Here is a 57,671-nt window from a genome sequence, read left to right as displayed (position 1 = left end):
TGTGTCCGGGCACAAAGTGAAAAAACATGAGGAGCGAGGAAAGCGCGCCCCGCCCCTGTGTTTCCCTTCAAGGAGGAATGGAATACAATGCAAAAGCGAAAGAAGTGGAGCAACAAGCTCTTTGCCGGACTGTGGGGCGCTGTGCTGGCCATTGTCCTTGTGGCGCTGATCATCGCCAACGTCGTGGCCCTCAACTACGCCACCATCATCACCACCTACTTCGGACACACCACCAGCAAGGTGGAAAACGGCAACGACTCCGCCATCTACTACGAGAGCGACTATGCCTCCGACGAGGACCTGTACCAGGCCGGCCTGGAGATGTGCGAGACCGTGGAGGGCGAGGGCCTGGTGCTGCTGAAGAACGAGGATGACGCCCTGCCCCTGGGCGAGGGGATGAAGGTCAGCCTCTTCTCCGAGTCCTCCGTGGACCTGATCTACGGCGGCACCGGCTCCGGCAGCGTGGACACCTCCACCGCCAAGGATCTGAAGACCGTCTTTGAGGACGTGGGCTATGAGGTCAACGGCACCCTGTGGGACTTCTACAAGGGCAACCACGAGACCTACTCCCGCTCCAACCCCAGCATTTTTGCCAGCCAGAACAACTTCGCCATCAACGAGTGCCCCGTCAGCGAGTATACCCAGGAGGTGAAGGACTCCTTCGCCCAGTACAGCGACGCGGCCATCGTGGTCATCGCCCGCTCCGGCGGTGAGGGCGACGATCTGTCCCGCCAGCTGGACGAGAGCGAGGGCGGCGGCACCTATCTGGAGCTGACCACCCAGGAGAAGGAAATGCTGGAGATGGTGGCCGGCGCCGGATTCGGCAAGATCGTGGTGCTCATCAACTCCTGCAACGCCATGGAGCTGGGCTTCCTGGACCAGGCCGAGTACGGCATTGACGCCTGCATCTGGATGGGCGCTGCCGGCCAGAACGGCCTGAGCGCCGTGGCCGCCGCCGTCAAGGGCGACATCAACCCCTCCGGCCACCTGGTGGACACCTACGCCTACGACTCCCTCAGCTCCCCCGCCATGCAGAACTTCGGCGGCCTGGAGTACACCAACGGCTCCGAGCTGGACAACCTGTCCGAGAGCTACTTCGGCGTCATGACCCAGTACACCGGCAAGAACTACGTGGTGTACCAGGAGGGCATCTACGTGGGCTACCGGTACTACGAGACCCGGTATGAGGACGCCGTCATGGGCACCGGCAACGCCGGCGACTACGACTACGCCTCCACCGTCCAGTTCCCCTTCGGCTACGGCATGAGCTACACCACCTTTGAGCACAGCAACTTCACCTTCACCCCCAACGGCGACACCCTTACCGTCACCGTGGACGTGACCAACACCGGCTCTGTGGCCGGCAAGGACGTGGTCCAGATCTACTTCCAGTCCCCCTACACCGACTACGACAAGGCCAACGGCATTGAGAAGGCCTCCGTGGAGCTGTGCGGCTTTGCCAAGACCGGCGAGCTGGCCCCCGGCGAGACCGAGACCGTCACCGTTGAGGTGAACAAGGAGGAGCTGCGCACCTACGACGCCGACGGCGCCAAGACCTATATCCTGGACGCCGGCGACTACTACTTCGCCGAGGGCGACAACGCCCACGAGGCCCTGAACAACATCCTGGCCGCCAAGGGCTACACCACTGCCGACGGCATGACCGCCAACGGCGACGCCGACAAGGCCGCCAAGTGGACCCAGAGCACCCTGGACACCACCACCTACTCCGTCAGCGACACCGGCGTGGCCATCACCAACCAGTTTGACAGCGCCGACATCCAGCACTACTACCCCGACATCACCTACCTGACCCGCAGCGACTGGGAGGGCACCTTCCCCCAGACCCTGGAGCTCACCGCCACCGAGGAGCTGAAGGCCGATCTGGCCGCCGGTCCCGACACCAGCGAGGAGGGCTACACCATGCCCACCATGGGCGCGGACAACGGCCTCACCGCCGCCATGCTCATCGGCAAGGACCACGACGACCCCATGTGGGACGACCTGCTGGACCAGATGACCGCGGATGAGATGATCACCCTGGTGAGCCTGGGCGGCTACCGCACCACCCAGGTCAACTCCATCTCCTACCTGGGCACCACCGACCAGGACGGCCCTGCCGGCATCTCCGCCACTCTGGTGGGCGGCGGCACCAAGTGCATGGCCTACCCCGCCGAGGTGGTCATGGCCGCCACCTGGAACGTGTCCCTCATCAATGAGCTGGGCGTCCTCATCGGCGAGGACGGCCTCCACGGCGGCGTCACCGGCTGGTACGCCCCCGCCATGAACACCCACCGCACCCCCTACACCGGCCGCAACTTCGAGTACTTCTCCGAGGACGGCTTCCTGGCCGGCCAGATGGGTGCCGCCGAGGTTCAGGGCGTCCAGAGCAAGGGCATCTTCTGCTACATCAAGCACTTCGCCCTCAACGACCAGGAGACCAACCGCAAGGGCGTGGCCACCTTCTCCAACGAGCAGGCCATCCGCGAGATCTACCTGACCCCCTTTGAGAACTCCGTCCGCTCCGGCGGCGCCAAGGCGGTCATGACCTCCCACAACCGCATCGGCGCCACCTGGGCCGCCGGCTGCTCCGCCCTGAACAACAACGTGCTCCGGGACGAGTGGGGCTTCACCGGCCACATCGTCACCGACTACGTGGGCACCCCCGTCTACCAGTCCGCCCTCCAGGCCGTGCTGGCGGGCAACGACATGATGCTCTCCACCTCTGCCGCCAACGAGAACATCAGCCCCTACAAGAACAACGCCCATGTCATGACCGCCGTCCGTGAGGCCTGCCACAACATCCTCTACACCGGCGTCAACAGCGCCGCCATGAACGGCGTGGACGAGAACACCCGCATCGTCAGCGTCCTGCCTCTGTGGCAGACCTGGCTCATCGCCTTCGACTGCGTGGTGGCCGCCCTGATCCTGGTGGGCGTGGTGTGCATCGTCCGCCGCTGCCGCAAGAATACCGCCGCTCAGACCGGCAAGCAGTAATTTTTTCCCATTCCCGCCACCGCCCCCGCGCCCAACGGCGCGGGGGCGGTTTTTAAAAATGGGTATTGGGATGCAGACGTCTTTCAGTTCCCTCCTGCCTGCCCGGACGGGGCGGCGGGAAAACAGGGCAGAGCCTCAGTTGCAAACAGCGGCGGCAATTGGTATAATAAAACCAATATAGAACAGCGCGTTGAAAATATCTCCGGAAGCGAAAAAAACGCTGCCGGGCGGCGCTTCCGCACCGGAAAGAATACCGGCGCGGCGGGCGGAGACCGTCCGGTCAATGGGGATGGGGGAGCGAAACAGTGAACTTTTTGGAGCGGTTGGAGTACCATTCTTCCAGGCTGACCAACACGGAGCGGAAAATATCCGAGTATGTCCTGACCCACCAGTCGGAGACGGTCCGGGTGAATATTGCCGAGCTGGCCCAGCTGTGTGAGGCGTCCCGTTCGGCGGTGCTGCGGTTTACGCAGAAACTGGGGTATTCCGGGTTCACAGAGTTCCGGTACGATTTCTCCCTGTTTGTCCATGCGGGCCTGGTGACCCACAGCGAGAGCCCCAACCGGGTCCAGCTGGTGGCCTCCTACTACGAGACCACCATACGGAAGATCTCCGAGTGCATCAATGACAGCCAGCTGGGCGAGATCACCGAGCAGATCATCCGGGCCCGGCGGGTGAAGATTTTTGGCATGAACCGGAATGGATACAGCGCCCAGCAGCTGCGCCACCACTTCCACACCCTGAACTTTGACGCCGAGGCGGTCACCGAGGACGTGCTGGTGCGGGACCTGTCGGCCGCGGGCAGAAAGGGGGACGTGCACATCTACTTCTCGGTCAGCGGCGAGACGCCGGTGATCCGGGAGGCCATTCAGTCCTCCTTTCAGCAGGGTGTGACCACCGTGCTGATCACCATGCACCGGGACAGCCAGATGGCGCCCTACGCCACCTACCAGGTGGTGCTCCCCTCCACCCGGACCGTGACCACAGAGTATTTTCTGGACCAGCAGGCCATCAACTTTGTGTTTATTGAGATTTTGATCGTCTTTCTGGGCAACAGCCTGGCCCTGGCGGAGGAGAAGGCGCGCAGCGGCCAGAAGAGCGAGACGTGAATAAAGCCGTGGATGCAAAACACCCCTGAACACGCAAGTGTTCAGGGGTGTTTTTGTGTGTTGTATGGCGGTTACGCAGGGCTGGACAGGGGCGCGCTGAGCTTTTTGCGGTAGAAAGAGAAGAAGCAGGCGCCGCCGATGGCGGTGGAGACGATATCGGCCACCGGCTCGGCGGCCAGTACCGCCAGCACCTGATCGCCCTGAAAGAGCACGGGGAAGAGATAGATCAGGGGGATCAGGAGGATGACCTTGCGGAACACGGCGAAGAACAGGGAGCTTTTGGCGTTGCCCAGGGCGATGTAGGCCTGCTGGCAGGCGTTGAAGGCCCCGTAGCAGATCATGCCGAAGAAGTAGACCCGCAGCATGGTGGGGCCGGCGGCCAGGGTCTCCGGGTCGGCGGTGAACATCCGCAGGAACAGGGAGGGGAAGGCCAGCACGGCCACGGCGCACAGCAGCGTCCAGCCCCAGCAGGTGAGCAGCTCCAGACGGAAGGCGGAGCGCACCCGGTCCAGCTTGCCGGCGCCGTAGTTGTAGCCCAGGATGGGCTGGGCGCCGTCGGTAAAGCCGTGGGTCATCAGCTGGGCCATCTGCCAGACGCTGTTCATAATGGTCATCACGCTGACAGCCAGGTCCCCGCCGAACCGGTAGAGCTGGTTGTTGAAGGCGATGGACAGCAGGCTTTCGGTCAGCTTCATGATAAAGGGGGACACGCCCAGCAGCATGATCTGCCACAGAATGGACCAGTCGGGCCTCATCAGGGACCAGCGCAGCCGCAGGGTGCTGCCGCCCACCAGGAGAAAGCGCATGACCATCACGGCGGACACGCCCTGGGAGATGACGGTGGCCAGGGCGGCGCCCGCCACGTCCATATGCAGGCCGTAGATCATAATGGGGTCCAGCACCACGTTGAGCAGCGCGCCGGTGGCCACGGTGAGCATGCCCATTTTGGCAAAGCCCTGGGTGTTGATATAGGCGTTCATGCCCACGGAGATCTGGACGAAGAAGGTGCCGCAGATGTAGATCCGCAGGTAGGAGAGGGCGTACTCCAGGGTGGTATCCCGGGCGCCGAAGGCGTAGAGCAGGGGCCGGCCGAAGGCCAGGCACACCGCCATGATCACTGCGCCCACGGCCATCAGGGCGCTGAAGCTGTTGGACATGATGTGCTCGCCCTTTTCTGTCTCGCCGCGGCCCAGGCAGATGGCGCACAGAGGGGCGCCGCCGTTGCCCAGCAGGGCGGTGAAGGCGGTGACGATCAGGGAGATGGGGGCGGTGATGCCGATGGCGGCCATCATGCTCCGGCTGTCCGGGAGCTGGCCGATGTAGATCCGGTCCACCATGTTGTAGATGACGGTCACGATCTGGGCCAGGATGGACGGGCCTGCCAGGGAGAAGAAGATGCTGCGGATGCTGCCGGTTCCCAGTTTGACAGTATCCATGGGTTACCCGGGCTGTTTGGTGCCCAGATAGAAGGCGATGTTGGCGTTCCGGTCCAGCTTAGGCACCAGCACCGGCTCACGGCAGGTCATGATGGGGGTGACGCCGGGGCCGTGGCCGGCCAGATGGGAATCGCCGTGGATGATCACGCCCACCGTGCCGGAGCCCCGCAGGTAGTCCGGGCCGTGGAAGCACTGGTGGTCCTGGATGAACACCAGGTCGCCGAAGCGGAGGTCCTCCAGGTGGAACTCGGCCCGGGAGGCGGGGTCGCGGGTCATGATGTCGTAGTCGCTGCCGAAGACCTCCATGGCGCCCAGGCCGGAGCCCATGAGGTAGGCGGGGATCACGGCGGACACGGGCACCACCAGATGGCCGTCCTCCTCCTGGATGTTCAGCTTGTCAAAGAGGCCGGGGTCCACGCTCATCAGCTTGACCTGGGGGTAGTCCAGCAGGGCCAGGCCCTGGCCGTAGGCCTTGACCAGGATCTTGTCGTCGCAGACCATCTTGTTCAGGGTCTCCTGGGAGAACCAGATCATCACGTGGTCGATGCCGCCGTGGGTGCCGGTGACAAAGCCCTTGTCGCCGGCGGCCTTGCCGGTGACCACCTCCGCCACGTTGCCGATGCAGGACAGGTGGGTGTAGGCCCGGTTCTCGATGTCGTCGGCGTTCTTGGAGCTGACGCCGGGCTCGATGTGGTCGCCCACCAGGCCCATGCAGCTGTCGCCGATCTCAATGTCGTAGGTGATGGCGCCGTGGGCGGGGGTGAAGCGGGCGCCGCCGTCGCTGCCCACCCGGTAGACCTTCTGAGGGGTGAGGACGGGGTGATGGACCCGGCCCATGACGGACTGGCGGACGATTTTGTCCCGGTTGGTAGCCAGACTCATAGCAAAGACTTCCTTTCTTATGCGTTGTTGTTGCGGTAGCGCTCCAGCTTCTCCCGGTCCAGCTGGGAGACAAAGGCGGTGACCGCCTCCAGACAGTGGAGATAGTCTCCGGCGTCGATCATCAGGCTGCCGGTGTGGACGTTGCGGGCGCAGATGCAGGCAGTGAGGGCGGGCACGGCCAGGCCGGAGGTGTTGATACACCCGGCGTCGGTGCCGCCCTTGGACTGGTGGAACTGATAGGGGATATTCCGGCTGCGGAGCAGGTCCAGGTAGTCGAGAAACATGGTGCGGTTGGGCAGATAGGTGCCGTCGGCGAAGCGGACCATGACGCCCTGGCCGATGCCGCCGTAGGGGGGCTCGAAGCGCTCCACGTCGTTGGCGGCGGTGCAGTCCAGGATGATGGCCAGGTCGGGGTTGACCAGGTTGGAGGCGGTGCGGGCGCCCCGGAGGCCCACCTCCTCCTGCACGTCGGCGCCCACATACAGGTCAAAGGGCAATTCCACGTCCCGCAGGCTGCGCAGCAGCTCCACGCCCAGAATACAGCCGAAGCGGTCGTCCCAGGCTTTGGAGAGCAGCCGCCGGCCGCCGTTGAGCACCTCAAAGGGGCCGTCCACTACGATCTGACAGCCCTCCAGCACGCCCTGGCTCCTGGCGTCCTCCTCACTGAGAAAGCCGAAGTCCAGATAGAGCTGATCCAGGGGGACCCGGCTGTTGCCGATCCGCTCCCGGAGGACCTTGGTGGACAGGGCGGAGACGCAGCCCCGGAATTCCCGGCCCTGGTCGGTGCGCATGCGCACCCGGGCGCCGGGGAGCACGTCATCCCACAGCCCGCCGATGATGTGGGCCCGGATCAGGCCGTTGGGGCGGATCTGGCGGACCACCAGGCCCACCTCGTCGCTGTGGGCGGCCACCATCACCCGGAAGGGATCGGGCGCTTTGGAGCGCTTGACGGCAAAGAGTGAGCCGTTGTAGTCGCGGACGACCTGGTCGGCCACGTCTTTGTAGTAGTCTGCCAGCAGGCGGCACACCTGCCGTTCCTGACCGGAGACTCCGATGGCCTGGGTGAGCGTCTCCATCAGTGAGAGGGTTTCAGATGAGCAATTCATATCGGTTCCTTTCCTCAGCCCGTAATGGGGAACCAAACGGCGCGCCGGAGTTGGCGCGCCGTTTGGCGCAAGACTGATCAGTAAGTCAGCCCGTCAAAGTAGACGGAGTTGGTGGGGTCGTGCTTGAGGCCGGAGACGTCCGGGTTCATCAGCGCCAGCGCGCCCGAGCCGTACAGGGGGATGGTGTAGGCGTTGTCCTCCACCAGGTACTTCTCAGCCGCGTGGAGCATCTCCATACGCTTGGCGGGATCGGTCTGGGCGTTGGCCTCCTCGATCATGGAGTCGTAGGTGGGATCGTTGACCTGCTTGTAGGACTGGTTGTAGGACACCCAGCGCTCCAGATAGTAGTAGGGGTCCAGGTAGTCGGCGCTGGTGGAGCCGGTGGCCACCTCGTACTGACCGGCCTTGCGGGCCTGGGCGTAGGCCTTCTGCTCGGCGGCGCTCAGCTCCACGTCCACGTAGATCTCCTTCCACATGGCCTGAAGGGCCACGCAGATGTCGGTGTTGCCGCTGGTGCCGATGTAGCTGATGGTCAGGGGCATACGGTTGTTCTCGTTGTAGCCGGCGGCCTCCATCAGGGCCTTGGCCTGCTCCAGGTCGTAGTCGGCATACCGCTCCTGGTTGTCGGCGTTCTCACGGAAGTCGCCGCCGTCGGCGTCGGCCATGCCCTTGGGCACGTAGCCGTAGAGGGGGTACTTGGTGTCGTTGGAGCCGATCAGGGTGAGCAGCTGCTCACGGTCAATGGCCATGGACAGGGCGCGGCGGACGTCCGCATTGGCCAGGGCGGGGTTGGTCTCGCCGGTGCAGTTCACCCACAGGAAGGTGTTGGACACCACGGGGTCCAGGTGGATGAGGGCGGGGTCGTCGGCGTAGTTGACGGACACGTCAACGGGGACGTATAGGGCCAGATCCAGCTCGCCGGTCTGGAAGGCGGAGAGCTGAGCCTGGGGGTCGGTGATGATCTTGGCGATGAGGGTGTCGGTCTGGACCTGGTCGGCGTAGACGTAGTACTCGTTCTTGGTCATGACCACCTCTTCCTTGTCCCGGACGGCGTCCAGCTTGAAGGCGCCGTTGGTGGGCACGGCGGGGTCGTTGGCCCAGGTGCTCTCATGCTCCACGGCAAAGTCGCTGCGGAGGGGGTAGGCCACCACGTTGCTCAGCAGGCCGGTGAAGTAGGGGCAGGGGGCGGCCAGGGTGATCTCCAGGGTGGTGTCGTCCAGGGCGTGGATGCCCACGTCGGTCATGTCGGCCACGTCCAGCATGTTGGCGTTGGCCTCGGCGCCGCCCGCCACAGTGCTGTACAGCAGGTAGGCGTAGGTGGAGTCGGGGCCGTAGCCGATGCTGCGCTTCATGCCGTACTCGTAGTCGGCGGCGGTGACGGGCTGGCCGTCGCTCCAGGTGTTGCCCTCCACCAGCTTGAAGGTGTAGGTCAGGCCGTCGTCGCTGACGGTGTAGCTCTCGCAGGCCATGTTCTGGACGTTGCCGTTCTCGTCGTAGCGGAACAGGGGGAAGTACAGCTGGGCCAGCACGGCGCTGGTGTTGGAGTTCATGCAGATGGCGGGGTCCAGATAGTCGGGCTCGCTGGAGAGACCGTAGGTAAAGGTGTGGGTGCTCTCGCCGGTTTCACCGGTCTGGGTCTCGCTGGGGGTGGACGGCGCGCAGCCGGCCAGCAGGGCCAGACTGAGGGCGCAGGCCAGCAGTCGTGTGAACTTCTTCATAATTCTCTCTCCTTTTGCGTTTGCGTTTTTTAGGAAGCGGAGGAGCCGCTCTCCTCGTACAGGAAGCAGCTCACCTGTCTTCCGCCTACCTGAACAGTGGGGGGCGGGGACTGGAAGCAGCGCTGGCTGGCCCTGGGGCAGCGGGTGGCGAAGGGACAGCAGGGCTTGGGGTTGATGGGGGTGGGGATCTCACCCTCCAGCACGATACGCTTCCGGGCCCGGGCGGTGCGGGGGTCGGGGATGGGGATGGCGGACAGAAGGGCCTGGGTATAGGGGTGCAGGGGATTGCGGTAGAGCTCGTCGCTGGGGCCGGTCTCCACGATGTGGCCCAGATACATCACGCCGATGCGGTCGGAGATGTGCTTGACCATGGACAGGTCGTGGGCGATGAAGAGGTAGGACAGGCCGCTCCGCTCCTGGATCTCCTCCAGCAGGTTGATGACCTGGGCCTGGATGGACACGTCCAGGGCGGAGATGGGCTCGTCGCAGACGATGAACTCGGGGTTGAGGGCCAGGGTGCGGGCGATGCCGATGCGCTGGCGCTGGCCGCCGGAGAACTCGTGGGGGTAGCGGCGGATGTGGTCCGGCTTGAGGCCCACGGTACGGAGCAGCTCCACCACCCGCTCCTCGCGCTCATGGGGGGTGTACAGATGGTGGATGTCCATGGGCTCCCGGATGATCTCGCCCACGGTCATGCGGGGGTCCAGGGAGGCGTAGGGGTCCTGGAAGATCATCTGAACGTGCTTGCGGTAGTCCCGCAGCTGGGCGCCCTTCAGGGTGGTGATGTCGGTGCCCTTGTAGTAGATGTGTCCCGAGGCGGGGGAGTAGATCTTGACGATGGTGCGGCCCAGGGTGCTCTTTCCGCAGCCGGACTCGCCCACCAGACCGAAGGACTCCCCGGGGTAGATCTCAAAGGACACGCCGTTGACCGCCTTGACGATCTGCTTTTTGGCCAGCAGGCCCTTGGTCACGTCGAACCAGGTGCAGCACTGGTCTACCTTTAAAATAGGCTCGGTCATTGGCTCGCCCCCTCTTTCTGATTGAGCCAGCAGCAGCTGGAGTGGGTGGGAGTGAATACGGTGGCATCCGGCATATAGTCCCGGCAGACCTTCATGGCGTACTCGCACCGGTCCAGGAAGGGGCAGCCGGCGGGGGGCTTGAGCAGGTCGGGGGGAGAGCCGGGGATGGGGGTGAGGACGCTGTCGTCCGCCTCCGGGTTGGTGACGCAGTTGAGCAGGCCCTTGGTGTAGGGGTGGTTGGGGGAGTAGAAGATCTCGTCCGCGGTCCCCTGCTCCACGATCTTTCCGCCGTACATGATCAGGACCCGGTCGCACACCTGGGCCACCACGCCCAGGTCGTGGGTGATGAGGATGACAGAGGAGTGGAACTCCTCCTTCAGGTCGGCGATCAGGTCCAGCACCTGGGCCTGGATGGTCACGTCCAGGGCGGTGGTGGGCTCGTCGGCGATGATGAGCTTGGGGTTGCAGGCCAGGGCGATGGCGATGATGATGCGCTGGCGCATGCCGCCGGAGAACTGGTGGGGATACTGCTTGATCCGCTTCTCTGGGGAGGGGATGCCCACCTTGCGCATGAGCTCAATGGCCCGGGCCACCGCCTCCTTCCGGGAGAGCTTGGTGTGATTCATGATGGGCTCCACCAGCTGGGTCTCAATCCTCAGCACCGGGTTGAGGAAGGTCATGGGGTCCTGGAAGATCATGGCCATGTCATTGCCCCGGGTGGCCTGCATCTTTTTCTCGTACTCCTTGGGGGAGGAGAAGCTGGACACGGACAGGTCGGTGCCGTCCAGCATGACCTTGCCGGAGGTGACGGTGCCGTTGCCCGCCAGCAGGCCCATGATGGAGAACATGGTGACGCTTTTACCCGAGCCGGACTCGCCCACAATGCCCAGGATCTCGCCCTTTTCCACGGTAAAGGACACATCCCGGACGGCGCGTACCGTCCCCTGCTCGGTGGAAAATTCGGTTGAAAGGTGCTCTACGCTGAGAACAGACATGACAATCACCTACCGTTTCTTGGGGTCCAGGGCCTCGCCCAGGCCGTCGCCCAGGAAGTTCAGGGCCAGCATGGTCAGGCAGATGGACAGCACCGGCCATACGATCTGAAGGGGATAGCTGTTGATGACCAGCCGGGCGTCGTTGGCCAGGGTGCCCCAGCTGGACATGGGGGCGGAGATGCCGATGCCCACGAAGCCCAGGAAGGACTCCTGGAAGATGGCCGACGGGACCATCAGGGTCAGGGACACGATGATGGGGCCGATGGAGTTGATAATCAGGTGCTTGAAGAGGATTCTGGACTTGCTGGCCCCCATGACAAAGGCGGCCAGGGAGAACTCCTGCTCCTTGAGGGACATGACCTGGGTGCGGACCAGACGGGCCATGCCCACCCAGGAGGAGATACAGATGCCCAGCAGTACGGAGAACATGTTGCTGCCGAAGATGAGCATGATCAGGATGATGTACAGCAGGTTGGGGATGGAGTAGAGCATGTCCACCACCCGCATCATGATCAGGTCGGCCTTGCCGCCGATGTACCCGGCGATGCCGCCGTAGACGATGCCGATCACCATGTTGATGCCGGCGGCTGCAAAGCCTACGGCCAGGGAGATCCGGGCGCCGAACATGACCCGCACGAAGATATCCCGGCCGAACTTGTCGGTGCCGAACCAGTGCTGGAGGGTGGGCAGCTGGTTGAGGGCGCTGCTGTCCATGCCGTCATAGGTGTAGGGGGAGAGGATGGGGACAAAGATGGCCATCAGGCACATGAGAATGATGAAGCACAGGCTGATGAGGGCCAGCTTGTTGCGCCGGAAGTTGCGCCAGGCGTCCTGCAGGAAGGTCTTGGACTCCATTGCGATGAACTCGGCGTTCTTTTCCGAGGCCGGCAGCGGCTCAAAGGCGTCGGGCGGCAGCGGATGGGGGGCGGAGGCTTGCTTGATGATTTCCTTCATGTCAGTCACCTGCTTACTTGTCCAGTTTGATCCGGGGGTCCACCGCGGCGGCCACCAGGTCGGAGAGAAGGTTCATAACGATCACCAGGAAGCCCATGAAGATGGTCAGGCCCATAATCAGGGTGTAGTCCCGGTTGGTAACGCTGCTGACAAATTCAGAGCCGATGCCGGGGATGGAGAACAGGGTCTCCACCACGAAGCTGCCGGTCAGCAGGCTGGCGATCAGGGGGCCGGCGTAGGTCACCACCGGCAGCAGGGCGTTGCGCAGGCCGTGCTTGATGATGACCTGCCACTTGGGTGTGCCCTTGGACCGGGCCAGGATCATGTAGTCCTGCCGCATGACCTCCATCATGCTGGTGCGGGTCAGGCGGGAGATCATGGCGATGGGGTGGAGGGAGACGGCAATGGTGGGCAGCACGTAGTGCAGCGGCGTCTTCAGGCCGATGGTTGGGAACAGGCCCAGCCCCACGCAGAACACCAGCATCAGGAACACGGCCAGCAGGAAGTTGGGGACGCTGACGCCGATGGTGGACAGCAGCATGACGAAGTTGTTGATCCACCTGCGCTTGGACAGGGCTGCGGCAATGCCCAGGCCGATGCCCACCACCATGGAAAAGACAAAGGCGGTCAGGCCCAGCCGCATGGTGACCGGGGCGGTGGTGCCGATGATGTCCACAACGGTCTTGCCCTTGCGGATCAGGGACTCGCCCAGATCTCCGTGGATCAGGCCCTTCATGTAGATGCCGTACTGCTCCAGCAGCGGCTTGTCCAGGCCGTGTTTGCGCTCCAGCTGCTCGTACTGCTTCTGCGCGGCCACGGATTCGTCGTCGTTGATGAAAGGAGAACCCGGGATAATGCGCATCAAGAAGAAGGTGGCGGTAATCAGAAACAGCATGGTCAATATACCGATGAGCACGCGCCTGATAATGTAATTCAGCATACGATTCTCCTGCCTTCCTGGGGAATGGGAAGAAGTATCAAAAAATATATTGAATTGAATCTCTTTCCCAAATTTGATATGAATTATATAGCGTCTCGCATAATAATGCAAGAAGAAAATGTGAAAGAGTCGAAAAAAATTTTTTCTTTGTCAATTTGCTGCAATAAAATAAAAAGTGAAAAAGGTAAACTGTGCTTTATGATATTGGGAAAAAGTAAAATTGTTTCAGCGTGAATCTTAAGAATAAATAGTGACTTGCAAAGTGTTTCATTTCAAAATACTTTTGCAACAAAGTGTTTAAAATGAATTTTATTCAAGGTACAAATGCATATAATGAGAATCCGTCTTTGAGTCAGAGACGGATTTCAGACGGGATATTCAGAAAAAAGAGAGACGCTGAGAGAATTTGCTTGCAGCAGGAAAACTTCGGAAAAGAGAAGAAAGAAGGACGGTAAGACTTGCATAAGTGGACAGACGTCCCATTTTGAATAGAAAATATAATGGAGCGAAGCGCCGGAAGGGCAGAGGAACAAGAGGTGGGTGCGCTATAGAAAGACAAATGTGCGTCTGTTAAAGCGACCGCCAGGGAAGGACAGCACAGCGGGAGGGAGTGAATGTTTCCACATCTGGCGCGGGAGATGTGGACAGTTTTACGCCATGCATGTCTGGAGAGCATCGAGTCCCGATAGAGACTGGATTTAGGCAGATAAAAATGTGAGGCGGAACAGCGCATGCGCTGTTCCGCCTCACGTTTTCGGTATGGTTTTTGAGATGCAGCCCGCTATTCCGGCAATTCGCCGCCGGACGCGGGGGTGGCGCGGAAGTTCGGGGTGGCTGTGCCGTCCTCCGCCGCCGCAGACCCATTACTGGCGGCGTTGGCGATAAGCAAATATCAGCCGTTGGAGGGGTTGAGCACGGGGATAAAGATGGTGTATACCACCAGGACCAGCACGGCGAGGAAGGCGATCACCGCTACATAGAGGGCCAGGCTGGCCAGGGCCCGGTTCATGCCGCCGCGCCTGACATAGAGCACGTTGCCCACAATGGAGCAGATCAGCCCCAGAACAATCAGGGCCACGCCGATATAGACCACCGGGGACAGGGAGAGGTTGACGCCGATGCCCTCCTGTACGGAGAGGACCAGGCAGCCCACCAGGGCCAGAACCAGGCCCAGCAGCGCCGCGGCGATGGAGGCCACGTTGATGAGATCCAACTTATTGAGCTTCATGTTTATCCTCCTTTTTCTCGCCCAGCTTGTTCAGGACAGGCGTCATTGCCAGCAGATAGAGCACGTAGATGAGGACCGCGTCCACCGCGTACAAGCCGTAGACCCAGGCGGGCGTGATGGAGATGACCCGGGAGGAGGAGGAGAGGCCGTTCATCAGGTTGGAGTTGACGTAGGTGTAGCAGATGCGGTGGGCAGACTCCCGGAGGGCGTTGAGCACATCGGGGTCATTCTGGTATCCCTCGATGAACATGGACTGGTCACTGACGGTGCAGAGGAACAGGTCGGTGCCGGCCAGAACCAGTTCCCGGGGGACCACCTTGTCGCTGGGGCCGCTGACAAAGTCGGTGATGACCACGCCGTGGAAGCCCCACTCGTCCCGCAGGATGCCGGTGCACAGATTGTAGTGGGAGCTGGAGTAGGTGGTGCCCACCCGGTTCATGGAGGTCATGATGCCCATGCCGCCGCCCTCGGCCACGGCCATCTCAAAGGGCTTGAGGTAGATCTCCCTGATGGCCTGCTCGTTGGAGAAGGTGCACACGGAGGAGCGGTTGTTCTCCTGCTCGTTGAGGGCGAAGTGCTTGGTGTAGGTCACTACGCCGTGGGCCTGGGCAGTGGAGGCCACGGCGTAGGCCATGGTACCGGAGAGGAAGGCGTCCTCGGAGAAGTACTCTCTGGTGCGGCCGCAGATGGCCACCCGGTGGATATTGCAGGCGGGGGCGTACCAGCCGGTGGTGCCGGTCAGGAGGCAGTCCTGAGAGACAAAGTAGCCCAGCTGGGCCACCAGCTCCCTGTTCCAGGTGCAGGCCAGCATACTCTCGGAGGGGAAGGTATAGCAGCTCTCTCCGCCCAGCTGGGAGGAGTCCAGACCGGCGGGGCCGTCCTTGTCCACGGAGGCGGGCTTGTTGATGCTGCCCACCATGTTGGTCTTGAAGCCGCCGTAGGCCACGATGGACATGAGCTCCTCCGCCGTGAACTGGTCCAGGAGCATGTCCCAGTACTCGTTGTCGTAGTCCAGCCCCATCAGGGACATGATGGTCAGGCCGTTGCTCTGGCCCGTGGCGGGAGCGGGTTCCTCGCCGGACTCAAAGGTGGGGTTGAAATTGCCCAGCAGCTCCTCGGTGGCGTCGATGTCGCCCGCCTTCTGGGCGGGGATGGTGCCCATCCAGTCGTTTCTGGTGACATAGGTGACAGTGCCGGGGTAGTAGTAGTTCAGGTTGACGTCGTCAAACTTATTGGTGATCTTTTCGCCGTTGGCACCGTAGGAGTAGGTCTCGGCGTCAAAGCTCTCCTGGGTGTAGGTGCCCACCAGGGAGGCGTCGCCGGGGGCGGTCATTTTGTAGGCGTCCATGGCGATGCCGGCGGCGCCCTTGGCAGCCAGGATGTTGTTGACGGCGTCGTGGGCGTTGGCACCTGCGGCAAAGTAGTACAGGCCGTCGTCCACAATGTAGGTCTTCAGGTTGTTGGCGTCATAGGCCCGCATCTCGGACTTGTCTACCTCAACAGTCAGGGTCTCGCTCTCGCCGGGGGCCAGCAGGCCGGTCTTGGCAAAGCCTACCAGCTGTACGGAGGATTTCTCCACGCCGTTGCGCTTGTCGTACTCGGTGTAGGGGGACTGCATGTAGAAGCCGACAGCCTCCTTGCCCGTATAGGTGTCGCCGGTGTTGGTCACCGTCACGGACAGGGTGAAGCTGGTGGGGTTCTCCTGGAGGGAGAAGTCGGAATAGGCGAAGGTGGTGTAGCTGAGGCCGTAGCCGAAGGGGTACTGCACGGTGGCGGCGTAATCGAAGTCGCCGGCGTTGCCGGTGCCCAGGACCACGTCCTCATACCGGGTCTCAAAGTAGCGGTAGCCCACATAGATGCCCTCGATGTAGTTGACGTAGTTGCCGACTCGCTCCCCGTTGCTCATGAGGCCCTGGTCCTCGGCGCTGTTCTCGTAGTTGAGCATGGAGATGGGGGATTCCACGTCGTAGGCAAAGGTGTCCGTGGTCTTGCCGGAGGGGTTGATCTCGCCGGTGAGGATACGGGGGATGACGCCGATGCCGGCGTCGCCGCTGAAGTTGATGTAGAGCACGGAGAGATTGTCGAACTGCTCCAGATAGTCGCACTCCACCGTGTTGGAGGTGTTGAGCAGAACCACTACATTGCTGAAGTTTTCAGAGGCGTACCGGATGAGGGCCTCCTCGGTGTCGGTAAAGCGCAGGTCGTCCACCGTAATGTCCATGGCCTCGGCGCCGCCGCTGAAGAGCACCACCACGGCCAGGTCGTTGTAGGAGGCGATGGAGTCCCTGGCCTCAGCGGAAAAGGCGGAGGGGTCGGCCTCCTCGGTGAGGCTCTGGTAGTAGGAGATCATGGTGGGGTTCACCTCAAAGCCGGCGTCGGTGAACTGCTGCTCCATGGAGGGAGCGTTGTCGGAGACGGATACGCCGGCGGAGAGCATGTCGTCCCGGCTGTAAAGGCCCAGGAAGGTGGTCCTGGTGGGGGCGATGGGCAGGCCGTTGTTCTGCAGGAGGATCACGCCTTCGGACTGGACCTCCTCGGCGTAGGCCCGCTCATCGGCCTCCAGCTGCTCGGTGGAGGTGTAGTCCAGATTGAAGTAGTTGGTATTCTCGCTGCCTGCGTTTTCATCCGCCTCAATGCGGAAGGTGGACTGGTGGAAGAAATTGCTCACCAGGGTGCTGTAGGAGAAGGCGAAGTAGTTCAGCGCGATCAGGACCGCCAGGAAGAAGGCCACGACCACGTACAGGAGCCCGTAGAGCTCTTTTCTCTTGATCTTCATCGGTTAACCCTCCATATCCGCAAGGGAGGCGCTGCCGGAGAAGGTGACGATATCGCCGGTACCCAGTCCCCAGTTGTACTGCGCTTCGATTGCAATCTGATAGCTGCCCGTGGCCTCGTCGTACCGGGCGTGGTACTCGTAGGGGGCTGTGAACAGCTGGTAGGTATCCTGGAGCTCGCTGACCAGGAGATGAGTACTGTACTCGGGGGATTCGGCGCCCACGGGGAACTTGGTCCAGAGGACGTAGTCGCCAGCGGGGTCCTCGTGGATGTCGATGTTGCCGTCGGTCAGGGAGATGGTGGAGTCGGTGAATACGATGACATACTCGTCGGCTGCCTCGTCGTAGGTCCAGGTGCCGGAGCGGTTGAAGTACCAGCCTGCGCCGGTGTTGGTCAGGCTGGCCGAGACGGTGCCGTCCTCGGCGCAGAGCAGGGTGCCGTAGCCGTAGTGCTGGTAGGTGGTGTAGCCGGTGAGGGAGAAGATAGGCGGCTTCCGGCCCAGACCCACGCCGTCGTACTGGGCGGCAAAGTCCTCGTCCAGATAGGTGAGCACCACCCGGGGCTGGCCGAAGTTGCCCATATCGTAGTCAAAGGTCAAGGAGTAGGATTTGGTGTCGGGATTGTAGCGGCTGTACGCAAAGGTGCCGTTGGCGTCGTCCAGAAAGACCTTGTAGCCCTTGCCCTCGGTGAAAGTCCATCTGCCGGTCAGATTCAGGGCCGGCATCTCCTTTACCGTCAGGTTCAGCGTCTGATCCTCGTCCTTGTTTCCGGTCATGTCCAGGGTGAAGGTGCGGCCTGTGGCCGTCTCCACCGTGCCGCTGAAGACGAACTCATAGTCGCCCTGGGGCGCGCTGCTCTCCGGCCCGGCGTCGGCCGTGGCGGGACGGCTGTCCGCAAAGTGCATGCCGACCATGACGGCCGCGATGACGGCATATACGACCAGCGGAGCAAGCAAAATGAACAGTTTCTTCGTTTTCGTTGCCAATTTCAATCTCTCCTCCTTAAAATATTGCTTTTTTAAGCGCCCTTATTGTAGCACACACCCAGGCGTTTTCAGCGGTTTTACCCATGACTGGTCGGGATTCATGTCCTCTCTGCGCGGGCATTGCATAAACGGTATGTTTTCGCGCACGTCCGGTATTTTGAAGCCCGGCGGGAAGAACGGGATTTGACGTTTTGCACAAAAGACATCCAGCCCGCCTCCGGGCAAAATAAAAGCGTGACTGCATTTGTGCAGTCACGCTTTCATGGGAAGATTCTGTTAGGGTTCCCTCCGCTTGGCGTCCACAGAGAGCAGCGCCGAGACGATAAAGGCGTCTCCCTCCTGGCGCATCAGCAGGTTACCCCCGTACAGATCGTGGATGATGTAGTGCATGCTCTTGGTGCCGAAGCCGTGGAGGCTCTTGTCGCCCTTGGACGTCCTGGGAAGCCCGTTCCGGAACTCCGGCTGTTGCTCGCTGTAGTTTTTGATGACGATGCTGACAAAGCCGCCGTTCTGCCGGCAGACGCTGACCGAGATGCTCCGCCGGTCTTCCGGGCAGCGCTGCTGGCACTCGATGGCGTTGTCCAGGGCGTTGCCGAAAAAGGAGTAGATATCCGTCGGGCTCATAAAGTCCAGCGCCGTGCCGTCCACCGTGCAGGTCAGGCTGATTTTTTCACTCTGGCATAGCAGGCTCTTCTCGGTCAGGATCAGATCCAGGTACTTGTTTCCCGTCTTGAAGAAGCTGTCGTAGATCTGGATGGAGTCCAGGGTCTCGCGCATGTAGGTCCCGTCGGAAGCGCCGCTCTCCTTCCGGCCCAGGGCCAGGAGCTGGTGCTTCATGTCGTGGCACTTCATGTTGATCATGGCGATGGTGCGCTCCGACAGGCTCCGCTGCTTCTCCTGCTCCAGCAGCAGCTGCCGCATGGTGTCCTTTTCGTACTGAGCATAGGACCTGTCGTAGACGCCCGCCAGCAGCAGGACGATGAGGGCGGTGCAGATGCTGAAGAGCAGGCAGTTGTTTGACAGAGTAAAGAGGTCCAGGCTGGTGTTCTGCATGTAGGAGTTGAGCACGTTCAGGATCAGCAGGATGGCGATGGCGGATACCAGCAGATACATCTTGTTGATGCGCAGCTCCAGCCTGAATTTGTGCACCCACGACCGGACAAAGGTCAGGTAGAACAGGGCGTACAGCGCCAGCATCAGCACCAGCGTCAGACTCTGGAAGAGCAGGGAGGAGACAGAGAAGAAGCGGTAGAGGAGGAAGTATTTCATGCTGGCAAACAGGTTTTGCATGCTGTATGCCACAACGCTGATGTAGACCAGCTGCTCCGCGTCCAGCCTGTGGCAAAAGGCCATGGCAAAGACCGAGTAGACAAACCAGACCAGAAAGCTCCAGGTATAGTTGTGGACGATAAAGAAGGCGCTGTCAAAGCCGTTGTCAAAGCACAGCGGGAGAAGGAGAAAGGGGAGCCACACCAGCGCCCGCAGTCCGAAGAGCCGCCGGCGGGGCAGGTGGACGAAAAACAGCAGCTCCGCCCAGAACAGGCGGAACTGATAGGACTGTATGCTGTCGAGTCCCCGGATCAGAAGGTTCACAGCGGAATCTCCGTCCATATTCGCTCAGCCTCCCGTCTCAAAGAAGACCGTCAGCGCGTTGAGGAAGCCCTTCCGCCGCGCCCGGCTGATCTTCAGCTGGCTGTCGCCCACCCAGAGGGTATCGCCGTCGATTTTATTTACATAATGCAGATTGACCAGAAAACAGTTGTTGCAGCGGACAAAGCGGCTTCCAGCCAGGGGCCCCAGCTTTTCCTCCACGCTTTTTAATGATTCCCAGGACTCCAGGTCCCCGTTCACCGTGTGGTACACCACCAGATGCTTGTTCACCTCGACATAGCAGATGCTGTTTGTGTCGATCCGGGAGAGGCCGCTCTGGGTTTTCAAGAGAACGGCGTGGTGCTGCCTGCCCTTGGCCGAGGCCACCGCCCTGTCAAAGCGCAGTGCAAAGGAACCGTAAGTGACGGGCTTCAAAATATAGTCGCTGGCGCCCACCTCATAGCCGTTTAAGGCGTACTGGGCCATCTGGGTGACAAAAATCAGGCATACGCTGGGGTCCACGACGCGCAGACGCTTTGCCGCGCTCAGCCCGCTCATGAGCGGCATATTGATGTCCATAAAAATAATGTCGTAGCGCGGCTCATAGCCTTCCATAAAGGCCAGTCCATCGGAAAAGCGTTCCACGGCAAAGACCTCGTTTTTCTCCCTGCCGTACTGTTCGATGCACTTCGTGAGCTGCCGCGCTTCGTCCTCCAGATCCTCCACAACGGCGATGCGGATCATGGCCCCTCAACCTCCCTGACGCAGAGTAAATAGGTTGAGAATATTATCTCATAGATGCAATAACTTGGCAATACTTGATTAAATCCGGCTAAAATGTGTACGGAAAACGGATATTATCGCCTGCGCCGCCAATGAAACGGTGCAGTACGGCCGTGGCGGACGCCGGGGACGGATAAAAAACAGACCTGGAATACAGGAGGGGATGGCTGCCGTCCAGGCCTCATATGTTCCAGATCACTTCCGTCGTATCGTCGGATAATTTGATTTCCCGAATAAACTGGGCCGCCACCAGCTTTTTCTGTTCGAATTCCAGGGGACCGAATTTCAGATGCGCCAACTTGGGGCTTGGACTTGCGTGGTGCCCGGCCTGCTGCTCCAGCAGTTCCTGCCGCTGGCACTCCAGCTTTTTGACGGTGCGGTTGATATAGGCCATGGTCAGGTCGCTGCTCTCGGCCAGGGCGGAGATGAGCCGGTCGATTTTTCGGTCGATCTCGGCCAGAGCCGCGGTGTTTTCCCGGCCGTCTGCCAGATGCTCCTTCACGTCCGGGCACTCTGCCAGAAGCCGCTCCAGCTCCGCCTCCACGGCGGCCTCCAGGGTCCGCAGGTCCACCTGTATGGACGAGTGGCACAGTCCCAGATTGGAGCGGCCGCTGCACACCAGATAATATCTGTCCTTGTCCCGGTTGACCTTGACGCTGTACCCGCAGGTCCCGCACTTCAAAAGACCGGAGAGCCAGGTGTGCTTTCCCCGACCGGAATTGCCCAGCTGCCGGTTGGCCTCCAGCTTGTACTGGCACCGGAGCCACAGGCCGGAGGAGACCAGCCCGTAGTGGGTGGACAGGGAGAAGTGCTGCTCCTTCAGATCCTGGTATTTGCCTGCGCTCCGGTCCCGCTTGCCCACGATCATGCCGCCGTGAAGCCCGTCGAACTCCTCCAGCCGGTTGGCAAAAATCAGGCCTTTGCCCTGGTAGTATAGATAGACATCCTCATCGGCCATGACGTATAATGGACTATGTAAAATACGGGAGAGCGCCACATTGTCCCAGGTGGCCCGTTTTGGAGCGGGGACGCCGTCGCCGTTCAGGGACCGGGCCACGCTGCCCAGAGAGGCGTCCTCCCGGGCGTAGGACTGAAAGATACGCTCCACGGTGGAGGCGTGCTCGTCGGGCAGAAGGCCGGGGGCCGGTTTTCCGTCTAGCCCCGGAAGTCTGCCGATGGTAAAGCCGTAGGGCGCCGGACCACCCGGCCAGGAACCCAGTTTGGCCCGCTGGTAGTAGTTGTCCCGCACCCGCTCCGCCGTGGTCTCCCGCTCCAGCTGGGCAAAGACCATGATGATGTTGAGCATGGCCCGGCCCATGGGCGTGGAGGTATCAAAGGTCTCGTTGATGGAGACAAACTCCACATTATGGCGCCTCAGAATCTCCCACAGCCGGCCGAAGTCGGCGATGGAGCGGGAGAAGCGGTCCAGCCGGTAGACGATGATCTTCTGGACCAGGTCCCGCTCCACATCCGCCATCATCTGCTGAAAGGCCGGGCGGTTGGTGTTCTTGCCGGAGTAGCCCTTGTCCTGATAGACGCGGAATTCTCCGCCGGATTTCTGGCGGCACAGATCGATCTGCCCCTGGATGGAGAGGCTGTCCGCCTTGTTCACGGACTGCCGGGCATAGATCGCGTCCAGGGCGGACACCTCCTTTCATGACAGCGACCTGGCCGGCTCAGCGGCCTCTTGCGTTCCCGGGCGGACGCCGGGGTACCCTGGGGCCGGACTGTTGGAGCGCCCGCAGGCAGGCGGTATGGATTTGCAGCAGGCGGTCGTTTCGCTGCTGTACATCCGCGTCTGCGCAGGGATGCAGGTGGATCAGGTTCAAAGCAAACGCCTCCTTTTGCGGATAGGGCTCCTGCCGGCCTGGCGGCTGCCTTCAGTGCCCGTCCTATCCTATTCATGGCGGGGGCCTGATATCCATCCTGTCCCCCTGCCCTGCGGAAAGGAGGGCTGGAGGCGGTCTGGTCATATTGTGAAAAATACCTGTGATAAATTGTACAGTTCGGAGGGGAGAAAACAGGGCAAAAAAGGACACATGGCCTTTCTAGTTGTGAGATATAGCGGATATAATGGGTTTACAGGAAGAGAAATCTGTGCCATTTGCTGATTCTGGAAGCTGCGCGCTCTGAGGAGATGGATGCATTTGGAAATTTTTAAAGAATTGCCAGAGGACAAGCGGGCGTACATGGAGCTTCTGTTTCGCAACTGCACGGAAGAGGTCAGGTATTATATGTCCCTGTTGGAGATTCCCGCCAACCAGACCTTTATCAAGGCGGGGACAGAGTGCACCCATATTTTTATGATCCTGTCGGGAAAGGTGACGGGGGTGGAGTGGCCCGCCCACGACCGGTCCTACCCGTTCAAGGATTTCGGACCGGGAGATTTTTTCGGAGAGATCGAGTGCTTTGCCGGTCTGCCCTGCTACCGCATCAGCATCCTGTCGGCCACAAGGTGCCGGGTGCTCACCATCCCGGCGGTGTGCTACATGGAGTGGATGCATATGGATGTGGACGCGCTGTTTATGCGTACCCAGGAGAACATGCACCGGCTGATCACCCAGACGGCGGAGGCCAGAAAGTATCTCTTCATGGAGGGAAAGGACCGGCTGATGGTCCACCTGATCCGTCTGTTTGAACAGCGGCAGCCCCAGCCTGAGAGCCTGGAGCTGAAAAAGACCAGGCAGCAGCTGGCGGAGGAGATCGGCTTTTCGGTCAAGACCCTCAACCGGAGCATCCAGCATCTGGAGGAGATGGGGCTGATCCAGGTGCGGAAAGGGAAGGTCGTCATCCCCCGGGAGGGATTTTATCAGATGAAGGCCCATGTGGAACACCACGTCAACGGCTGAGGGGCTGTCCCGAAGGGCGCCCCTTCAGCCATCAGGAAACAGGAGGAAAGCACCATGTATGTAGGGAAGAAAGTCACCCGGGTAGATGCCTATGACAAGGTGACCGGACGCACGAAATATACCGACGATCTGTGCGACAGGGGGGCATATGTGGCCCAGATCCTGCACGCCACCATTCCCAACGGGCGGGTGGTGTCCATGGACGTGTCGGCCGCCGAGGCCATTCCCGGCGTGGTCAAGGTATTCACCTGCTTCGACCTGAAGGAGAAGCACTATTTCCCCACGGCGGGGCACCCCTGGTCCACCGACGAGAGCCACCAGGACGTGGCCGACCGGCTGGTTCTGACCGAGCGGGTGCGGTTTTACGGCGACGACATCGCCGCCGTGGTGGCGGAGGACGAGGTGGCCGCCGCCCAGGCCCTGCGGGCTATCAAGGTGGAGTATGAGGAGTACCCCTTCGTCCTGGACGTCCAGGAGGCCATGAAGGACGGAGCGCCCCAGCTCCATGAGGACTACCCCAACAACATCCTCAAGCACACCTCCATCTGCAAGGGCAACTATGAGGAGGCCATCAAGGAGCCCGGCCTCATCAAGGTGGAGGGCTGGTACGACACCCCCACCGTCCAGCACTGCCACATTGAGAACTTCATCTGTACCGCCGAGATGACGGGGGACCGGATCAAGATCATCAGCTCCACCCAGATCCCCCACATCGTCCGCCGGGTGGTGGGCCAGGCCCTGGGAGTGCCCTGGGGCAAGATCCAGGTCATCAAGCCCTACATAGGCGGCGGCTTCGGCAACAAGCAGGACGTGCTCTACGAGCCCCTGTGCGCCTGGCTGTGCACCCAGCTGGGGGGCCACCTGATCAAGATCGACATCCCCCGGGAGGACACCTTTGTCTCCAACCGGGTGCGCCACGCCATCCGCAGCCACATCATCTCCTGGGTGCGGCCCGACGGCACCTACGCCGCCCGCAAGCTGGAGGCCTTCTCCGACCAGGGGGCCTACGCCTCCCATGGCCACAGCATCGCGGCCAAGGGCATGGGCTGCTTCCCCCAGCTCTACCCCTGCGACAACGTGGAGGCCGACGCCTACACCGTGTTCACCAACAAGTCGGTGGCGGGCGCCATGCGGGGCTACGGCATCCCCCAGGCCATGTGGGCGGTGGAGTGCCACACCGAGGACGTGTGCGCCAAGCTGGGGCTGGACCCCATCGAGTTCCGCCGGAAGAACCTGATGCCCGTGGGCTTCACCGATCCCTTCTCCAAGAACGAGCTCTACTCCGACACCTTCAACCAGTGCATGGACAAGGGCATGAAGGAGATGGACTACCTGCGCAAATACAAGGAGTACCAGAACCAGACCGGCGATGTGCGCCGGGGCGTGGGCATGGCCGTGTTCTGGTACAACACGGCGGTGTGGCCCATCTCCCTGGAGACCTCCTCCTGCCGTATGGTGCTCAACCAGGACGGCTCCCTCCAGGTCCAGCTGGGCGAGACCGAGATCGGCCAGGGCGCCGACACCGCCTACACCCAGATGACGGCGGACATTGTGGGCGTGCCGCTGGACGCGGTCCACGTGGTCTCCTGCCAGGATACCGACGTGACCCCCTTCGGCACCGGCGCCTACGCCTCCCGTCAGACCTACACCGCCGGTTTCTCCATCCGGCAGACCGGCTCCCTGCTGAAGGAGCGCATCCTGAACTACGCCCACCAGCTGACCCGGATGCCCCCCTACAACCTGGACATCATCGACGGCAAAATCGTCCGCATCACCGACGGTCGGGTGCTGATGACCCTGGGCGAGCTGGCCACCGAGGCCCTGTACAGCCTGACCGACAGCCAGCACATCACCGCCGAGAGCACCTCTCAGATCAAGTCCAACGCCTACTCCTTCGGCTGCACCTTCGCCGAGGTGGAGGTGGACATCCCCCTGTGCAAGGTGAAGCTGGTGGACATTGTGAACGTCCACGACGCGGGCACCATCATCAACCCGGCCCTGGCCGAGGCCCAGGTCCACGGCGGCATGAGCATGGGCATCGGCTACGGCCTGTCGGAAAAGCTGATGTTCGACCCCAAGACCGGCCGGGCCCTGAACAACAACCTGCTGGACTACAAGCTCTCCACCTTTATGGACCACCCCCGTCTGAGGGCCTATTTCGTGGAGAACCCCGAGCCCACCAGCGCCTTCGGCACCAAGGCCCTGGGCGAGCCCCCCGCCTGCTCGGTGGCCCCCGCCATCCGCAACGCCATCTACCACGCCACCGGCGTGGCGGTGGACGAGGCGCCGGTCAACCCCCATATCCTGTTCCGCAGATTCCGTGAAGAAGGTCTGATCTAAGGAGGCAGCAGTCTATGTATGATATCAAAGCGCTCTATGAGGCTGAGAGCGTACCCCACGCGGTGCAGCTTCTGGTGGAGCATCCGGAGGCCCAGATCATTGCCGGCGGCAGCGACGTGCTGGTCCAGATCCGGGATGGAAAGCGGGCCGGCAGGGAACTGGTGAGTATCTACATGCTGGATGAGCTGCGGGGCGTCTCCCTGGAGGAGGACGGCGCCCTCCGGATCGGCTCCCTCACCAGCTTCTCCCACATCACCCGGGACCCCCTGATCCAGCAGCACATCAAGGTGCTGGGCGAGGCGGTGGACATGGTGGGCGGCCCTCAGATCCGCAACATCGGCACCATCGGCGGCAACACCTGCAACGGCGTCACGTCGGCGGACTCGGCCTCCACCCTCTTCGCCTGGGACGCCATCGTGGAGATCACCGGCCCCGAGGGGGTGCGGCGCATCCCCATCCAGACGTTCTACATCAAGGCGGGCCAGGTGAACCTGCGCCCCGGCGAGCTGCAGACCGCCATTATCATCCCCAAGTCCTCCTATGAGGGGTACAAGGGACATTACATCAAGTACGCCATGCGCAACGCCATGGACATCGCCACCATCGGCTGCTCGGTCAACGTCAAGCTGTCTGCGGACAAGCAGACCATGGAGGACGTGCGCATCGCCTACGGCGTGGCGGGCCCCATTCCCATGCGGGCCGTCCACGCCGAGGAGAAGGCCAAGGGCCAGCCGGTCACCGAGGCGGCGATCAAGGCCGCGGCCCAGGCTGTGCTGGAGGACATCCACCCCAGAGACAGCTGGCGAGCTTCCAAGGACTTCCGGGAGCACATCGCCGTGGTGCTGGCCGAGCGGGGGCTCAGGGAGGCGATCCGTCTTTCGGGAGGTGAGATCCATGCGTAATCAGTACAAGCTGGTCTCCTGCACCATCAACGGCAAAAAGGTGGAAAAGATGGTGGACGTGCGCTCCTCCCTCACCGACATGCTGCGGAACGACTTCCGCCTGACCAGCGTGAAGAAGGGGTGCGAGGTGGGCGAGTGCGGCGCCTGCAACGTGCTCATCAACGGCGAGACCTTCAACTCCTGCATCTATCTGGCCGTCTGGGCCGACGGCAAGGAGATCGTGACCCTGGAGGGCCTGGCCGGCCCCAACGGCGAGATCTCCGACATCCAGCAGGCCTTCATCGACGAGGCCGCGGTCCAGTGCGGCTTCTGCACCCCCGGCTTTGTCATGAGCGCCGCAGAGCTGCTGGCCGCCGGCCGGGAGTTCTCCGACGATGAGATCCGAAAGATGCTCTCCGGCCATCTCTGCCGCTGCACCGGCTATGAGAACATCTTCCGGGCCGTGAAAAAGACCATGCTGCGCCGGCTTGGAAAGAACGCCGAGGCGGACGCGGTATAACCGCCCCAGAAAAAGCGCTTGCATCCATATCCTATCCCAATTGTCGCGCCCTCCGGCTGTGTCAGTGTCCGATCCAAACCAAGTGAGATGTGTACGACCGGCCGGAGGGATTCTTTTCCTCTTTTAGCTAAAAAATAGTTATTTGTAATGAAAAATATAATTTAGCAATCAGACGATGAGAGGTGCAGAAATGGAAAACAAGGAAGCGAATGTGAAGACCGTCACTGCGGAAAACATCTACCGGCTCAATGGGCGCGTCCCCCTGTCCAAGGCCATCCCCTTCGGCCTGCAGCATGTTCTGGCCATGTTTGTGTCCAACCTTGCCCCGGTGCTCATTGTGTGCAGCGCCGCCCTGGTGCGGGGGACGGAAAACCACCTCACTGCGGTGGAGATCACCCGCCTGCTCCAGTGCGCCATGTTTGCCGCCGGCATCGGCACCTGTATGCAGCTCTATCCCATCTGGAAGATCGGCTCCAAGCTGCCCATTGTCATGGGCGTCAGCTTCACCTTCCTTGGAAGTCTTCTGATTATCTGCACCAATCCCAATCTGGGCTATGAGGGTATGATCGGCGCGGTCATCCTGGGCGGTATCTTTGAGGGCCTGGTGGGCCTGAGCGCCCGGTACTGGAAGCGCTTCCTCACCCCTGTGGTGTCCTCCTGCGTGGTCATCGCCATCGGCCTGTCCCTGCTGCCCGTGGGCATGAACTCCTGGGGCGGCGGCAGCGGGGCCGCCGACTTCGGCTCCTGGCATCACCTGCTGGTGGGCCTGTTCACCCTGCTGGTCTGCCTGGTGTCCCGCTACCTACTCAAGGGCGTGTACAAGAACCTGAACATCCTGGTGGGCCTCATCGCCGGATACATCCTGGCGGGCATCCTGACCCTGGCCGGCGTGGCGCCGCTGGTGGACTTCTCCGGCATCGGCAAGACGGTGGGGGAGATCGGCTTCTTCAGCCTGCCCCGGCCTGTGTTCTTCACCGGGCACATGCCGGTGTTTGACCTGGGCGCCTTCTTCACCATCGCCATCGTGTTCCTGGTCTCGGCGGCGGAGACCACCGGCGCCACCACCGCGGTGTGCAAGGGCGCCCTGGACCGGGACCTAAAGATCGAGGAGCTCCAGGGCTCCCTGGCCGTGGACGGCTTCTCCAGCACCATCTCGGGCTGCTTCGGCTGCCTGCCCCTGACCTCCTTCAGCCAGAACGTGGGCCTGGTGACCATGACCGGCGTCATCAACCGCTTCACCATCCTCATGGGCGCGCTGATCATGATCCTGGCCTCCCTCTTCCCGCCCCTGGGCGCCTTCTTCAACTCCCTGCCCCAGTCCGTCCTGGGCGGCTGCACCGTGATGATGTTCGGCTCCATCCTGTATGAGGGCGTCAAGATGCTCAAGGACTGCAAGTTCAACGACCGCACCATGATCATCGTCTCCCTGTCCTTCTGCGTGGGCGTGGGCCTGACCCAGACCGACGGCAACTTCTTCAGCGCCTTCCCCTCCGCCGTGGGCGACATCTTCAACGGCAATGCCGTGGCCGGCGTGTTTGTGGTGGCACTGCTGCTCAGCCTGTTCCTGCCCAAGAGCAAGGACGCCGACGAGGACTGAGCCATCGCACAAGTACATAACAAACGCAGCCCCTGCCGCCAAGCGGCAGGGGCTGCGTTCGTCTGCGGGCGGTAGAAGCGCGGGCGGAGGCACACTGCATCCGGACCCGGGAACTGTGGAGTCCGGTATCATGCTACAATGGGTTTGCCTGAAAATAATATTGCATTTCTGTGAAAATACGGTATGCTATGGATGGAATCCTTTCGAAATATACATACAGAGAGAGGAAGAACAGCGTATGCCAGGGGTAAAGATCGTTACACAGCCATATTTGCTGATGGAAGCAGTTGAGCTGCTGTATCTGTTCATGAACAATGACTCATTTCACAATACCAGACGGAACTTCTTCCTGAAGTACAGCGAACAGCTCTCCGAAGTGGAGCGGGAATACTACGAGACGCTGTTCAGAACTTTGGAGGAGATCCTGACGGAGGGGACAAAGGGACTGGATCGGGAGGACCCTGAACTGCAGTACTATTTTCAAAAATTTCAGTGGGGAACGGCCCGGGATACGGTCTGTCTTGCAAAAATTGTGCTCTACTCCTTCCTGCAGGGCGGTCCGGCAGAATTTGACGAGAGTATCAAAGCATGCCGGGAGCGGTACTATATCTGCGCATCCGACAACTTTTCCCACTACAAAATCCAGGGCATCAGCCACTCCGGGCTGGATTTTGTCAGATGCGGCGGGGAGGAGACACAGTCGCTTTTTGCTCAGGTGGATCAGCTGTTTTTGCCGGAAGCGAGTAAATGGAATATCTATAAGATACTCATGGAGTATGAGACCCATCTGAATGCCCTGCAAGAGCGGCTCAGGCCGGTGGCAGCCCGGCTGCAGCAGATCTTACAGCGCCACGATGCGCTGTTTCAGAAGGCAATCGACAGCTGGCGCAGTTATTTTGCCCACCATGGGCTGCGGGACTTCAAGCAGAGCGTTCTGGGATTCGACATGGGAACGGCACAGGACGCCACATGGGAGGAAACGGTTTGCTTCTGGCGGATCGGGTGTACCCGCGTGGACCTGTGGCAGGATGAAGCGGTAGAGACTGCCAATATCGGCGTGGTGGTGCGGCTTGACACCAGCACGAAGCCCTCGGGAAAGGTCATGGAGGATGTGTCGAATATTTTGAAGCTCCTCAGCGATAAGAGCAGATTCGAGATCCTGCAGCGGCTGTCCCAACGGGAATATTATGGCCTGGAGCTGGCAGGGGAGATGAAGCTGACCTCCGGTACCATATCCAAGCACCTGAATGTACTCTTTTCCTACGGCCTGCTCAACCTGCGGCGGGTAGACAACCGCATATATTACCGGACGGACGAAGAGAGCGTTCGACATTTTTTGCAGCAGGTGGGGGAGCAGCTGTTCTCAAAGCATGAGGGCCCCTGACCGCAGCGGATGTTGCATACGGCCCCGGCGCACGCAGCAATGCGGTGCGCCGGGGCCGTATTTTTTTGTCAACATCACAAAAAAACTGTTGCATTCAATACAGAACCGATGTATTCTTCATTATGAAATATAAATGTTTCATAATGAAGAAGAGAGAATAAAAATTCTGAAAATCCGCAGAAAATACAGGATTTACGGGAAAAGAAAGGAGAAATCACATGAAGAGAGCGAGACGGGCAGTTGCGCTGATCCTGATGCTGTGTATGCTGTTGGGCATGAGCGCATATGCAGAAAACGAGTTGTCATGCGACATCGTGGAGGATTGGGACGCAAGTACCGATTTGATGGACGCAGAAAAGTACCAGAGCACAAACTGCACGCTTACCCTGGGCAGCGACACTGAGGTGGGCGGCTATGTGGCGATGAAGGCCACAAACTATGGCCCGCTCCTGACGGTTACGGCACAGTTTGCCGCCGGGAAGAGCGTGGGCGTGTGGGTGAAGCAGGCTGATGCCTGGATATCACCGCAAAAGGTGAGCGCATCCTGGACGCCATTGACAGCCAGCAGGACGCCGTGATCCAGAGCATCGAAGAAGAGGTGCTTGACGGCGAGAAGGCAGACGTACAGTACCGGTACACCCTGGCTACCAACGCCATCGCCATGGATGTGGCCTTTGGCGACATGGAGGCCATCAGTGAGCTGGACGGGGTCTCCTGTGTCTATGTGGCCCCCACCTTTACCGTGGACCCCCTGATGAGTTCCGCCTCCCAGATGGAGGAGGTTGCCAAGGTGTGAGACGATCTGGGCTACAAGGGCGAGGGCATGGTGATCGCCGTCCTGGACAGCGGCATTGATACCGACCACGACGCCTTCAGCGTTGCGCCGGAGAATCCCCGGCTGACCCAGACGGATGTGCAGAACCTCCGCGTGGATATGCACGCCACCACTGCGCGCTATATCAGCCCCAAGATGCCCTTTGCCTTCAACTATTTCGACAAGACCACCCGTGTCGACCACAACGGGGGCTCCGACCACGGCACCCATGTTTCCGGTATCTGCGCCGGCAATGACGGCAAGGAGAACGGTTTCCGCGGTGTTGCGCCCGAGGCCCAGATCGCTGTGTTCAAGGTCATGAGCGATGAGGGCTCCGGCAGCTACGCCGACATTCTGGCCGGCGTGGAGGACGCGGTCCGGCTGGGTGTGGATGTCATCAACATGAGCCTGGGCTCCACGGCGGGCTTCACCTACGTGGGCGAGTCTGTCCCCACCTATGACGATATCTATGCCAGCGTGGAGAAAGCGGGCATCTTCCTGGCGGTTGCGGCTGGCAACAGCTACAGCGTGGCCTATGGGAACAACTGGGGACTGGATCTGGCTCTTACCGACAACCCGGACACCGGCACGCTGGCCTCCCCCGGCACCACGATGAGCGGCACCACTGTGGCCAGCGTCAATAACGCCTTTGAGACGGGCGTGGGCTTTATGTTGGACGGACAGGCTTACCCCTACGTGGACAACGCCCCCACAGGCGTGGAGGGCGTCCATGCCTTCAGCGAGCTGGAGGAGGGCGACTACCAGTATGTCATGGTCCCCGGTTACGGTGCAGCCGAGGATTACGAAGGCCTGGATGTGGAGGGCAAGATCGCTGTGGTCTCCCGCGGCTCCATCTCCTTCAATGAGAAGGTAGGCTACGCCAACAACGCAAAGGCGGCGGCGATCATTATCTACAACAATGTCTCCGGCACGTTCTATATGTCCATCAACACCTACTATATCCCCGCGGTCTCTGTGGCGAAGGCCACCGGGCAGGCCCTGGCGGATGCCGCGGTGGACGGCGTGGGTACCCTGACCATCAAGAAAGGTACGTTCCAGTGCGTCAGCGGCGATGGCTACCGGATGAGCATTTTCTCCTCCTGGGGCGCTACGCCGGATCTGCGGCTGGAGCCGGACATCACCGCTGTGGGCGGCAATGTCTACTCCTCCCTGGACAACAACACCTATGGCAGCTCCAGCGGCACCTCCATGGCCTGCCCCAACCTGGCCGGCTGCGCCCTCCTGGTGCGGCAGTACATGAAGGACAAGACCAGCTCCAACTATGTGGCATTCGAGGGGCTGACCGGCTATGAAAGCAACCTGCTGGCCAATACGCTGCTGATGAACACCGCTGCGCAGCTGCAGGACGAGGACGGCCATACATATTCTCCCCGGCGGCAGGGTGCTGGCCTGGTGCAGGTGGAAAAGGCCATGAGCACCACCTCCTACCTGACAGTGGATGGGATGAACCGCCCCAAGATCGAGCTGGGCGACGACGCCGACAGGCGGGGCGCCTACACGCTGACCTTCAATGTGACCAACTTTGCGGATACCTCGGTTACCTTTGCGCTGGATACCCAGGTGATGACGGAGAGCGTGCTGGAGCAGGACGGCCTCAGCTTCATCGCCGAGAAGCCCTACGACCTGACGGACCTGACCAGCATCAACTATATGACCGGCAAGACCGTGAAGGTCAACGCCAACAGCACCGAGACGGTTACCATTCAGCTCCAGCTTTCCAACCAGGCCAAGGCGTACCTCAACGAGAATTTTGCCAACGGCATGTATGTGGAGGGCTATGTGACTCTGACCCCCGTGGGAGACGGGAACAACGGCGTGACTCTGTCCCTGCCCTACATGGGCTACTACGGCGACTGGGCGGCGCCCAGCATCATGGATCAGGGCACCTACGCCGACGGCGTGGACAGTATGTCCAGCCAGTATGAGAACTGCGCGTTCAGCGGCGTCATCTATCCCAATGAGGAGACCGGTGAGCTGGAAAACAACTCCTACTTTGAGCTGGGCTTCAACCCCTACTGGGAGATGCAGGATTCCGAGCACCCCGACGGCGTGCCCTTCTATGCCGACCGGATCTCCATGACCACCCAGGAAGCGGTGCAGAACGGGGAGCAGCAGGGCGTTTTTGCCATCAGCGGCCTCTATGTCTCGCTGCTGCGCAATGCCAAGACCATCCGCTATGCGATCACCGACACGGAGACCGGCGATGTGTACTGGCAGGATACTGCGTTCTATGTGCCCAAGAGCTACTACATGAGCTCGGCAGGCATGTGTGTGCCCGCAGTGGAGCCCATTGTGTGGTACGGCACGGATGCCAATGACAACTATCTGCCGGATGGGACGACCGTGGAACTGCCCGTGCATGCAGAGCTGGACTATGCCCGCGGTGAACAGACCTGGTCCATGCCGATCACCATCGACAACAGCGCCCCTGAGCTGGTGAGCCTTACCACCTACCAGGCCGGAGAGAAGACGATGGCTCGCCTGAAGGCTCGGGATAACCACTATCTGGCCTATATCCTGGTACAGGATATGGACACGCAGGAGAAAATCTTTGAGACGCCCGTGGCGGAGTTCCAGCGGGGTGCCACCACTGTGGTGGAGTTCGATGTGACCGGGCATACCAATCTGGGCGTGCTGCTGGGCGACTACGCCTTCAATGAAACTGTCGATGAGAGCATCTCCCCGGGCGAACCGGCCAGCTTTGGGATGGCTCCCGCCGCAATGGACCTGCAGGTAGCCGAGACAGGCAGCCTCACGGTGTACGGCGCGGCTGCGGAAGACGTTTCCTTTACCAGCGAAGACGAGAGCGTGGCCACCGTGGATGCCGCCGGCGTCATTACCGCTGTAAAGGCCGGCAAGACCCGCATTTGTGCCAGCTATGAGGATCAGACCGCCTACTGTGTGGTCACCGTCACTGACGCCGAGCAGACAGGGCCGGTAGACCCTGTGCCCACCAACGGAGATCTGGCCGTCCGTATCAGCAGCCCGGAGAAGGCCTGTGAGGGCGACTTTGTGACGGTTACCCTGGATGTGACAGAAAACAAGTTCGGATTTGCTGCCGGCAATCTGATCTTCCACTACTCTGACGATGTGCTGAACCTTGTGAAGGTAACCGTGGGCGACATGCTGGAGAACGCTGAGGTGGCTGTCAACGCGCCCTTTGGAACCGGCGGCGCGTCTGTCGATTCCCAGACCAGCAAGGGAACGGTAAAGGCGGCCTTTGCAAATGATACGGACATCCAGGGAACGGGAACGCTGCTGAGCTTCCTGTTCGAGGTGGCGGATGATACCGCGGATCAGGAGGCCTACATGAACCTAACGGTTACCGACCTGTACCAGATGGACCTGTCCAGCTTTGACACGACGGAGCTGTGCCCGGAGGTCAGCCTGACCGTGGAGAGCAAGCCTGAGGTTCCCGGCATTCCGCTTCCCGACATCCCGTCCACCAAGCCCGAGCCCGGTGATTCCGACGAGGACACTGACATCCCCTTTACTGATGTGAAGTCCGGCGAGTGGTATGCCGAGGCTGTGGCCTGGGCGGTGAAGGAGAGCATCACCAATGGCACCTCCGCCACCACCTTCGGGCCGAACGCGGATTGTACCCGCGGCGAGGTAGTGACGTTCCTGTGGCGCGCTGCGGGCTGCCCGGCACCCCAGTCCGGCACCAGTGCTTTTGAGGATGTAAAGGCTGATACATACTATACGGATGCCGTCCAGTGGGCGGTGGAGCAGGGCATTACCAACGGCACCTCCGCTACCACCTTCAGCCCGGACGCCACGGTGACCCGCGGCGAGTTCGTCACCTTCCTGTACCGCTATGCCGGATCTCCCGCTACCAGCGGAACGAACCGATTCAGCGACGTCCAGGCGGGCGCGTACTACTACGACGCGGTGCTGTGGGCTGCGGAGAGCGGCGTCACCCAGGGTGTGACCGCGACTGCCTTTGCCCCCAACGCAACCTGCACCCGCAGCCAGACCGTGACCTTCCTCTACCGTGCGCAGGCGGAGTAAAACGCCACTCGGTCTTCGTTCTGAGCCGATTGCGGCGGTCCTACGGGGAAAATTTAACTGCTAAGATACAAAGGAAGTCAGCCGGACATTTTTGCAAAAATGTCCGGCTGACTTCCTTGCTGCCTTTATAGGCAGAATATGACTGCTGCTTCTGAAACTTTGATGTATCAGGCCCTTGAAGCTGTTGGGGAAACATCCACGTCCCACTGGATGGGCTCCATGCCGATGGAGCGGATGGCGCTGATGACCGTGTCGTTGTACTCGCCGTAGGGGGGGCGGATCAGGGTGGGCCGTACGCCGGTGACCGCCTCGATCTTGTCGCTGCACGTCTCCACGTCGGCGATGATCTCCTCCCGGGAGAGTTTGGACATGTGGGCGTGGGTGTTGGAGTGGTTCATCACCTCGTGGCCCGCGTCGTGGAGGGCCTTGACCGACTCGGGGTATTTGTCCACCCAGCCTCCTACCACAAAGAAGGTGGCCTTCACATTGTACCGCCCCAGAATGTCGATGAGCTCCTGGGTGTCCTCGTTCCCCCAGGGTGACGTCACATTGCGGCGCTGTTTTTGGCGCCGAAGCGTCAAATGCGAGTGGTATTTTGCGCTGCTTTGTGCTATCATGAAGTGGAATGGCATAAAGAGACGGGAAATGCCCGGCGTTCGGAGTAGAGTGCCGGGCATGGGGTCAAAGAACCATATAAAACTGAAAAATGGGAGGTCCCATATTGATGAACATCACCATTTCCGATCTGCTCGATCTGTCCCACACCATGGCGGGGGAGTACCTCAGCCAGTTCCAGTACCCCTGGGAGGCCCTGGACGGCATCAAGGAGATGATCCTCTCCCTGGGCAGCCAGCTCTCCCCGGAGGAGTACAGCCAGCCCCAGGAGCACGTCTGGGTCCACAAGACCGCCGTGGTGGCCCCCACCGCCTATCTGGGCGCGCCCTGCATCATCGGGCCTGAGACCGAGGTGCGCCACTGCGCCTTTATCCGGGGCTCCGCCCTTGTGGGCGCCCACTGCGTGGTGGGCAACTCGGTGGAGCTGAAAAACGTCATCCTCTTCGACAATGTCCAGACCCCCCACTACAACTATGTGGGCGACTCCATCCTGGGCTACAAGAGCCACATGGGCGCCGGGTCCATCACCTCCAACGTGAAGTCGGACAAGACCCTGGTGGTGGTGAAGGGGGAGACCGACATGCCCACCGGACGGAAGAAGATGGGCGCTATCCTGGGCGACTTTGTGGAGGTGGGCTGCAACTCGGTCCTCAACCCGGGCACCATCCTGGGCCGGCACAGCAGCGTCTATCCCACCTCCTGCGTCCGGGGCGTGATTCCCGCCAATTGCATCTACAAGGACAAGGACCACATCGTCCCCCGGCAGGAGAAGTAACGGTTTCCCAGGGCCCAGGCGCCGGAAAACCGGACATCTCCCCGCTTCCGGCGGGGGACAGCGGACAGAACAGGAAAGAGCCCTCACACCGGCCTGAAGAGAATGGCCGGTGTGAGGGCTCTTTTTGTTTGCCCGGCCCGGCATATTGCCGCTCCGGGGATGCATACAATGGGGAGAGAACGCAGGAGAGGAGGACACGCCGTGGCCCAACGCAGCAGGCCGGGGGAGCGGGCCTCGTGGCGGATATCCCGCCGGTTCGACGGCGCCAGGGACCCGGAGTCCCTGGTGCGGGCCCTGATCAAGGCCCACAGGAAGTGAGCTGTTTCCATAAAAGGGGGCGAGATGGGTTTGGAGGTGTGGAGCACGGCGGGCTACCTGCGCCTGTCCCGGGAGGACGGGGACAAGGCGGAGAGCGACAGCATCGCCAACCAGCGCAAGCTGCTGGAGCAGTACATAGCCGCCCGGCCGGAGCTGCGCCTGGCGGACTTCTACCAGGACGACGGCTACACCGGCACCAATTTCGACCGCCCCGCCTTCCGCCGCATGGAGGAGGACATCCGACAGGGCAGGGTAAACTGCGTGCTGGTCAAGGACCTGTCCCGGTTCGGACGGGACTACATCGAAGTGGGGCGGTATCTGGAGCGGGAGTTCCCCGCCCGGGGGGTGCGGTTTATCGCGGTCAACGACCACGTGGACAGCGCCGCAGGCCGGTACGACATGCTGCTGCCCATGAAGAACATCTTCAACACCCAGTACGCCCGGGACATCTCGGACAAGGTGCGCTCCGCCATCCGCACCAAGCAGGAGCGGGGGGAGTTTGTGGGGGCCTTTGCCAGCTACGGCTACCGGAAGGACCCGGAAAACCACAACCGCCTGCTCATCGACCCCCCCGCCGCCCAGGTGGTGCGGCGGATCTTCGACCTGTTCGAGGGCGGCTGGGGAAAGGTCAGGATCGCCAAGTGCCTGAACCAGGAGGGGATCCCCAGTCCCAGCGAGTACAAGCGGATCCTGGGGGAGCGGTACCACAACGGCCGCAGGATGGACAAGACCACCTACTGGACCTACGCCACGGTCCACCGGATGCTGCGCAACCAGATGTACGCGGGGGACATGGAGCAGGGGCGGAGCCTGCGGCCCGCCATGCACGGCAGGGCGAGGCAGAGGGACCGGAAGGACTGGGCGGTGGTGCCCGACACCCACGAGGCCATCATCAGCCGGGAGCAGTGGGAGCGGGTGCAGTCGCTGCTGGAGAAGCGGACCCGAGCGCTGAGCTTTGAGGGGAACCAGAGCCCCTTTGCCGGGTTCCTCCGCTGCGGCGACTGCGGACGGGCCATGGTAAAGACCAGGAGCGCCGGGGGGATCTACTACAGCTGCGGCTCCTACAAGCGGTACGGTCCCGCCGTGTGCAGCAAGCACAGCATCTCCCACGTTCTGCTGGAGGAGATCGTGCTGGAGGACCTGAACCAGGTCATATCCGGAGTCCGGGACCTCGGGGGCCTGGCGGACGAGGCGGAAGCCTGGACTGCCCCCGGTCCCCGGGACCAGCGGGGGCGGCTGGAGGAGGGGCTGGAGCGGCTCTACCGGCTGAAAAAGGCATCCTATGAGGACTACCGGGAGGGACTCATCAGCCGGCAGGACTTCCTGCGCTACCGGGAGGACTACGAGCGCCAGGAGCGGGAACTCGCCGCCCAGCTGAAGGGGCTGCCGGGCGGCGGGGAGGAGACCGCGCCAAACCCATGGGTGGAGGCGCTGGTCCGGCAGGGAAGGCTGACCGGGCTGGACCGGGTCACCGTGGCGGAGGCGGTGAAGCAGATCCTGGTTTTTGCGGACGGGCACATGGAGATCACCTATACCTTTTCCGACCAGCTTGGACTGATACAGCAGTAGGGGGCCTTTCCATTATGGAAAGGCCCCCTTCGTCATTCACTGCGCTTCAGAGAAGAAGCGGACATAGCATCCGGGTACAGACCAGACAACCGGCAGATAAAAGCGGCGGAATGGACAACCATTTCCTGACGAATACGTTACAACGGAAGCAGCAAAGGTCAAAATAAAATGTGAGGTGAAATAGTGTGGAGATCTTCCTGAGCATCGTTGACTGGATTTGGACCAACATCTTCTCCTCGGCGGCCCTGTTTATGGGCCTGTTGATCATGATCGGACAGCTGTGCGCACGGAAACCCGTGCTGGACAGCGTCTGCTCCGGTGTCAAGGGCTATATCGGATACCTGGTATTCAATGTGGCCACAAGCGGTTTCAGTACAACCTTCCGCCCGATCCTCAATGGACTGAGAGCCCTTTTCGGCGTTACCCTTACGGTAAACGACTCGTATTACGGCCTGTCCGCCCAGAAACAGGCGTTTGCCGATGCGGGCGGCAACGACGGCCTTCAGGGCCCCATCCTGGTGGTGGCACTGGCGATCATGATCGTCTTTGTGCTGCTGCGCCGGGTCACAAAGATCCGCTCCTTCCCCATTCAGGGCCATCTGCTGACCAACACCTCTCTCGGCATCCTCCTGATCATCTATCTCATCATGCCGGATGCCAACAACATCACACTGATCGTGGTCTGCGGCGTTATCATGGCGCTGCGCCTCATCGTACCCACCAATTTCTCGGTGGAACCGGCACAGGATCTCACAGACGGAGTTGGCATGGTGGTAGGCCATGCACAGATGTTTGCCGACCGGATCGCATGGGAGGTCGGCAAAAAGATAGAAAAGAACAGCATCAAGAAGACCGGCAAGAAGCCCAAGCGCCTGGACGACCTGCGGCTGCCCGGCTGGCTGCGCATCTTTGACGACGTGTACGTGTCCTGCTTCCTGGTGATGTTCATCTTCTTCGGCATCATCATGGCCATCATCGGCAAGGAAGCCATGATGGAGATCGACAGCAGCCTGAGCGCGGGGAGCAGCTTCCTGATGTACATCTTCGGCACTGCTGCAAAGTTCCCCCTGTACCTGGTCATCCTGTTCTCCGGCCTGCGGATGTTCGTGGCCGAGATCACCGACGCCTTCAGCGGTCTGACTCAGGGCGTCCTGAAGGGCATCCTGCCTGGCATCGACGTGGCGGCCTTCTATGGCTACTGCGGCAACCCCAACATCATTACGGCCGGCTTCCTGTGGGGCACCATCGTGATGATTATCATGACCATCCTGGGCGTGGTCCTCAACGCCCCCGTGATCGTGATGATGGGCTTCACCCAGATGATGTTCGACAACGCCTCCGCCGGTATGTTCGGCCACCACAGAGGCGGCATCAAGGGCCTGATTTTCGGCGCCAGTCTGACCGGTGTGGTGGATGTGGTGTTCGGCGGACTGTGTGCCTGGGTCTACGGTCTGGCGCAGACGGTCCAGGGCGTGGCCGCTCCCTTCGACCAGTCCATCATGATGTCCACCGTGGGCCTGGGAATCAAGTACCTGGGCATTGCGGGACTGGTGATCTGGTGCGTGGTAATGATCGCGCTGCCCCAGATCCAGTACTACTGCTGTAAGGACAAGGAGGCCTACTGGCTGGCCGCTACCGACTGGGAAGAGTATAAGCGGCGCATGCTGGACACGGAAGAGACCAACGCAAGCCATTGATTGGAAAAGAAAAGCCCGATTTTATCTGCCGGCGTTTTTCGTATGAGCGCCTTTTATAGGAGAATACAGCGGCGCGGGGCTTCAAAGCTACAGCTTTGAAGCCCCGCGCTGTCGTTATGTCATCTGTTCCAGTTCCAGCAGATTCAGCACCTTGATGGCCAGATTGGAGTCCATAAAGTAGACGTTGGCAAGGCCGCTCTTCAGCAGCGCCAACAGAGGGAGGGCCTTATAGCCGCCGCTGGCAATGCAGATTCTGGTTTTAATTTCACGCAGCGTTTTTTCGCTGGGAGAGATCATTCTGCTGTAGAGCGGGGTATCCACCACCTGACCATTTTGGCCGAGAAAGAGCCCGCCCATACAGCCCACAGCGCCGCTGGCCTCCAGCCGCTGGTACTCCAGAGGGTCCAGATGATAGGCCCAGGGCTCCAGGGTGGAGACGCTGCTGCAGTGAATGCTCACGCCCTGCTGGGCCTGAAAGATATCCCGCACAGTCCCGCTCTCCACCAACTGATTCCTCAGTTCGCTGGTCTCCAGGATGCAGGGCAGGGCAAAACACTGCGCTCTGCAGCTGTAGAGATCGGCCAGCTTTCTGATCAGGGTCATCTCTTCAAACCGGGGCTCACGCTGTTCCAGCAGACCGGAGAGCTGACGCATCACCATGCCGGGATAGGACTGGCGGGGCCTGAGATGCTGCACGAGCTTGTACATGGTCTTCCCACGGGAGACGCTGAAAACCGCTTTGTTGGAAATGATCCCGTCAATATAGTCGGCAGCGGCCTCACAAGTGCTGTCATATGCGTCGGTCAGGCTCTTGTCTTTGCAGTTTATGACAAAAATATTGCTGTTTTGGAAGTGGTCCCGCAACTTTCCCTCCGCCTCTACGTGCCAGGACTCCGGGTAGTTGACGATTACCTCAATGATGCCCCGCTCCTGCGCCTCTGTGATGAGCCGAAAGACCTTGGTACGGGATATATTGTTTGCGTCCGCAATTTCCTGCTGCGTCATCTTGTTCACATAGTAGCTGACCGCAATATTATAGAGAAGGCGTTCATCTTCCATGGTATCCTCCTGCCCTGCGGGGCGGCGTTATCTCTGTTCCAGCTTTTTTACCCGTTCCGCCAGCATGGAGTCAGTGATCAAGGTATGTACCAGGCCGGTGCGCAGCAGGCCGAGCAGCGCCTGGGCTTTATAAAGACCTGTGGAGACACAGATCAACTGCTTCGCCTGCTCCAATATCTTCCGCGGAGGAGCAATGAAACGGCTGTTCAGAGGTGTGTCGATAAACTCCCCCATCTGGTTATAGAAGTTGCCCTGAATGCTGCCCACAATGCCCAGATCGCCCAGCATCTTGTATTCGTCCTCGCTGAGCCAGCGCTTCCACTGTTCCAGTGTGAGTAGGCTGGAACAGATCACCGTGATCTGTTCTGCCATCTCCACCGCCGGGTAATTGATGGGGAGATTCAGCACAGCGTCCCGCAGTTGGGGACTGTCGAAGATATAGGGCAGCATCATGCAGTAGTACTCACAGTGGAAGGCGTCGCCGATTCTGCGGACAAAATCCGTCTGCTCCAGATAGGGATCTTCCATCCCCAGTAGGCCCTCTGTCTGCACCACCTTCATCCCTGGAAGGGGACGGTGAGGGGAGAGGTTCTGTACGATGCTGTACATGGTCCGCCCGCGGGATACGTTGAGCACGGTGTCATTGGTGAGCTGTGTGGCCAGATAATCCGCCGCACTCCTGCATATCTCGGAAAAAATCTCATTCCCAACGCAGTAACGACCCTCTACAATGATGGCGTCGTGCAGGTTGAAGTGCTGAAAGAAGTAATTTTTCAGATTGATAGGCTGGTAGACCATGGGCCGGACTTCAAATCGCACATAGCCTTTTTCCTCGGCCTCGGTCAGCAGGTGGGAGATCCGGGAGCGGGAGAAGAAAAGCTGCTTTGCAATTTTTTCCTGTGTCATCCCAAGACCGTAATACATGTGTGCGATTTTAAGCAGCAGATCTTCTTCCATGGGGGCCTCCGTAATTGCCGTAAGATTCCCGGTACAGCCGACTTTGTGGTGTGGACATAGAAAACAAAAGCCGAAATTTCAACTTCTGTGACATACAGATTCAACAATAGATATCCACGCTTTAAAAATTATTTTACATGAAAAAACAGGGGAATGCAAGGTGGTTCATACCGGCCTCTGCCGCTGAGAGAATGACCTGGCCGTCTGCGGGCGGAAATGGTGCTCGGCTGCGGGCAGAGCGGACAGAACCAGCCGGGAGTCTCCTTCCCCCTTGAAACCGCCGCGCCGCTATCTCACATCAGCCCAGGCCGCGTCGAAAGAGATGGAGATCATCTTCTGATCCCGCTGTACGCAGTAGATGGGCAGCTGGCGGGTGGTGGCGGATGCGCCCACCACGGCGGGATGGTTGACCACATAGAACATGGCGGCCGCCGCCAGCACGCAGGCAAAGGCGGCCAGTATTTTGCGCCGGACCAGAAACAGCTTCATTACAATACCTCCTACAGTTTCTTGTGGTATCTATATATGAGCGGAACAGGGGCGGCATGTCGGCGGAAGCAGGCGGGCGCATGAGGGAGCGCGTTCAGGGCGCCCGGGAGGACCGGGCGCTCGCTCCGGCGGCGGGAGACAAAAAACACGGAAGCGCCCGGACCGGGAGGTCCGGGCGCTTCCGCATAATCAGAGAAGGCTGTGCGCTGAATCACAGGCCAAAGGAGGGGCGCCGGAAAAGGGCGGGAGAGGGACCACACCGCTCCGGCATGAGATGGGGGAAACAGAATGTCTGCACAGCGGATCTTTTGTTAGCTTAAGCTAACCATCCGTTGGGAAAAGACTACCACATCAATGGGAATATGTCAAGGTTTTTTGCAAAAAAAGAGATCCGCGCCGGGCTTTTGCCCGGCGCGGACGGAAAACAGCAGCATGAGGATGTTTTACCCGGCCATAAACAGCCGGTCCAGGAAGCGCAGGAAGATGCCGGGCACTGTGAGCCGCGCCACCGCCCGCTCCGCCACGATGGGGATGGTCTGGAGGACCTGGCCGTCCACGGTCACCACCATCTCGCCCAGTTTCTGGCCGGCCTCCACCGGGGCTTCCACGTTTTCGCACAGGTTGATCTGGGAGTTCACACTGTTGAGCTGGGCCTTGTCCACCAGAATGCGGCTGGACGCCGACAGCACCGGCTGGACGCAGTCCTCCTCGCCCAGGAGCACGTCGATGGGGGGCAGGGCCTGGTCGGGGTAGACGTCCATCAGGGTGTAGTTGGCAAAGCCGTAGTCCAGCAGGGCCCGGGCGGTGTCAAACCGCTCCTGGGAGGTGGGGGACTTGAGCACCACCGCGATGAGCTCCATACCGCCCCGCTCCGCCGTGGCCGAGAGGCAGTAGAGGGCGGAGTCGGTGGAGCCGGTCTTCAGGCCGGTGGCGCCGTCATAGAAGCGGATCAGCTTGTTGGTGTTGGTGAGCTGAAAGGCGCCGTCCCGCAGGGTGTCCATCCAGATGGTGGTGTACTCCCGGATGGAGGGATGGTTGAGGATCAGTTCCCGGCTCATGAGGGCGATGTCATAGGCAGAGGTCAGGTGCCCGGCGGCAGGCAGGCCGGTGCAGTTGACAAAGGTGGTGTCCGCCATACCCAACTCCGCCGCCCGCTGGTTCATCAGGGCCACAAACCCCTCCTCACTGCCCGCCACCAGCTCGGCCAGGGCCACGGCGCCGTCGTTGGCGGACACCACGGCCACCGCCTTCAGCAGGTCGTGGACCGTCATCTGCTCCCCTTCCTTCAGCCAGATCTGGCTGCCGCCCATGGACACCGCATGGGCCGACATGGTCACCGTCTGGTCCAGGGAGATGCGGCCGCTGTCAATGGCCTCCATCACCAGCAGCAGGGTCATGATCTTGGTGACGCTGGCGGGCTCCAGCTTGTCGTGGGAATTCTGTTCGTAGAGAATGGTGCCGGTCTCCTTTTCCATCAGCACCGCCGCGCCGCAGCTGACCGCAGGCGCGCCGGACGCCGCCCGGGCCGTGGGGACGGAAAACGCCAGAAGGACGACGGCCAGCGCCGCCGCAAGGAGCTTTTTTCTGTGGTTCATATGGCAGTTCCTCCGTGGTTGATTTCTAACACAGAGGATATGGAATTGTGCCCGGTTCTATACAGCGCAGAGAAATTTTGATGTGCGGACAAAAAAGAAAAAAGTGCGCTCCGGACTGACCGTCCGGAGCGCGGAGGAGAGAGGGCTCAGCCCTGGGCCTTGGCGGCCATCTCGCCGGCAAAGGCAGCCGCGGAAGCCAGGTCGGCCTGGTCGGGGTGGGGGAGGGCGCGGTCGAAGTTGGCCAGAAAGCTGGCCGCCTTGGGGTCGCCCGGGTTCTGGGCGGCCATGGCCTCATACCGGGTCCGGACGGCGGCGGGCATCTTCCCCTGGCACATCCAGCCCCCCAGCACCGTGTTTCCGGCGGGGAGCAGCGCCCGGGTCCGCTGAAGAATGGCCTCAAAATAGGCCTCGCTGCCGCCGAAGCCGGCGGTGCCGAAGAGGGCCACCTGCTTGCCCGCCAATTGGGCCATCAGCTTCTGCATGTCCGGGGGACAGACCCCCTTGTCCGTCCAGAAGCCCAGGAACAGCACCTCCTCCTGGGGGACGGCGGTGTCCGGCCCCACGGCCTCCAGCCGGGCCTGGCCGGCGGGGAGCGCGGCGTAGACGGCACGGGCCACCTGCTCGGTGTTGCCGGTACCGCTGGAATACAAAACTGCGTAACGCATGGGCACACATCCTTTCGGGAGATCAAAGCGGAAGGAACAAACCGGAGTGTATCCGGTGGGATGATCATATCACGACTTCCCGCCCTTGTCGAGGGACAGGCGGGATGTTATAATAAGGTCTGCTATCAAAATGGGCGGCCGCCGATGGGCCGTAAGGAGGAGAGCGGGATGGAAGGGATGTTTCTGCCGGTGCTGTCTCACTTTCAGAATGAAAATATCTGGATCTCCAGCGACGGCAAGCTGCGCTATCAGGTGACCCCCGCCACTGTGACCGGTGAGGACGGCCAGGAGGAACAGATCCTGGTCGCCGAGACCTGGGAGGGTCCCTGGAGCCGGGAGTTTTCGGCCATTGAGGGGATAGAGGAGTTCCCCATGACCGACGATGGGATTGAGGAGCTGCGGGTCTGGCTGATTCTGGAGAGCGAGAAAATGAATGAGCGGCCGGACAAGAGCCTGGCGGAGAATCTGGCCCGCCGGGAGGCGGTCGTCCGCGCCAGGGAGGAAGCCCGGGCCGAAGGGGAGAAGGACTGACCCGCCAGCCATAAAACCATAAAAAACCGCGCCTGTCACTGGACAGGCGCGGTTTTTGTTATGGGGTTCAGGCCTCGGCGGAGGCGAAGAGGGAGGCGGCCCGGAGGACCAGGGCGGCCAGCTCAGCCCGGGTGGCAGTGGCCTTGGGGGAGAGGGTGTCGCCCTTGCCGGTGCCGTTGACCAGGCCGGTCTCCACGGCCCAGGCCATGGCGTCGGCGGCGTAGCCGGAGACGGCAGCCGCGTCGGTGTAGGCGCTCAGGTCAGCCTTGCCGGTCACGTCCAGCCCCAGAGAGGCGGCGTAGTTGTACAGCATGACCACGGCCTGCTCACGGGTGAGAGCGGCGGTGGGGTAGAAGGAGCCGTTGCTGCCCTGGACCACGCCGGCAGAGGCGGCCCAGTTGACCGCGTCGGCGTACCAGACGCCGTCGGCCACGTCGGCGAAGCCGGCGGAGGTAGCCTCGGGGGAGCCGGCCAGCCGGTACAGGACCATGGCCAGCGCGCTGCGGTCAGTGGTGCTCAGGGGGAGGAAGGCGCCCTTGCCGTTGCCCTGGAGCAGGTCCTGGGCGGTGGCGCTGCCCACGGCCTCGGAGAACCAGTCGCCGGTGTTCACGTCGGTGTACTTGGCGGCGGCCAGGGCCTTGGCGTTGTCGCCGCTGTCAGCGCTGCCGGTGCAGATGTCGCCCAGCAGGCTGGAGAAGGCGGTGTTGCTGATGAAGTTGAACTCGTCCCGCTGGTGGACCTTGTTGGTCAGGGTGTTGGCGAAGAGGACCAGGTTCAGGCCGTTGCCGTGGTACTCAATGGCCTGGATGGAGTCGTCCAGGAAGTCGGCATAGTGGTCGCCGGTGCTGGGCAGGAAGCCCTCCAGCAGCTCCTTGGAGCCGTCCAGCTGCACCAGCACCTGGGCGCCCTCGGGGATGGAGGAGAAGTAGCCGGCGCCGTAGCCGTAGAGCACGTCGTCACCCTCGGCCACATAGCTGGCGGTCACCAGGCTGTCGGTGGGATAGGTCACATAGGCCAGAGCGTCCATGGCGGAGCGGTCCACGGTCTCCCGGACCAGGGAGCCGTCGGCGAAGAGGGTCACGGCGGAGCGCATGGCGTTGGAGCCGTAGCCGATGTAGGGGGTGCCGGACTTGACGGCGGCCAGGGCCTGGTCGTCCAGAGCGGCGGCGCCGATGATCAGGTCGGCCTCAGCGGCGTTGTCGGTGACGGTGAAGCCCAGCAGCTCCATGGACTGGCGGTCGTAGTTGTACTGGGCGGCGCCGCTGACCAGCGTGCTCTTGACAAAGCCGGTGCTGTTGTCGGCGGGCTTGCCGGAGATGTAGATCACAGGGGCCTTGGTGATGGTCAGGGACAGGGGAGCCTCGGCGGCGGTGACGCCCTTGCCGGTGAGCAGGTAGGTCTGGGAGACGGACTGCCAGTCGGCGTAGTCGCACAGGAAGGAGCCCTTGTCCTCGCCGGTGAGGATCATGGCCACGGTCTTGCCCGCCCGGAGCAGATCGTTGACGGCGGAGGTGGAGTCCTCGGAGGCGTTGGACAGGATGACCTTCTCGCCGGTGACGCCGGTGAAGGAGGAGGACACATCCCAGTCGTCGGTCACGGAGCAGGCGGCGGCGATGGTCTCGTAGGCGGCGGGCTCGGCACAGGTGACCATGTCAAAGCCGCGGGTGTAGTTGAAAGCGGTGATGCCCTCGGAGTAGAGGACGGGCCACTCGGTGATGACGGTGCCGTCATACAGCACGCCGTTGGCCACGCTGCGCTTGGCCTGGTACATGGAGATCACCGCGGTGCCGGCGGGATACTCCACGCCGTCGTAGGTGAAGGCCTTGTCGGCGGTCATGACGGTGACGCCGTTGCGCGCCAGGTAGGTGAGCATGTCGTCGGCGGCCTGGAGATTGCTCTGGTTGGCGCCGTCCAGGGGGATGATGTAGCACTCGGGGTAGAAGTTGCCGTTCTGGCCCTCGCCGTCGTACTCGGGACGGAACAGGTCGGCCTCGGCGCCCTCCTCGTCGTACTGGTTGCAGAACCACTGGCCAACCAGGTCGTAGGCGTCGGAATTGGCGTTGGTCACGCCGCGCTCAAAGATCTTGGTCTGGCAGAGCAGGTAGCTCTCCTTGTTCTGGGCGATGTAGTCGCTCTGGCCCAGCTGGCCGTAGGACAGGGCGGTGACCATGTAGTCGTCGTAGGCGGGGACCTCAACGGTGTAGGCCACGGTGCCGTGGAGCATGGCGTACTGGGGGGTGTAGCTGGTGGACATGTCGTCCCAGGGATCGTACCACTGGGTCTGGTAGCTGCCGTCGGCGTTGACCTCGCCGGTGTAGCTCAGGTAGTCGCGCTGGGGGGTCACATAGCTGTTGTGGCCGTCGTTGTTGGCCACGGCGGCAATGCCCAGGGCCTCGCCGCCGGTCATCAGGTGCTCGGCCAGCAGATCGTACTCAAAGTTGGGCTCATGAGGGGGATCGCAGGGCTCGCACTGGAAGGCCTCCACACGGCCGTGGAACTCGGCAAAGCTGACGGGGTTCCACTCCGCGATGAGGGCGGTCATGTTCTGGGTCTCGGCCTGGGTCTGGAAGGAGTTGTCCCGGTTCAGGTCAAAGCCGCCGGAGGAGGTACGGGTCAGATAGGTACGGCCCTCCACGTTCTCCTCGGGCACCAGGATGAAGAACACGTCGCTGAGGAGGTCGTCCACATTGACGGTCTCGGTCTCGATGGTGTAGTACTTCTCCAGGTCCACAACGGTGGACACGTCGGCGGTGGTGCCGTCGGCGTTCTTGCCCTTGATGTAGCCCAGGTAGGTGGCGGTGTCGGCCACCAGGTCGGGCACGGCCACGGAGCCGGCCTCGCCCTCGGGGCCCATCTGGGCGGCCAGCTCGGCCTCGCCCTCGGCGGTGAAGCCGGTGAGCTTGTCGTAGTCGATGGTGCCGTCGCCGGCGGCGGCGTTGAGGAGCATCCAGGCAAAGGCGGTGACGCCGTCGCTGGCGGCCACCTCATTGGCGTGGACGTTGGAGTACATCACGGGTACCTGGTAATCGCCCAGGGTGCCGTTCTCGATCTTGGCGATGAGGGCGGTGGGGTCGCTCTCGGCCTCCGCCTTGATCTCCTGCCACTTCTCCACCGCGGCCTTGTCCTTGGCCACGATGAGGTAGGGCATATCCAGGCTGGCCATGCCGTTGTCGCCCTGGCTCATGCCCATGGAGAACTTCTCCACGTACAGGTCGGTGTTCTCGGCGGCAAAGGCCACCATCTCGTCGATCTCCTCATAGATCTCGCTCATGGTGTGGAACTGGTCGTAGGGGGCCACCTTCACGCCCACGGCGCCCAGGGTCTCACCATCGGCCTGCGCGGTCAGGTTGAAGTAACCGCACACATCCATGTAGTAGCCGCCATTGACGTGAGGCACGCTGAAGTCGTCCAGGAAGTAGCAGGTGTTGGCAAAGGTCAGGGTCACGTACACCTGGCCGTCAACCTCCTCGGCGGAGGAGACCAGGTCGGTGAAGAAGGGGGTCTCCCCGTCCTTGCACATCCAGGTGTCCAGGGCGCCGCCCTCGGTCTGGTTGGGGAACAGGGTGTCGTCCAGGTAGTCCTTGGTCTCGTCGGGCACCAGGGACCACACCGCGTCAGCGGCGGCGGCCTGGGCCTGAGCCAGGGTCATGTCGACGGGGAGCATGACCTTGAAGGTCCGCTCGGCGGTGAGGGAGATGGCGTTCTCTCCGCCGTCCTCCGTGGTGTTGACAAAGCTGGCGGCGGGGGCGGCGGTGTCCGTCTCCGCGGCAGCGGCGGGCAGAGAGACCAGCGACAGGCACAGGGCCAGCGCCAGAATCAGAGACAGCCACTTTTTGGGCGTGTGGGTACTGCTTTTCATTTGCTTCACCTTTCCTTCTCTCAAATCGCGGGCACACAGAATAAAAATACGGAATACTCACAACTTGATGAATAAATATGAATGAATAATACCACCGCAGAAGAAAAGTGTCAACTGTCCAAATGGTAAAAAATGCACAAAATAAAAGGGCGAAAACCGGAGTGTTCTGGCGAAAAGAGTGACGCGCAGGGGCGGGTACAGGGAGGGACGGGAAAATAAGACCCTGGAAATGGCAATAAAGAAGCGCCCCGAAGGAGAATCGGGGCGCTTTTCGTGCTGGAATATTCAGAAAGTGAAGTCCACAGCCACCCGCTGCTCGATCACCTTTTTGATGTAGTCCACAACCTTCAGATGCTCGGGGTGGTTGGCGTAGACGGAGAGGGTGTCGGTGTTGGCGGTCTCCACGATGAGGGCCAGGTCGAAGTTGCCCTGGATGGAGCCGATGTCGATGCCCACCTCCATGTGCTTCACCTCGGGGATGACCCCCACCAGGGCCAGCAGGCGGTCCCGGACCAGAGCGCAGTTCTCGGCCCGGGACTTGCCCTCGGCCTGGTCCTTGAACTTCCATACGACAATATGCTTGAGCATGGGAATAACCTCCTTTGCAGCGTTACCGGAGCGGACAGCCGGGCAGGCAGCCAAAAATCCGGGGAGAAAACCCGCCGCGTTTCCACCAGAATGACCGTTGCGCCGGGCGCCTCATTTATATTATAATGCGTACGGCGCGGCGGAGCAAGCCCGGAAGGGGCGGGATCTCTGCCGCTTACTGGAAAAATGCGGGGCTGGGGGAGATACCGCCCGGACCTGCGGCCTTTCCTAGGAAAGAAGGAAAAAGCATGGAATATCGGATGAATCGGAGCCTGAGCACATCCTACCGGCTGGCAGGGGTGGTGTTCCTGGTGGCGGCGGTGCTGCTGTGGGTGTACAGCGGGCTGGAGCTGATGGGGGACGACAGTCTGCGGCTTCTGTGCCGCATCGGCGCCGTGGTGGTGGCGGTGCTGGCGGTGGTTTCCCTGCTGCGCCCCGCCCGGGCCTGCGTCCGGCTGGAGGACGACGATACCCTCCGCTGCTGCGACGGCTACGGACCGGCCAAGCGGGTCGCCACCGGCGACATCGCCCGGGTGGACCTGCTGGGCGGACGCCGGATGGCCCTCTACCTCAAGAACGGAAAGCGGATCAATCTGGAATTCCTCTTTGAGGGACGGGAGATCTTCCTGGCCGAGCTGCGGTCCAGGGGCATCCCGGTGGAGAGCCCGGCGCAGCGATAACAAGTGGTTTTTAAAGTAAAGTATGGAGCGCCGTGCCCCTCAGGGGGCGCGGCGCTCCATACTTTTCAGGAAATGTGTCAGTAGGCGTACAGGTACAGGATATCCTCGGCCAGAAGGTTGAGCGTACCGTCAGGAGAGACGGTATAGACGTCCGCAGAAGAGGGGGCTGAGGATGCGAGGTCAACGCACACGGTGATGCAGGTCTGGCTGCCCACCCCGGTGACAGTAAGAAAGACGTTGTCGTCCTCCGCTGCGGGCACCTCCACGGAAATAGGATCGCCGCCGTCGGAGAAGAGAAGTCTGGTGTTGTCGTCGGCGGAGCAGAGGATGGTGTTGTCCGCAGTGATTACGGCGAATTCAGTGCCATGAGTCAGGAACACCGGCTCCCCACCCGCCCGGAGGGCGTAATAGTTCCGCGCCAGCTGTGTATCGCCGGGGAGGGTGTAGAGCATCAGGGACAGGTCGGAGGAGGCGCCCAGCAGGGAGAGCATGTGCCCCTGGGCCAGCACCTGGGAGGCGGGGGCGCCCCACAGGTCGTCAAAACGGTAGAGGGTGTTCTGCTCGCTCACGCCGCTGATCTGGACCACCAGGCTGTTTCCGTCCTGGGAGGTGTAGGCGGCAGAGAGAGAGAGAAAGGTGTCCTCGGGAAACAGAGCGGAGGCCTCCCCGTCCCCATCCAGCAGCCAGATGTTCTGGTCCGAGCGGAGGCATTTTTTCCGTAGCGTGTCCACGTTGTACAGGCGGACAGAGAGGTAATTGGTGCCGTTATAGCTGCTGGAGGAAAAGGCCGGGGAACAGAGGGACTGAAGGGAGAAGGCGCCGATGTTCCGGGGTTCCTCGCCCTCCCGGCAGAACCAGGTGACGGGGCTGTCGTCCTCTTCCGTCGTGTAGAGCAGCTCGGTGCCGTCCCGGTTGGAGAGCAGGCTTGCTAAGAGGGACAGCCGGTCGGTGAGCAGGACGGAAGCTCCGTCCCGCCAGGCGTACAGGGAGAGACTGCTGCCGTCCAGGACGGTGTAGTAGAGCGTGCCGCTGTCAGTGACCAGGGCGGGGGCCATATCCTCAGAGGGAAGCTCCTGGAGCACGCCGCCGTCCAGCATCAGGCAGAGATGAAAGTTGCCGTCGCTGTCAGAGGCTGTCTGCCACACCAGGGCATGGCCGCCGTAGGACAGGAGGACGGAGGAGGGGGACACGCCCTCGGCCGCCAGCGTCGGGGCCTCCTCGCTCCGCTGGAGCCAGAGCTGCCCATCCGCGGTGACCCAGGCGGCGGTGCTCCCGTCGCCGGAGAGCGCGCAGTACCCCACCTGCTCCGCCAGGGTGGTGCAGCCAACGGAATCGGCCCGGTACAGGGTGCCTTCGGCATCCGCCAGCAGGAGCACGGACTTGTCCGCGGACATAGCGGCGGAGCGGAACGCGGTGTTTTCCTGCGGGAGGGTCAGCACCTGCTCCGTACCCCGCCACAGCTCCGCCTGGGCAGGGTCGGACCTGGCCATGAAAAAGAAGGAATTCTGACTGTTCAAAACAAAGGACGGGTCCAGCTGGGGCGGGCGGGTGAGGAAGAAGGCCAGAGTGCCCGCCGCAGCGGCCAGCACCAGTACCGCGGCCAGCACAAAGAGGAGCCGCCGCCTGGGGCGGGGTGCAGCCGCAGCGGCAGCCGGCTGCTCTGCAGGGACCGCCTCCTGCTCCGCATGGGCCTCCCGGTCGGGAAGCGCCGCGCCGCAGCGGCCGCAGAAGCGGTCGTCGGGACCGTAGGGGAAACCGCACTTGGGACAGAACATAGGGTATCTCCTCCAGAAAAGTCAGAATCGACAGAATACTTGGGGCCAAATCCATCCTAGCACACCGGTGGGGAGATGGCAAGAAGCGGGAGAAAAAAGGGGGAGTACCCGGCAAAAAGGCGGAGAAACGGGTGACAGAAGGGGGAAAGCGTGCTATACTATCCATAACTGCGCGCATGCCGCGTATTGGAAAGAAAGGACAATGTACAATGAAATGGATGAAACGTACGGCCGCTCTGGGCGCCGCCGCGCTGCTGGCCCTGTCGCTGACAGCCTGCTCCGGCGGAAACGCCGACGAGACGGTGGCTGCCGCCCTGGAGAAGGTGAAGGGCGCCGCCAGCGTGGACGCCGTCATCGAGATGGCGGCGGAATACACCTCTGAGGACCAGGATCTGTCCGTCACCAACCGGATGACCCTGACCACCTTCCAGGACCCGCTGAAGATCAAGGCGGAGGTGGCGCTGGACATGGCCACCGGCGACGACACCTACAACCAGACCATCACCATGTACGCCCGGAAAGAGGGGGAGGACCTGGTCCAGTACGCCACCGACGGCACCTACTGGGCCAAGCAGACCACCACCCAGGACGTGCTGGACACCTATAACGCCGGGGATACCCTGGGCGGCTACCTGGATCAGGCCTCCGGCTTCAAGAAGGACGGCACCGAGACCGTCAACGGCGCCGACGCGGTGAAGTACACCGGCTCCATCAGCGGCGCGCCCCTGGTGGACATCCTGGATACCAACGGCTACCTGTCCTCCATCTCCTCCATGTCCGAGGACCAGCAGGAGAAGATCAGGGCCAACCTGGAGAACATGCCCGCCGCCTCTGTCACCGTGTGGGTGGACCAGCAGGGCTACCTGGTCCAGATGGAGATGGACATGATGGAGGTCATCGACAACATGGAGGCCAACATCGACGAGACCCTGGGCCATCCCACCACCACGGAGGACGAGGCCACCAACCAGCTGGTGAGCTCTGTGATCCGGATGAACTGCTCCAACTTTGACGCGGCCACCGACTTTGAGATCCCCGCCGAGGCCCTGGAGGCGGAGGACCTGACCACGGTCCAGAACACCGACGGCACCCAGAGCACGGACGGTTCCCAGAGCGCCGGAACCGACGGCCAGAGCGGCGCCGAGGGCGGCGCGGCCGTCAACGAGTAAAGGGACAATATAATATAAGGTAGCAGGAGCGGGGGAAGCGGCGGCTGTCCCCGCTCCTGTTTTTTTGCAGGGAACTTTTCGGCGGGAAAAACGTCTGAAAAACAGCAGATTCTGGAACGGGGAGAAAAAGACAGGGTTCCCGTTGCTTTTTCCAGAATGAGCCGCTATAATTATGTTAAGTGCAGCAACCCGCCTTCCGGCGGGAAAAGGACGAGCCCGAATTTGGAGGTGCGCTATGAAACGAAACAGACTGCTTTCCGGTGCGCTGGCCCTGGCGCTGGTGCTCTCACTGACCACGGTACCCGCATTCGCCGCCACGTTCCCCGACGTGCCCGCCGGATACTGGGCGGAGTCCTACATCAACGACATGGCCGCCCAGGGCGTGTTCAAAGGCTATGACAACGGCGAGTTCCGCCCCAAGAACGAGCTCCAGGGCAGCGAGGCCCTGGCCCTGTGCGCCCGCATCGCCGTGGAGACCGATCTGCGGACCCAGATCGGCAAGGACCGGGCCAGTGAGATCTCCGCCATCATGGGGGATCAGCAGTCCTGGTTCCGGGACGAGTACGCCACCTGCCTGGAGGCGGGCATCCTCTCCTACACCGAGCTGAAGGGGCTCTATGACTCCGGCGCGCTGGACAACGGCAGGACCATCACCAAGGAGGACTTCGCCCTCTACCTGGTGCGGGCCATGCAGCTGGACTCCATGGCCGAGCACCTGTCCAGCTACACCCTCACGTTCACCGACAAGGCCGACATCACCCCCGGCCGTGAGCCCTATATCTACCTGCTCAATACATACGGCATCATCACCGGCACCGACCAGAACCAGTTCCAGCCCAAGAGCACCGTCACCCGCGAGGTGGCCGCCACCATGCTCTCCCGGGCCATCGCCTTCATGAAGGAGCGGGGCACCAGCGTGGAGCTGCCCAACTACACCGACTACGAGTGGCAGGCGGGCACCATCGTCTCCGCCACCTCCAGCAGCAAGAACGTGCTCCTCCTCACCCTCAACAGCGACCTGTCCGGCTCCTACACCATCTCCCTGCCGGCGGACACCCCCATCTATGAGAACAGCATGCTGGTGGACAGCGCCCTGCTCCAGACCGGTACCTACGCCCGGGTGTGCTACGATGAAGACGGCACGCCCATGGCCGTGCGCGTGTCCGGCAAGCTGGACACCGTGGCCGGCACTGTGGTGGGCGTGTCGGACAGCGGGATTCTCCTCAATGTGAACGGCACCTCCCTCACCCTGCCCTACGACCGCTTCACCGAGGTGCAGGTGGGCCAGAAGGTGGGCGGCTATGAGCTCATCGACCCCGAGGCGGGGTACACCACCGCCGTCTGCCGGGTGGACCAGCAGGACCACCTGGCCGCCGTCCAGCTCTCCGGCGGTACCCGGAAGGCCGAGGGCCTGATCACCGCCGTGGAGACCCAGGCCTCCGGCGGCAGCGTGCTCACCATCTCCGGCTTTGACGGCCAGCAGGAGCGGCTCACCGTCCCCGCGGGCACTGCCATCACCGCCAACGGCCTGGCCGTCTCCGCCATGAACACCAGCTATGTGGGCAGCTATGTGTCCCTCCGGGTGTCCAATGACAACGGCAACGTGACCACCGCCGCTGTGGATACCGTCACCCAGTACATCCAGGGCGCCGTGAAGAGCGTGGGCAGCGCCAGCGGCGTCAGCAACGTGACCATCACCGACCTGAAGACCAACAAGGCCACCACCTACAACTTTGCCGCCAGCGCCGTGGTGACCTATAACGGCAAGACCGCCGCCGTGTCCGACGTGCAGAAGGACTGGTTCGTCACCGTCCGCCTGTCCGGCGGCGAGGTGTCCATGCTCGCCGGCTACCCCGGCTCCACCGTCACCTCGGGCACCATCACCGACATCAGCTACCCCGCCGGCACCACCACGGAGGTCATCAGCGTCACCACCGCCGACGGCCGGGTGGTCCCCTTCCAGATCGACCTGTCCGATCCGCCCCAGATCCGGCGCAGCGAAAAGCCCAGCACCATTGACAAGCTGCGCACCGGCGACGCCGTCACCGTCACCGTCCGCTACAACGCCGTCACCCTGATCGACTCCGTGCCCCAGAGCGCCAATGTCTCCGGCACCATCACCCGCAAGAGCGAGGATACCTCCGGCGTCACCATCGAGGTGGAGCTGGACAACAACGGCGGCACCGTTACCTACGCCATCACCAGCGGCGTGTCGGTGAGCCAGGACGGCAAGCTCATCTCCATGTACGACCTGCGTGTGGGCTACCACGTGGCCATGGTCACCAACGGCGACACCGTGGCCTCCATCGAGGTGGACAAGACCACCACCAGCAGCAGCCAGCTCAACGGCACTGTCATCTACGTGAACACCTCCGACCGGACCATCACCTTCCGGGCCGACGACGGCACGGGCAACGGCTCGGTGATCCAGGTCAGCGCCCCCTCGGGCACCGTCATGCAGGAGGCCACCGGCGGCAGCTTCTCCCTGGGCAGCCTGAAGACCGGCGACAGCCTGAACATCTACGGCGGCTACACCAGCTCCGGCGAGTTCAAGGCCAGCATCATCATCCGCACCGCCAAGTAATCGCGGCGCTTTTCCGGCAGTTTTGGACCGGGCCGTCCCATGGGGCGGCCCGGTCTTTTGCGCCCGGCGGGCAAAGCGGACAGAACAGCGCCCCATCTGGCCTTTTCCTTTGTGTAAGTGGCCAAAACCACGGTTTTTTTGAAAAAAGAGCAAAAAAATACCGAGAAACTCTTGACATAGCCCTATGTTTAGGGTATTATATCAGAGCGCCTGTTTAGGGCGCGATCTGCGATGATGCGGGAGATTGCGGCGTGAGCCGGTAACTTCCGCGGAGTATGTCCGAGCTAGAATCGGGCGGCTGAGGAATCTGTGCACGGGCGTATATCGCCGGTGCATGGAGTAAACCGGCCTGCTTAGAGCCGGTTTTCTTCATGTCCTGGAGTGATACGCACGGAACCGTGGACATAAGATTTCTCACCGTACGAAGCGTGCGAGGAGTACCGAACCCCACTTCGTATGTTTAAGGAGGAAACACCATGGCAGCCCAGAAAGAAATGATTCGCATCCGTCTCAAGGCTTACGACCACCAGCTCATTGACCAGAGCGCCGAGAAGATCGTGGAGACCGCCAAGCGCACCGGCGCGTCTGTCTCCGGTCCTATCCCTCTGCCCACCAAGAAAGAGGTCGTGACCATCCTGCGCGCTGTGCACAAGTACAAGGACTCCCGGGAGCAGTTTGAGCGCCGCACCCACAAGCGCCTCATCGACATCCTCAAGCCCTCCCCCAAGACCGTGGAGGCCCTGATGAGCCTGGAGCTCCCCGCCGGCGTGGAGATCGAGATCAAGCTGTAATTGAACAGCTGAGTCTCACAACTATGTTGTACCCGCAGTCCGCCGCGTTTTGAGGCGGACGGGTCAAGTTGGCAGACCAATGGGGAGCCTGATGCCCCAAGTCTTCCAACCAATAACCTTATTTAAGGAGGAAAACACATGGAAAAGGCCATTATCGGCAAGAAGGTCGGCATGACGCAGATCTTCGACGAAGCCGGCAAGGTCATCCCGGTCACCGTCATTGAGGCTGGCCCCTGCGTGGTCACTCAGAAGAAGACCGTGGAGAAGGACGGCTACACCGCTGTGCAGCTGGGCTTCGAGGACGTGCCCGAGCGCAAGCTCACCAAGCCCGAGCTGGGCCACCTGAAGAAGGCCGGCGTCAGCCCCAAGAAGGTCCTCAAGGAGTTCACCCTCAACAACGCCGAGACCATGAACATCGGCGACGAGGTCAAGGCCGACACCTTCGCCGCCGGCGATCGTGTGGACGTGACCGGCATCAGCAAAGGTAAGGGCTACGCCGGCGTCATCAAGCGCCACGGCGCTCACCGCCTGAAGGAGTCCCACGGTACCGGCCCTGTGCACCGTCACGCCGGTTCCATGAGCGCCAACAGCGATCCTTCCCGCATCTTCAAGGGCAAGATCGGCGCCGGCCAGATGGGCAACGAGCAGGTCACCGTGCTGAACCTGGACGTGGTCAAGGTCGACCCCGAGCTGAACCTGATCGCTGTCTGCGGCGCCATCCCCGGCCCCAAGGGCGGCATCGTCTGCCTGCGCAGCTCTGTTATCAACGTCAAGGAGAAGGGCGCTGCTGCCGACATCTCCAAGAACCCGCAGAAGGCTTCCGGCCGCAATCCCCAGAAGGCTTCCGCCCGTAACAAGTAAGAAAGGAGAGATACCAAATGCCTAAAGCAACTGTTGTTGATATGACCGGCAAGAAGGTCGGCGAAGTGGACCTCTCCGACGCTATCTTCGGCATTGAGCCCAACGTGAGCGTTGTTCACGAGGCTGTCAAGAATCACCTGGCCAACTGCCGCCAGGGCAC

43 protein-coding genes and 1 pseudogene are annotated in these 57,671 nt (G+C 61.6%); 21 read left to right on the top strand and 23 right to left on the bottom strand.

Translation table 11 applies throughout. The features are described from left to right. Positions 1–87: 87 nt before the first annotated feature. On the top strand, positions 88–2,997 hold the full coding sequence (locus tag Q0K23_RS03870; protein ID WP_294518072.1) for a glycoside hydrolase family 3 N-terminal domain-containing protein: 2,910 nt from the start codon (positions 88–90) through the stop codon (positions 2,995–2,997). A 305-nt stretch (positions 2,998–3,302) separates the two neighbouring features. Next, positions 3,303–4,106 carry a MurR/RpiR family transcriptional regulator gene (locus Q0K23_RS03865; RefSeq protein WP_294518070.1) on the top strand — a complete coding sequence of 268 codons (804 nt, stop codon included), beginning with the start codon at positions 3,303–3,305 and terminating at the stop codon, positions 4,104–4,106. 71 nt (positions 4,107–4,177) lie between these two features. Here the strand turns inward: Q0K23_RS03865 and Q0K23_RS03860 are convergent, their stop codons facing one another. The 14 genes from Q0K23_RS03860 to Q0K23_RS03795 all read right to left on the bottom strand — a co-directional run bounded on the left by Q0K23_RS03860 (position 4,178) and on the right by Q0K23_RS03795 (position 22,165). After that, the gene (locus Q0K23_RS03860) at positions 4,178–5,542 is read right to left on the bottom strand and encodes an MATE family efflux transporter (RefSeq protein WP_294518068.1); all 1,365 of its coding nucleotides are present in this window, start codon (positions 5,540–5,542) and stop codon (positions 4,178–4,180) included. A 3-nt stretch (positions 5,543–5,545) separates the two neighbouring features. Next, positions 5,546–6,424, bottom strand: coding sequence for a DUF4438 domain-containing protein (locus Q0K23_RS03855; protein ID WP_294518066.1), 879 nt, complete (start codon positions 6,422–6,424; stop codon positions 5,546–5,548). A gap of 17 nt (positions 6,425–6,441) precedes the next feature. Continuing rightward, positions 6,442–7,530: a M42 family metallopeptidase gene (locus Q0K23_RS03850; RefSeq protein ID WP_294518064.1), complete on the bottom strand. Its 1,089-nt coding sequence runs from the start codon at positions 7,528–7,530 to the stop codon at positions 6,442–6,444. Between the two features lie 77 nt (positions 7,531–7,607). Continuing rightward, positions 7,608–9,248 (bottom strand): peptide ABC transporter substrate-binding protein, encoded by a 1,641-nt coding sequence (locus tag Q0K23_RS03845; protein ID WP_294518061.1) that lies wholly within the window; start codon positions 9,246–9,248, stop codon positions 7,608–7,610. A 29-nt stretch (positions 9,249–9,277) separates the two neighbouring features. Continuing rightward, positions 9,278–10,267 carry an ABC transporter ATP-binding protein gene (locus Q0K23_RS03840; RefSeq protein WP_294518059.1) on the bottom strand — a complete coding sequence of 330 codons (990 nt, stop codon included), beginning with the start codon at positions 10,265–10,267 and terminating at the stop codon, positions 9,278–9,280. After that, entirely contained in the window at positions 10,264–11,262 is a 999-nt protein-coding gene (locus Q0K23_RS03835; RefSeq protein WP_294518057.1) for an ABC transporter ATP-binding protein, read from the bottom strand. The genes Q0K23_RS03840 and Q0K23_RS03835 overlap by 4 nt, the downstream gene beginning before the upstream one ends. Positions 11,263–11,271: 9 nt before the next feature. Continuing rightward, on the bottom strand, positions 11,272–12,216 hold the full coding sequence (locus tag Q0K23_RS03830) for an ABC transporter permease (protein ID WP_294518055.1): 945 nt from the start codon (positions 12,214–12,216) through the stop codon (positions 11,272–11,274). Between the two features lie 13 nt (positions 12,217–12,229). Then, positions 12,230–13,156: an ABC transporter permease gene (locus Q0K23_RS03825; RefSeq protein WP_294518053.1), complete on the bottom strand. Its 927-nt coding sequence runs from the start codon at positions 13,154–13,156 to the stop codon at positions 12,230–12,232. Between the two features lie 892 nt (positions 13,157–14,048). Then, positions 14,049–14,384 carry a hypothetical protein gene (locus tag Q0K23_RS03820; RefSeq protein WP_294518051.1) on the bottom strand — a complete coding sequence of 112 codons (336 nt, stop codon included), beginning with the start codon at positions 14,382–14,384 and terminating at the stop codon, positions 14,049–14,051. Continuing rightward, positions 14,371–17,160: a glycoside hydrolase family 3 protein gene (locus Q0K23_RS03815; protein WP_294518049.1), complete on the bottom strand. Its 2,790-nt coding sequence runs from the start codon at positions 17,158–17,160 to the stop codon at positions 14,371–14,373. The genes Q0K23_RS03820 and Q0K23_RS03815 overlap by 14 nt, the downstream gene beginning before the upstream one ends. 3 nt (positions 17,161–17,163) lie before the next feature. Then, entirely contained in the window at positions 17,164–18,144 is a 981-nt protein-coding gene (locus tag Q0K23_RS03810) for a hypothetical protein (protein WP_294518046.1), read from the bottom strand. A gap of 276 nt (positions 18,145–18,420) precedes the next feature. Further along, positions 18,421–19,737: an ATP-binding protein gene (locus Q0K23_RS03805; protein ID WP_294518044.1), complete on the bottom strand. Its 1,317-nt coding sequence runs from the start codon at positions 19,735–19,737 to the stop codon at positions 18,421–18,423. Positions 19,738–19,761: 24 nt separating this feature from the next. Then, positions 19,762–20,478: a LytTR family DNA-binding domain-containing protein gene (locus tag Q0K23_RS03800; RefSeq protein ID WP_294518042.1), complete on the bottom strand. Its 717-nt coding sequence runs from the start codon at positions 20,476–20,478 to the stop codon at positions 19,762–19,764. A gap of 220 nt (positions 20,479–20,698) precedes the next feature. After that, positions 20,699–22,165 (bottom strand): recombinase family protein, encoded by a 1,467-nt coding sequence (locus tag Q0K23_RS03795; protein ID WP_294518040.1) that lies wholly within the window; start codon positions 22,163–22,165, stop codon positions 20,699–20,701. Positions 22,166–22,658: 493 nt separating this feature from the next. On the opposite strand from Q0K23_RS03795, the gene Q0K23_RS03790 reads away from it, so the two are divergent. The 9 genes from Q0K23_RS03790 to Q0K23_RS03750 all read left to right on the top strand — a co-directional run bounded on the left by Q0K23_RS03790 (position 22,659) and on the right by Q0K23_RS03750 (position 34,934). Continuing rightward, the gene (locus tag Q0K23_RS03790) at positions 22,659–23,366 is read left to right on the top strand and encodes a Crp/Fnr family transcriptional regulator (protein WP_294518037.1); all 708 of its coding nucleotides are present in this window, start codon (positions 22,659–22,661) and stop codon (positions 23,364–23,366) included. A 54-nt stretch (positions 23,367–23,420) separates the two neighbouring features. After that, positions 23,421–25,706: a xanthine dehydrogenase subunit XdhA gene (gene xdhA / locus Q0K23_RS03785; RefSeq protein WP_294518035.1), complete on the top strand. Its 2,286-nt coding sequence runs from the start codon at positions 23,421–23,423 to the stop codon at positions 25,704–25,706. Between the two features lie 14 nt (positions 25,707–25,720). After that, positions 25,721–26,608, top strand: coding sequence for a xanthine dehydrogenase subunit XdhB (xdhB, locus tag Q0K23_RS03780; protein ID WP_294518033.1), 888 nt, complete (start codon positions 25,721–25,723; stop codon positions 26,606–26,608). Next, positions 26,601–27,107 carry a xanthine dehydrogenase subunit XdhC gene (gene xdhC, locus Q0K23_RS03775; RefSeq protein WP_294518031.1) on the top strand — a complete coding sequence of 169 codons (507 nt, stop codon included), beginning with the start codon at positions 26,601–26,603 and terminating at the stop codon, positions 27,105–27,107. Before xdhB ends, xdhC begins: the two co-directional genes overlap by 8 nt. A 190-nt stretch (positions 27,108–27,297) precedes the next feature. Further along, complete coding sequence (locus Q0K23_RS03770; RefSeq protein WP_294518029.1) at positions 27,298–28,704, top strand: uracil-xanthine permease family protein; 1,407 nt, start codon at positions 27,298–27,300, stop codon at positions 28,702–28,704. Positions 28,705–28,942: 238 nt separating this feature from the next. Beyond that, entirely contained in the window at positions 28,943–30,088 is a 1,146-nt protein-coding gene (locus Q0K23_RS03765) for a helix-turn-helix transcriptional regulator (protein WP_294518027.1), read from the top strand. 218 nt (positions 30,089–30,306) lie between these two features. After that, positions 30,307–30,666: a hypothetical protein gene (locus Q0K23_RS03760; RefSeq protein ID WP_294518025.1), complete on the top strand. Its 360-nt coding sequence runs from the start codon at positions 30,307–30,309 to the stop codon at positions 30,664–30,666. Next, positions 30,663–30,884 (top strand): hypothetical protein, encoded by a 222-nt coding sequence (locus Q0K23_RS03755; protein ID WP_294518023.1) that lies wholly within the window; start codon positions 30,663–30,665, stop codon positions 30,882–30,884. The genes Q0K23_RS03760 and Q0K23_RS03755 overlap by 4 nt, the downstream gene beginning before the upstream one ends. A 27-nt stretch (positions 30,885–30,911) precedes the next feature. Continuing rightward, entirely contained in the window at positions 30,912–34,934 is a 4,023-nt protein-coding gene (locus Q0K23_RS03750) for a S8 family serine peptidase (RefSeq protein WP_294518021.1), read from the top strand. 167 nt (positions 34,935–35,101) lie between these two features. On the opposite strand, the gene Q0K23_RS03745 is transcribed toward Q0K23_RS03750, so the two are convergent. Continuing rightward, on the bottom strand, positions 35,102–35,482 hold the full coding sequence (locus tag Q0K23_RS03745) for a polysaccharide deacetylase family protein (protein ID WP_294518019.1): 381 nt from the start codon (positions 35,480–35,482) through the stop codon (positions 35,102–35,104). Positions 35,483–35,658: 176 nt separating this feature from the next. On the opposite strand from Q0K23_RS03745, the gene Q0K23_RS03740 reads away from it, so the two are divergent. From Q0K23_RS03740 to Q0K23_RS03730, 3 genes are all read left to right on the top strand, one after another. Further along, entirely contained in the window at positions 35,659–36,324 is a 666-nt protein-coding gene (locus tag Q0K23_RS03740) for a UDP-N-acetylglucosamine pyrophosphorylase (protein WP_294518017.1), read from the top strand. A gap of 342 nt (positions 36,325–36,666) precedes the next feature. Continuing rightward, positions 36,667–38,211, top strand: coding sequence for a recombinase family protein (locus Q0K23_RS03735; protein WP_294518015.1), 1,545 nt, complete (start codon positions 36,667–36,669; stop codon positions 38,209–38,211). Positions 38,212–38,396: 185 nt separating this feature from the next. Further along, the gene (locus tag Q0K23_RS03730) at positions 38,397–39,908 is read left to right on the top strand and encodes a PTS transporter subunit IIC (protein ID WP_294518013.1); all 1,512 of its coding nucleotides are present in this window, start codon (positions 38,397–38,399) and stop codon (positions 39,906–39,908) included. Positions 39,909–40,022: 114 nt separating this feature from the next. On the opposite strand, the gene Q0K23_RS03725 is transcribed toward Q0K23_RS03730, so the two are convergent. The 5 genes from Q0K23_RS03725 to bilS all read right to left on the bottom strand — a co-directional run bounded on the left by Q0K23_RS03725 (position 40,023) and on the right by bilS (position 44,673). Next, entirely contained in the window at positions 40,023–40,967 is a 945-nt protein-coding gene (locus Q0K23_RS03725; RefSeq protein ID WP_294518011.1) for a sugar-binding domain-containing protein, read from the bottom strand. A gap of 27 nt (positions 40,968–40,994) precedes the next feature. Next, positions 40,995–41,924, bottom strand: coding sequence for a sugar-binding transcriptional regulator (locus Q0K23_RS03720; RefSeq protein ID WP_294518009.1), 930 nt, complete (start codon positions 41,922–41,924; stop codon positions 40,995–40,997). A 288-nt stretch (positions 41,925–42,212) separates the two neighbouring features. Then, the gene (locus tag Q0K23_RS03715) at positions 42,213–42,413 is read right to left on the bottom strand and encodes a hypothetical protein (RefSeq protein ID WP_294518007.1); all 201 of its coding nucleotides are present in this window, start codon (positions 42,411–42,413) and stop codon (positions 42,213–42,215) included. 443 nt (positions 42,414–42,856) lie between these two features. Beyond that, on the bottom strand, positions 42,857–44,008 hold the full coding sequence (locus Q0K23_RS03710; protein WP_294518005.1) for a D-alanyl-D-alanine carboxypeptidase family protein: 1,152 nt from the start codon (positions 44,006–44,008) through the stop codon (positions 42,857–42,859). A 146-nt stretch (positions 44,009–44,154) separates the two neighbouring features. Beyond that, positions 44,155–44,673 carry a flavodoxin family protein BilS gene (gene bilS, locus Q0K23_RS03705; RefSeq protein WP_294518003.1) on the bottom strand — a complete coding sequence of 173 codons (519 nt, stop codon included), beginning with the start codon at positions 44,671–44,673 and terminating at the stop codon, positions 44,155–44,157. Between the two features lie 168 nt (positions 44,674–44,841). On the opposite strand from bilS, the gene Q0K23_RS03700 reads away from it, so the two are divergent. Next, positions 44,842–45,204 carry a hypothetical protein gene (locus Q0K23_RS03700; protein WP_294518001.1) on the top strand — a complete coding sequence of 121 codons (363 nt, stop codon included), beginning with the start codon at positions 44,842–44,844 and terminating at the stop codon, positions 45,202–45,204. 67 nt (positions 45,205–45,271) lie between these two features. On the opposite strand, the gene Q0K23_RS03695 is transcribed toward Q0K23_RS03700, so the two are convergent. Together Q0K23_RS03695 and Q0K23_RS03690 are read right to left on the bottom strand one after the other, a co-directional pair. Next, positions 45,272–49,063: a M14 family metallopeptidase gene (locus tag Q0K23_RS03695; protein WP_294517998.1), complete on the bottom strand. Its 3,792-nt coding sequence runs from the start codon at positions 49,061–49,063 to the stop codon at positions 45,272–45,274. A gap of 285 nt (positions 49,064–49,348) precedes the next feature. Further along, positions 49,349–49,651, bottom strand: a complete 303-nt coding sequence (locus tag Q0K23_RS03690) for a Dabb family protein (RefSeq protein WP_294517996.1) — start codon at positions 49,649–49,651, stop codon at positions 49,349–49,351. A 248-nt stretch (positions 49,652–49,899) separates the two neighbouring features. Between Q0K23_RS03690 and Q0K23_RS03685 the strand changes: the two genes are divergently transcribed. Further along, positions 49,900–50,331 (top strand): hypothetical protein, encoded by a 432-nt coding sequence (locus tag Q0K23_RS03685; protein ID WP_294517994.1) that lies wholly within the window; start codon positions 49,900–49,902, stop codon positions 50,329–50,331. 77 nt (positions 50,332–50,408) lie between these two features. Here the strand turns inward: Q0K23_RS03685 and Q0K23_RS03680 are convergent, their stop codons facing one another. Then, positions 50,409–52,106: a zinc ribbon domain-containing protein gene (locus tag Q0K23_RS03680; protein WP_294517992.1), complete on the bottom strand. Its 1,698-nt coding sequence runs from the start codon at positions 52,104–52,106 to the stop codon at positions 50,409–50,411. 209 nt (positions 52,107–52,315) lie between these two features. On the opposite strand from Q0K23_RS03680, the gene Q0K23_RS03675 reads away from it, so the two are divergent. The 5 genes and pseudogenes from Q0K23_RS03675 to Q0K23_RS03655 all read left to right on the top strand — a co-directional run. Further along, positions 52,316–53,275: a DUF6612 family protein gene (locus Q0K23_RS03675; RefSeq protein WP_294517990.1), complete on the top strand. Its 960-nt coding sequence runs from the start codon at positions 52,316–52,318 to the stop codon at positions 53,273–53,275. Positions 53,276–53,510: 235 nt separating this feature from the next. After that, positions 53,511–55,859 (top strand): S-layer homology domain-containing protein, encoded by a 2,349-nt coding sequence (locus tag Q0K23_RS03670; protein WP_294517988.1) that lies wholly within the window; start codon positions 53,511–53,513, stop codon positions 55,857–55,859. Positions 55,860–56,335: 476 nt separating this feature from the next. Next, positions 56,336–56,650: a 30S ribosomal protein S10 gene (gene rpsJ / locus Q0K23_RS03665; RefSeq protein WP_006573401.1), complete on the top strand. Its 315-nt coding sequence runs from the start codon at positions 56,336–56,338 to the stop codon at positions 56,648–56,650. Between the two features lie 138 nt (positions 56,651–56,788). Next, positions 56,789–57,511: a 50S ribosomal protein L3 gene (rplC, locus tag Q0K23_RS03660; protein ID WP_294517982.1), complete on the top strand. Its 723-nt coding sequence runs from the start codon at positions 56,789–56,791 to the stop codon at positions 57,509–57,511. A 17-nt stretch (positions 57,512–57,528) separates the two neighbouring features. Continuing rightward, a pseudogene (locus Q0K23_RS03655) lies at positions 57,529–57,671 on the top strand (50S ribosomal protein L4); the annotation flags it as partial.

The organism is uncultured Pseudoflavonifractor sp., assembly GCF_944387275.1.
Taxonomy (GTDB): domain Bacteria; phylum Bacillota; class Clostridia; order Oscillospirales; family Oscillospiraceae; genus Pseudoflavonifractor; species Pseudoflavonifractor intestinihominis.
This window is presented reverse-complemented; position numbering and strand designations above follow the sequence as displayed.

What these genes read in the sequence shown, in the direction of transcription:
- Q0K23_RS03770 (WP_294518029.1), top strand. Translation starts at nt 27,298, where the DNA reads ATGGAAAACAAGGAAGCGAATGTGAAGACCGTCACTGCGGAAAACATC.
- xdhB (WP_294518033.1), top strand. Translation starts at nt 25,721, where the DNA reads ATGTATGATATCAAAGCGCTCTATGAGGCTGAGAGCGTACCCCACGCG.
- rplC (WP_294517982.1), top strand. Translation starts at nt 56,789, where the DNA reads ATGGAAAAGGCCATTATCGGCAAGAAGGTCGGCATGACGCAGATCTTC.
- Q0K23_RS03765 (WP_294518027.1), top strand. Translation starts at nt 28,943, where the DNA reads ATGCCAGGGGTAAAGATCGTTACACAGCCATATTTGCTGATGGAAGCA.
- Q0K23_RS03710 (WP_294518005.1), bottom strand. Translation starts at nt 44,008, where the DNA reads ATGAACCACAGAAAAAAGCTCCTTGCGGCGGCGCTGGCCGTCGTCCTT.
- Q0K23_RS03845 (WP_294518061.1), bottom strand. Translation starts at nt 9,248, where the DNA reads ATGAAGAAGTTCACACGACTGCTGGCCTGCGCCCTCAGTCTGGCCCTG.
- Q0K23_RS03670 (WP_294517988.1), top strand. Translation starts at nt 53,511, where the DNA reads ATGAAACGAAACAGACTGCTTTCCGGTGCGCTGGCCCTGGCGCTGGTG.
- bilS (WP_294518003.1), bottom strand. Translation starts at nt 44,673, where the DNA reads ATGCGTTACGCAGTTTTGTATTCCAGCGGTACCGGCAACACCGAGCAG.
- Q0K23_RS03685 (WP_294517994.1), top strand. Translation starts at nt 49,900, where the DNA reads ATGGAATATCGGATGAATCGGAGCCTGAGCACATCCTACCGGCTGGCA.
- Q0K23_RS03860 (WP_294518068.1), bottom strand. Translation starts at nt 5,542, where the DNA reads ATGGATACTGTCAAACTGGGAACCGGCAGCATCCGCAGCATCTTCTTC.
- Q0K23_RS03855 (WP_294518066.1), bottom strand. Translation starts at nt 6,424, where the DNA reads ATGAGTCTGGCTACCAACCGGGACAAAATCGTCCGCCAGTCCGTCATG.
- Q0K23_RS03720 (WP_294518009.1), bottom strand. Translation starts at nt 41,924, where the DNA reads ATGGAAGAAGATCTGCTGCTTAAAATCGCACACATGTATTACGGTCTT.
- Q0K23_RS03690 (WP_294517996.1), bottom strand. Translation starts at nt 49,651, where the DNA reads ATGCTCAAGCATATTGTCGTATGGAAGTTCAAGGACCAGGCCGAGGGC.
- Q0K23_RS03675 (WP_294517990.1), top strand. Translation starts at nt 52,316, where the DNA reads ATGAAATGGATGAAACGTACGGCCGCTCTGGGCGCCGCCGCGCTGCTG.
- Q0K23_RS03835 (WP_294518057.1), bottom strand. Translation starts at nt 11,262, where the DNA reads ATGTCTGTTCTCAGCGTAGAGCACCTTTCAACCGAATTTTCCACCGAG.
- Q0K23_RS03840 (WP_294518059.1), bottom strand. Translation starts at nt 10,267, where the DNA reads ATGACCGAGCCTATTTTAAAGGTAGACCAGTGCTGCACCTGGTTCGAC.
- Q0K23_RS03700 (WP_294518001.1), top strand. Translation starts at nt 44,842, where the DNA reads ATGGAAGGGATGTTTCTGCCGGTGCTGTCTCACTTTCAGAATGAAAAT.
- Q0K23_RS03760 (WP_294518025.1), top strand. Translation starts at nt 30,307, where the DNA reads ATGAAGAGAGCGAGACGGGCAGTTGCGCTGATCCTGATGCTGTGTATG.
- Q0K23_RS03750 (WP_294518021.1), top strand. Translation starts at nt 30,912, where the DNA reads ATGGTGATCGCCGTCCTGGACAGCGGCATTGATACCGACCACGACGCC.
- Q0K23_RS03715 (WP_294518007.1), bottom strand. Translation starts at nt 42,413, where the DNA reads ATGAAGCTGTTTCTGGTCCGGCGCAAAATACTGGCCGCCTTTGCCTGC.
- Q0K23_RS03735 (WP_294518015.1), top strand. Translation starts at nt 36,667, where the DNA reads ATGGGTTTGGAGGTGTGGAGCACGGCGGGCTACCTGCGCCTGTCCCGG.
- Q0K23_RS03815 (WP_294518049.1), bottom strand. Translation starts at nt 17,160, where the DNA reads ATGAAGATCAAGAGAAAAGAGCTCTACGGGCTCCTGTACGTGGTCGTG.
- Q0K23_RS03695 (WP_294517998.1), bottom strand. Translation starts at nt 49,063, where the DNA reads ATGAAAAGCAGTACCCACACGCCCAAAAAGTGGCTGTCTCTGATTCTG.
- Q0K23_RS03870 (WP_294518072.1), top strand. Translation starts at nt 88, where the DNA reads ATGCAAAAGCGAAAGAAGTGGAGCAACAAGCTCTTTGCCGGACTGTGG.
- xdhC (WP_294518031.1), top strand. Translation starts at nt 26,601, where the DNA reads ATGCGTAATCAGTACAAGCTGGTCTCCTGCACCATCAACGGCAAAAAG.
- Q0K23_RS03725 (WP_294518011.1), bottom strand. Translation starts at nt 40,967, where the DNA reads ATGGAAGATGAACGCCTTCTCTATAATATTGCGGTCAGCTACTATGTG.
- Q0K23_RS03790 (WP_294518037.1), top strand. Translation starts at nt 22,659, where the DNA reads ATGCATTTGGAAATTTTTAAAGAATTGCCAGAGGACAAGCGGGCGTAC.
- rpsJ (WP_006573401.1), top strand. Translation starts at nt 56,336, where the DNA reads ATGGCAGCCCAGAAAGAAATGATTCGCATCCGTCTCAAGGCTTACGAC.
- Q0K23_RS03680 (WP_294517992.1), bottom strand. Translation starts at nt 52,106, where the DNA reads ATGTTCTGTCCCAAGTGCGGTTTCCCCTACGGTCCCGACGACCGCTTC.
- xdhA (WP_294518035.1), top strand. Translation starts at nt 23,421, where the DNA reads ATGTATGTAGGGAAGAAAGTCACCCGGGTAGATGCCTATGACAAGGTG.
- Q0K23_RS03830 (WP_294518055.1), bottom strand. Translation starts at nt 12,216, where the DNA reads ATGAAGGAAATCATCAAGCAAGCCTCCGCCCCCCATCCGCTGCCGCCC.
- Q0K23_RS03740 (WP_294518017.1), top strand. Translation starts at nt 35,659, where the DNA reads ATGAACATCACCATTTCCGATCTGCTCGATCTGTCCCACACCATGGCG.
- Q0K23_RS03800 (WP_294518042.1), bottom strand. Translation starts at nt 20,478, where the DNA reads ATGATCCGCATCGCCGTTGTGGAGGATCTGGAGGACGAAGCGCGGCAG.
- Q0K23_RS03820 (WP_294518051.1), bottom strand. Translation starts at nt 14,384, where the DNA reads ATGAAGCTCAATAAGTTGGATCTCATCAACGTGGCCTCCATCGCCGCG.
- Q0K23_RS03825 (WP_294518053.1), bottom strand. Translation starts at nt 13,156, where the DNA reads ATGCTGAATTACATTATCAGGCGCGTGCTCATCGGTATATTGACCATG.
- Q0K23_RS03850 (WP_294518064.1), bottom strand. Translation starts at nt 7,530, where the DNA reads ATGAATTGCTCATCTGAAACCCTCTCACTGATGGAGACGCTCACCCAG.